General features: G+C 45.4%; 53 protein-coding genes, 4 tRNA genes and 1 other annotated feature. Of the genes, 35 read left to right on the top strand and 22 right to left on the bottom strand.

Going from position 1 to position 57,671, the window contains the following annotated elements; genetic code table 11:
- Window positions 1-100: 100 nt before the first annotated feature.
- From AA84_RS0116620 to cspD, 4 genes are all read right to left on the bottom strand, one after another.
- Complete coding sequence (locus AA84_RS0116620) at window positions 101-1,249, bottom strand: glycerate kinase (RefSeq protein WP_028978151.1); 1,149 nt, start codon at window positions 1,247-1,249, stop codon at window positions 101-103.
- Between the two features lie 13 nt (window positions 1,250-1,262).
- Window positions 1,263-2,549, bottom strand: coding sequence for a GntP family permease (locus AA84_RS0116615; protein WP_028978150.1), 1,287 nt, complete (start codon window positions 2,547-2,549; stop codon window positions 1,263-1,265).
- A 428-nt stretch (window positions 2,550-2,977) separates the two neighbouring features.
- Window positions 2,978-3,050 (bottom strand) — tRNA-Arg (locus tag AA84_RS0116610).
- A 140-nt stretch (window positions 3,051-3,190) separates the two neighbouring features.
- Window positions 3,191-3,391 (bottom strand): cold-shock protein CspD, encoded by a 201-nt coding sequence (gene cspD / locus AA84_RS0116605; RefSeq protein WP_010024001.1) that lies wholly within the window; start codon window positions 3,389-3,391, stop codon window positions 3,191-3,193.
- A 446-nt stretch (window positions 3,392-3,837) separates the two neighbouring features.
- Here cspD and AA84_RS0116600 point away from each other — a divergent pair, with 446 nt between their 5' ends.
- A complete protein-coding gene (locus AA84_RS0116600; RefSeq protein ID WP_028978149.1) occupies window positions 3,838-4,494 on the top strand; it encodes a deoxynucleoside kinase in 657 nt (218 codons plus the stop codon).
- Window positions 4,495-4,743: 249 nt separating this feature from the next.
- Here AA84_RS0116600 and AA84_RS19150 read toward each other — a convergent pair whose 3' ends face one another.
- From AA84_RS19150 to dnaA, 13 genes are all read right to left on the bottom strand, one after another.
- Window positions 4,744-4,893 (bottom strand): hypothetical protein, encoded by a 150-nt coding sequence (locus AA84_RS19150; RefSeq protein WP_156031414.1) that lies wholly within the window; start codon window positions 4,891-4,893, stop codon window positions 4,744-4,746.
- Between the two features lie 28 nt (window positions 4,894-4,921).
- Window positions 4,922-6,208: a serine--tRNA ligase gene (serS, locus tag AA84_RS0116590; RefSeq protein ID WP_028978148.1), complete on the bottom strand. Its 1,287-nt coding sequence runs from the start codon at window positions 6,206-6,208 to the stop codon at window positions 4,922-4,924.
- A gap of 45 nt (window positions 6,209-6,253) precedes the next feature.
- Window positions 6,254-6,479 (bottom strand) — a binding site (T-box leader).
- Window positions 6,480-6,529: 50 nt separating this feature from the next.
- Window positions 6,530-7,105, bottom strand: coding sequence for a pyridoxal 5'-phosphate synthase glutaminase subunit PdxT (gene pdxT, locus AA84_RS0116585; RefSeq protein ID WP_028978147.1), 576 nt, complete (start codon window positions 7,103-7,105; stop codon window positions 6,530-6,532).
- Window positions 7,106-7,115: 10 nt separating this feature from the next.
- Window positions 7,116-8,000: a pyridoxal 5'-phosphate synthase lyase subunit PdxS gene (gene pdxS, locus AA84_RS0116580; RefSeq protein ID WP_028978146.1), complete on the bottom strand. Its 885-nt coding sequence runs from the start codon at window positions 7,998-8,000 to the stop codon at window positions 7,116-7,118.
- Between the two features lie 345 nt (window positions 8,001-8,345).
- Entirely contained in the window at window positions 8,346-9,695 is a 1,350-nt protein-coding gene (locus AA84_RS0116575; protein ID WP_028978145.1) for a serine hydrolase, read from the bottom strand.
- A gap of 145 nt (window positions 9,696-9,840) precedes the next feature.
- The gene (gene guaB / locus AA84_RS0116570) at window positions 9,841-11,307 is read right to left on the bottom strand and encodes an IMP dehydrogenase (RefSeq protein WP_028978144.1); all 1,467 of its coding nucleotides are present in this window, start codon (window positions 11,305-11,307) and stop codon (window positions 9,841-9,843) included.
- 265 nt (window positions 11,308-11,572) lie between these two features.
- Window positions 11,573-12,655: an HD-GYP domain-containing protein gene (locus AA84_RS18175; RefSeq protein WP_051578105.1), complete on the bottom strand. Its 1,083-nt coding sequence runs from the start codon at window positions 12,653-12,655 to the stop codon at window positions 11,573-11,575.
- A gap of 32 nt (window positions 12,656-12,687) precedes the next feature.
- On the bottom strand, window positions 12,688-15,186 hold the full coding sequence (gyrA, locus tag AA84_RS0116560; RefSeq protein ID WP_028978143.1) for a DNA gyrase subunit A: 2,499 nt from the start codon (window positions 15,184-15,186) through the stop codon (window positions 12,688-12,690).
- A 42-nt stretch (window positions 15,187-15,228) separates the two neighbouring features.
- Window positions 15,229-17,148 (bottom strand): DNA topoisomerase (ATP-hydrolyzing) subunit B, encoded by a 1,920-nt coding sequence (gene gyrB, locus AA84_RS0116555; protein WP_028978142.1) that lies wholly within the window; start codon window positions 17,146-17,148, stop codon window positions 15,229-15,231.
- A 163-nt stretch (window positions 17,149-17,311) separates the two neighbouring features.
- The gene (gene recF / locus AA84_RS0116550) at window positions 17,312-18,433 is read right to left on the bottom strand and encodes a DNA replication/repair protein RecF (RefSeq protein WP_028978141.1); all 1,122 of its coding nucleotides are present in this window, start codon (window positions 18,431-18,433) and stop codon (window positions 17,312-17,314) included.
- Between the two features lie 17 nt (window positions 18,434-18,450).
- Window positions 18,451-18,672, bottom strand: a complete 222-nt coding sequence (yaaA, locus tag AA84_RS0116545) for a S4 domain-containing protein YaaA (RefSeq protein WP_028978140.1) — start codon at window positions 18,670-18,672, stop codon at window positions 18,451-18,453.
- Between the two features lie 86 nt (window positions 18,673-18,758).
- Window positions 18,759-19,940, bottom strand: coding sequence for a DNA polymerase III subunit beta (gene dnaN, locus AA84_RS0116540; RefSeq protein ID WP_081791823.1), 1,182 nt, complete (start codon window positions 19,938-19,940; stop codon window positions 18,759-18,761).
- A gap of 190 nt (window positions 19,941-20,130) precedes the next feature.
- A complete protein-coding gene (gene dnaA / locus AA84_RS0116535) occupies window positions 20,131-21,552 on the bottom strand; it encodes a chromosomal replication initiator protein DnaA (protein WP_028978138.1) in 1,422 nt (473 codons plus the stop codon).
- Between the two features lie 883 nt (window positions 21,553-22,435).
- On the opposite strand from dnaA, the gene rpmH reads away from it, so the two are divergent.
- The 11 genes from rpmH to AA84_RS0116480 all read left to right on the top strand — a co-directional run bounded on the left by rpmH (window position 22,436) and on the right by AA84_RS0116480 (window position 32,439).
- Window positions 22,436-22,570 (top strand): 50S ribosomal protein L34, encoded by a 135-nt coding sequence (gene rpmH, locus AA84_RS0116530; RefSeq protein WP_010025605.1) that lies wholly within the window; start codon window positions 22,436-22,438, stop codon window positions 22,568-22,570.
- Between the two features lie 582 nt (window positions 22,571-23,152).
- Complete coding sequence (gene rnpA, locus AA84_RS0116525; RefSeq protein ID WP_028978137.1) at window positions 23,153-23,515, top strand: ribonuclease P protein component; 363 nt, start codon at window positions 23,153-23,155, stop codon at window positions 23,513-23,515.
- Window positions 23,512-23,769, top strand: a complete 258-nt coding sequence (gene yidD, locus AA84_RS18765) for a membrane protein insertion efficiency factor YidD (protein WP_081788032.1) — start codon at window positions 23,512-23,514, stop codon at window positions 23,767-23,769. The genes rnpA and yidD overlap by 4 nt, the downstream gene beginning before the upstream one ends.
- Window positions 23,770-23,785: 16 nt before the next feature.
- Window positions 23,786-24,565: a membrane protein insertase YidC gene (gene yidC, locus AA84_RS0116520; protein WP_028978136.1), complete on the top strand. Its 780-nt coding sequence runs from the start codon at window positions 23,786-23,788 to the stop codon at window positions 24,563-24,565.
- Window positions 24,562-25,185, top strand: a complete 624-nt coding sequence (jag, locus tag AA84_RS0116515; RefSeq protein ID WP_028978135.1) for an RNA-binding cell elongation regulator Jag/EloR — start codon at window positions 24,562-24,564, stop codon at window positions 25,183-25,185. Before yidC ends, jag begins: the two co-directional genes overlap by 4 nt.
- A 325-nt stretch (window positions 25,186-25,510) precedes the next feature.
- Complete coding sequence (gene mnmE / locus AA84_RS0116510) at window positions 25,511-26,890, top strand: tRNA uridine-5-carboxymethylaminomethyl(34) synthesis GTPase MnmE (RefSeq protein ID WP_028978134.1); 1,380 nt, start codon at window positions 25,511-25,513, stop codon at window positions 26,888-26,890.
- 50 nt (window positions 26,891-26,940) lie between these two features.
- Entirely contained in the window at window positions 26,941-28,830 is a 1,890-nt protein-coding gene (gene mnmG, locus AA84_RS0116505) for a tRNA uridine-5-carboxymethylaminomethyl(34) synthesis enzyme MnmG (protein ID WP_028978133.1), read from the top strand.
- Between the two features lie 20 nt (window positions 28,831-28,850).
- Window positions 28,851-29,558, top strand: a complete 708-nt coding sequence (gene rsmG / locus AA84_RS0116500) for a 16S rRNA (guanine(527)-N(7))-methyltransferase RsmG (protein ID WP_028978132.1) — start codon at window positions 28,851-28,853, stop codon at window positions 29,556-29,558.
- A gap of 80 nt (window positions 29,559-29,638) precedes the next feature.
- Window positions 29,639-30,523, top strand: a complete 885-nt coding sequence (gene noc, locus AA84_RS0116490; protein WP_028978131.1) for a nucleoid occlusion protein — start codon at window positions 29,639-29,641, stop codon at window positions 30,521-30,523.
- Between the two features lie 283 nt (window positions 30,524-30,806).
- Window positions 30,807-31,568 carry a ParA family protein gene (locus tag AA84_RS0116485; protein WP_028978130.1) on the top strand — a complete coding sequence of 254 codons (762 nt, stop codon included), beginning with the start codon at window positions 30,807-30,809 and terminating at the stop codon, window positions 31,566-31,568.
- Entirely contained in the window at window positions 31,561-32,439 is an 879-nt protein-coding gene (locus AA84_RS0116480; RefSeq protein ID WP_028978129.1) for a ParB/RepB/Spo0J family partition protein, read from the top strand. Before AA84_RS0116485 ends, AA84_RS0116480 begins: the two co-directional genes overlap by 8 nt.
- Window positions 32,440-32,607: 168 nt before the next feature.
- Here the strand turns inward: AA84_RS0116480 and yyaC are convergent, their stop codons facing one another.
- Window positions 32,608-33,210 carry a spore protease YyaC gene (gene yyaC, locus AA84_RS0116475; RefSeq protein WP_028978128.1) on the bottom strand — a complete coding sequence of 201 codons (603 nt, stop codon included), beginning with the start codon at window positions 33,208-33,210 and terminating at the stop codon, window positions 32,608-32,610.
- A gap of 447 nt (window positions 33,211-33,657) precedes the next feature.
- Here yyaC and AA84_RS0116470 point away from each other — a divergent pair, with 447 nt between their 5' ends.
- The 6 genes from AA84_RS0116470 to rpsR all read left to right on the top strand — a co-directional run bounded on the left by AA84_RS0116470 (window position 33,658) and on the right by rpsR (window position 37,696).
- A complete protein-coding gene (locus AA84_RS0116470; protein WP_028978127.1) occupies window positions 33,658-35,040 on the top strand; it encodes a glycine--tRNA ligase in 1,383 nt (460 codons plus the stop codon).
- 41 nt (window positions 35,041-35,081) lie between these two features.
- Window positions 35,082-35,309, top strand: coding sequence for a DUF951 domain-containing protein (locus AA84_RS0116465; protein WP_028978126.1), 228 nt, complete (start codon window positions 35,082-35,084; stop codon window positions 35,307-35,309).
- Between the two features lie 57 nt (window positions 35,310-35,366).
- Entirely contained in the window at window positions 35,367-36,467 is a 1,101-nt protein-coding gene (gene ychF, locus AA84_RS0116460; protein ID WP_028978125.1) for a redox-regulated ATPase YchF, read from the top strand.
- A 108-nt stretch (window positions 36,468-36,575) separates the two neighbouring features.
- A complete protein-coding gene (rpsF, locus tag AA84_RS0116455; RefSeq protein WP_028978124.1) occupies window positions 36,576-36,881 on the top strand; it encodes a 30S ribosomal protein S6 in 306 nt (101 codons plus the stop codon).
- Between the two features lie 30 nt (window positions 36,882-36,911).
- Window positions 36,912-37,430, top strand: a complete 519-nt coding sequence (ssb, locus tag AA84_RS0116450; RefSeq protein ID WP_028978123.1) for a single-stranded DNA-binding protein — start codon at window positions 36,912-36,914, stop codon at window positions 37,428-37,430.
- Between the two features lie 35 nt (window positions 37,431-37,465).
- The gene (gene rpsR, locus AA84_RS0116445) at window positions 37,466-37,696 is read left to right on the top strand and encodes a 30S ribosomal protein S18 (RefSeq protein WP_028978122.1); all 231 of its coding nucleotides are present in this window, start codon (window positions 37,466-37,468) and stop codon (window positions 37,694-37,696) included.
- 604 nt (window positions 37,697-38,300) lie between these two features.
- Here the strand turns inward: rpsR and AA84_RS0116440 are convergent.
- The 4 genes from AA84_RS0116440 to AA84_RS0116425 all read right to left on the bottom strand — a co-directional run bounded on the left by AA84_RS0116440 (window position 38,301) and on the right by AA84_RS0116425 (window position 41,244).
- The gene (locus AA84_RS0116440) at window positions 38,301-38,870 is read right to left on the bottom strand and encodes a DUF420 domain-containing protein (protein ID WP_037564048.1); all 570 of its coding nucleotides are present in this window, start codon (window positions 38,868-38,870) and stop codon (window positions 38,301-38,303) included.
- A 171-nt stretch (window positions 38,871-39,041) separates the two neighbouring features.
- Window positions 39,042-39,689 carry an HD domain-containing protein gene (locus AA84_RS0116435; RefSeq protein WP_028978120.1) on the bottom strand — a complete coding sequence of 216 codons (648 nt, stop codon included), beginning with the start codon at window positions 39,687-39,689 and terminating at the stop codon, window positions 39,042-39,044.
- Window positions 39,690-39,734: 45 nt separating this feature from the next.
- A complete protein-coding gene (locus tag AA84_RS0116430; RefSeq protein WP_028978119.1) occupies window positions 39,735-40,211 on the bottom strand; it encodes a chemotaxis protein CheW in 477 nt (158 codons plus the stop codon).
- Window positions 40,212-40,308: 97 nt separating this feature from the next.
- Entirely contained in the window at window positions 40,309-41,244 is a 936-nt protein-coding gene (locus tag AA84_RS0116425) for a cation diffusion facilitator family transporter (protein ID WP_028978118.1), read from the bottom strand.
- A gap of 481 nt (window positions 41,245-41,725) precedes the next feature.
- Between AA84_RS0116425 and AA84_RS0116420 the strand changes: the two genes are divergently transcribed.
- The 17 genes from AA84_RS0116420 (at window position 41,726) to AA84_RS0116335 (ending at window position 57,660) form a co-directional block, all read left to right on the top strand.
- On the top strand, window positions 41,726-42,673 hold the full coding sequence (locus AA84_RS0116420; RefSeq protein WP_010027209.1) for a YybS family protein: 948 nt from the start codon (window positions 41,726-41,728) through the stop codon (window positions 42,671-42,673).
- 157 nt (window positions 42,674-42,830) lie between these two features.
- Window positions 42,831-44,810, top strand: coding sequence for a DHH family phosphoesterase (locus tag AA84_RS0116415; RefSeq protein WP_028978117.1), 1,980 nt, complete (start codon window positions 42,831-42,833; stop codon window positions 44,808-44,810).
- On the top strand, window positions 44,811-45,254 hold the full coding sequence (rplI, locus tag AA84_RS0116410) for a 50S ribosomal protein L9 (protein WP_028978116.1): 444 nt from the start codon (window positions 44,811-44,813) through the stop codon (window positions 45,252-45,254).
- 105 nt (window positions 45,255-45,359) lie between these two features.
- Entirely contained in the window at window positions 45,360-46,730 is a 1,371-nt protein-coding gene (gene dnaB / locus AA84_RS0116405) for a replicative DNA helicase (RefSeq protein ID WP_010027372.1), read from the top strand.
- Window positions 46,731-46,878: 148 nt separating this feature from the next.
- Entirely contained in the window at window positions 46,879-48,165 is a 1,287-nt protein-coding gene (locus AA84_RS0116400; RefSeq protein WP_010027373.1) for an adenylosuccinate synthase, read from the top strand.
- A gap of 242 nt (window positions 48,166-48,407) precedes the next feature.
- Window positions 48,408-48,481: transfer RNA gene (locus AA84_RS0116395), tRNA-Met, on the top strand.
- Between the two features lie 4 nt (window positions 48,482-48,485).
- Window positions 48,486-48,561: transfer RNA gene (locus tag AA84_RS0116390), tRNA-Asp, on the top strand.
- Between the two features lie 7 nt (window positions 48,562-48,568).
- Window positions 48,569-48,641: transfer RNA gene (locus tag AA84_RS0116385), tRNA-Phe, on the top strand.
- A 263-nt stretch (window positions 48,642-48,904) separates the two neighbouring features.
- Entirely contained in the window at window positions 48,905-49,624 is a 720-nt protein-coding gene (gene yycF, locus AA84_RS0116380) for a response regulator YycF (RefSeq protein ID WP_028978115.1), read from the top strand.
- Window positions 49,617-51,431, top strand: a complete 1,815-nt coding sequence (gene walK / locus AA84_RS0116375; protein ID WP_028978114.1) for a cell wall metabolism sensor histidine kinase WalK — start codon at window positions 49,617-49,619, stop codon at window positions 51,429-51,431. The genes yycF and walK overlap by 8 nt, the downstream gene beginning before the upstream one ends.
- Window positions 51,428-52,744, top strand: coding sequence for a YycH family regulatory protein (locus AA84_RS0116370; protein ID WP_081791822.1), 1,317 nt, complete (start codon window positions 51,428-51,430; stop codon window positions 52,742-52,744). The genes walK and AA84_RS0116370 overlap by 4 nt, the downstream gene beginning before the upstream one ends.
- Window positions 52,741-53,547, top strand: a complete 807-nt coding sequence (locus AA84_RS0116365; RefSeq protein ID WP_028978112.1) for a two-component system regulatory protein YycI — start codon at window positions 52,741-52,743, stop codon at window positions 53,545-53,547. The genes AA84_RS0116370 and AA84_RS0116365 overlap by 4 nt, the downstream gene beginning before the upstream one ends.
- A 45-nt stretch (window positions 53,548-53,592) precedes the next feature.
- Window positions 53,593-54,387 (top strand): MBL fold metallo-hydrolase, encoded by a 795-nt coding sequence (locus AA84_RS0116360; protein WP_028978111.1) that lies wholly within the window; start codon window positions 53,593-53,595, stop codon window positions 54,385-54,387.
- Between the two features lie 216 nt (window positions 54,388-54,603).
- The gene (locus AA84_RS0116355; RefSeq protein ID WP_028978110.1) at window positions 54,604-55,839 is read left to right on the top strand and encodes a S1C family serine protease; all 1,236 of its coding nucleotides are present in this window, start codon (window positions 54,604-54,606) and stop codon (window positions 55,837-55,839) included.
- Between the two features lie 516 nt (window positions 55,840-56,355).
- A complete protein-coding gene (rlmH, locus tag AA84_RS0116350) occupies window positions 56,356-56,835 on the top strand; it encodes a 23S rRNA (pseudouridine(1915)-N(3))-methyltransferase RlmH (protein ID WP_028978109.1) in 480 nt (159 codons plus the stop codon).
- Between the two features lie 182 nt (window positions 56,836-57,017).
- A complete protein-coding gene (locus tag AA84_RS19690; RefSeq protein ID WP_081791821.1) occupies window positions 57,018-57,335 on the top strand; it encodes a response regulator in 318 nt (105 codons plus the stop codon).
- Window positions 57,316-57,660: a hypothetical protein gene (locus AA84_RS0116335; protein ID WP_028978107.1), complete on the top strand. Its 345-nt coding sequence runs from the start codon at window positions 57,316-57,318 to the stop codon at window positions 57,658-57,660. Before AA84_RS19690 ends, AA84_RS0116335 begins: the two co-directional genes overlap by 20 nt.
- The last annotated feature ends 11 nt before the right edge of the window (window positions 57,661-57,671 follow it).

The raw sequence follows: 57,671 nt of genomic DNA, 5'->3' as shown, positions 1-57,671 counted from the left end.
GGTGAAATATAAAAAAGAAGGCGCCTCAGAAGTCCATTTTTTGACTTCGAGACGCCTTCTTTTTGAGCTAAAAACAGAACCTAGCGCAGGTTCCTGCCGATCAGAGTGTCCGCATCTTTTTAATCAGTCGGCCGATGTTTTCACTTGTACGCGCGACCGCTGATGGACCACATTGAAGCGCTTCGGCAAGCCCCATACTGCCTGACACGATACCGAAAATTGCAGTAAATCCCTGATCATACAATTCCTCAATCCTTTTGCCGACATGACCTGCTAGGGCGATGACTGGCTTATCGTGCTTTGCCGCAACGCTTGCGACCCCATAAGGCGTTTTTCCAAATTGCGTTTGATAATCGATGCTTCCTTCTCCGGTAAATACATAATCTGCTTCTGCCACGTATTTTTCCAAACGCGTATAGTTGATGACCAGGTCAATGCCCGCAGCAATCGACGCGTGCGTGAAGGCAAGCAAGCCCGCACCGAGTCCACCTGCTGCTCCGCTACCCGGAATAGCGACAACATTGCGATGCGCATCCCGCTTGATGAGTGCCGCATAATGCGCAAGATTTGCATCGAGCTTTTTCAAAACCTCCGGCGTACCACCTTTCTGTTTGCCGAAGACATGAGAGGCGCCTTGTCGACCGCAGAGCGGATTTTTTACATCGGACGCAATTTCGATCGTCAACTGCTCCAATCTCGAATCCATTCCCGACGTATCAATACGCGCTAATTGGTCTAGTGCACCCCCTCCGCGCGGAAGTTCGTTGCCCTCATGATCCAGTAATTTAACGCCAAGTGCCTGCGCCATTCCGGCACCGCCATCATTGGTGGCGCTCCCGCCCAAGCCAATAATAATATGCTTGGCGCCATGGTCCAGACAGGCAAGGATCAGTTCCCCTGTTCCATATGTTGTGGTCACTTGAGGATCTCTGTCCTCCGGTGCCACCAGCTGAATTCCACTTGCACTTGACATCTCAATTACTGCCGTATCCGGTTGGTCTCCTAAAATGCCGAATGACGCTTGTACCTGGTTTCCTAAGGGACCGGTAAAGCTCTTGCGGATGATCTGACCACCAGTCGCATCAACTAGAGACTGCATGGTTCCTTCTCCGCCATCGGCCATCGGAACATGAACATAACGCGCATTCGGATAAACATGTCTCAACCCTTTTTCCATCGCCGTACAGACTTCTTTTGCCGTCATACTTTCTTTAAAAGAATCCGGTGCTAATACAAATGTTGGTTTCATCGCGTTCACCCCTTTACAAGATAATACCGTAAATAATCGTTGAGACAACAACCATCGTCAACCCAACAAGCGCTTCGTATGGAACAAGCGTCAGCCGTTCCTTAATACGCATCCCCATTGAAGCACGTGTCACATGGAAATAATTGCCCTGAGGCAGCTGATCAATGGTCACCGCTCCTGCCTGCATCATCACAGCGGCACCAACAGGCGAAACACCAAAACTGAGAATTGAATGCGCAAATGATTGAGTAGCAATTATTACGCCTGTCGACGTTGAGGCAACAGCCGCCCCCATCAAGATTCCGGAAAGCGGAGAGAGCAGCATGCCGGGAATTCCGAAAAATTTCACAGCACTTACGATTTCTGTACTGAGATTCGATGCAGCAACCAAACCTGCCAGTGCACCTGCACCAATCAGAATCATAACCACGCCCGTCATTTTTTCAACACCTGAGGAAATATACGTCATCATGTGCTTCGTTTTGCCCATTGCAATCAACCCGATAATACTGGCAACCGGCAAAATATACATTGCGTCAAACTGAAAACTCTTTAAAAAAGCGACATGAAAAATATCGCCAATCGGATTCAGCATCAAGACAACAATTGCCACGAGCGGCGCAACAACGGCTTGTCCAAAACTTGGCAACCGATTATCCGAATCTGCCGACTTTTTTGAAGGAAGGGCTACCGCTTTTGCACCACGGTGCTTAATCAGCGAAGCGATAACTACTGACGCAATCAAACCAAAAATTGCAGGAATAAAGCCATGAATCATGACTTGGGATAATTCAACATGAAATCCCTTAGCAGCCATAATGGTATTGGCATTGGGCGAGATAATATTGCCCGCCTTGCCCCCACCACTCAATGCGAGAAGCAGGCTCAACTTAGTGAATCCCAATTTTTCTCCGACCGCCAGAGCAATCGGTGCAACAATAATAACAGCAACCGGGATAAATACACCAACTGCCGTAATAATCATCGTTGCAAGTGCCAATGAAAATAAAGCCATACGATCACTGAAACGAGCGACAATCGTCCGCGCAATCTGCTCTGCAGCACCCGTTTCCATCATTACACCGGCGAGCACCCCGGCGGCAAGGACTCTTACAATCGTTCCCGTGACACTCGCCGTTCCTTCAACGACGAGATTAACCGTTTGCGTCAGATCTGCCCCGCCAATGAGCGCACCGATAACCGCTCCTGCCATTAAGGCATAAACCGGATTAAGATGCTTCAGTATTAATACAATAGCCAAAATTAATCCAATCACAGCCCCTAACCAGCTAACAACCATGAATAACCCAACTTTCCAATGAATGATTTAAATAAACATCACTACTATAACACAGTGAAAATCTGTATTATAACAGTTATTCATTTAAATGTTACTATTCTGGAACACTTTAATCAGCAGCGTACCAACGCACTAAACCGAATCATCAATATGATTGCTTGAAATTATTTGAACATCCCTATGCTTTTCGTATAATCTGTTATTGTTCGCTTTCGTACGCCCTCAGCCGCTTGAGCATTAATGAATTTTTGATAGGCTTCATCTAATGTGTAACGTTCTTTATCCCATGCGTTCCCTTATCTGAACCAAAAAAATCCCTTCTTTCTTGATTAATGAATCAAGAAAGAAGGGATTAATAGGATATTCGTTCTGATTGTTGGTATTTTATTCTTAGCAAAGTTGCTAAAAACCTTGTTATATCAACATGATGGCCCTGGCAGGAATCGAACCTGCGACGCACGGTTTAGGAAACCGACGCTCTATCCACTGAGCTACAGAGCCAAATCTCGCACCACGTTTGGCGACACTGTGTATTATACAAAAAAAGAAGAGCTTTGAACAGTGCTAGACGTTAGAAGACAAATAAAAAGCAGCCCTTGTTTAGAGAGGACTGCTTCCACATTATCGGTCATGGCCGAAGATCAAAGTTTTACAACGTTTGCAGCTTGAGGTCCACGGTTACCTTCAACAATGTCGAAGCTAACTTCTTGACCTTCTTCAAGCGTTTTGAAACCTTCGCCTTCGATTGCAGAATAGTGTACGAATACGTCATTTCCGCCTTCAACTTCAATGAATCCGTAGCCTTTTTCTGCATTGAACCATTTTACTTTACCGTTTTGCATGTGTAACTGCCTCCCTAAAACGTTGCGCTGCCCGCGCGTGAACTAAAACCATTTACCAATTAACAAAAACGTAAAATATAAAAACAGACCTTTCCAGAAGTAAAAACTACTACACTTCAAGGAAGGGTCTTCATTCTTACATCTGATCTTATATTAAGTAGTAAAATGGTTTATTACAATATAGCACAATCACCATTTAGTGTCAATAAAATATCCTTTTTGTAAACGGATACTTCCTTGGTCTAACAACATTCTTGTGTCAAGTCTTCCGATCATGGTTCCGGCTTCCATGCGATGATTATTTTCGACAATATTCAACTTTTTTATACAATCATTGCATGCATGATTCGTACTTTTTCACTTTTTTTTGCGCTTTTTAGGTGATACACTTAATGAATTGTATCCATGTTCTTATCTTAAATTGCTTTTATGAAAGGACGTCTTACATGGTCGAATCTGCTCCAACAAATAAACTGATTTCTGTCGCTGGTATGGTTGGCATCGGCAAAACAACCTTTGCCGATGCGATGGCACACCGGCTTGGCTACCGCACCTCATTTGAAAAAGTGGATGGAAATCCATATCTTGATTTATTTTATAAAGATTTTAATCGTTGGGCCTTCCATCTTCAGATCTTTTTCCTTGGTGAACGTTTCAAGGAAACAAAGCGCATTTCGGCCAGTCCAGATAATTTCATTCAAGACCGTTCGATTTATGAAGATACCGGGATTTTCGCAAAGATGCATTATGAAAAAGGAACGATGTCCGAGGCCGATTACCGTACTTATACAAGCCTTTTTGAGGCGATGGTTATGACGCCGTATTTTCGCCGCCCAGACCTGCTTATTTACCTCCACGGTTCACTAGATGCGACCGTAAATCGTATTTGCAGGCGCGGTCGCGGCCTTGAAAAAGAAACCCCGCACAGCTACTGGCAAGAAATGTATCAACGCTATGAACAATGGATCAGCGATTTCTCCATCTGCCCGGTGCTGAAATTGGATATCGATGATTACGATTTAGTGAATGATCCGGATACAGGTGATGCGCTCGCTGCCTTGATTCAGGACCGATTAAAAGAAAATGTACGCTGCGGCAGCTAAAGAGAGACGAGGCTGTCCCAAAAGGGTGTTAAATTTATATTGCGCTCCGATTGCTCGCATCAACTGAGCGCGACCGCGGGCGATCCAGGAGCCTCCTCGGCTGATCCTGTAAATCCTGCAGGATCTCCTCCGGCTTGCGATCAACGGGAACGCTCCACAGGAGTCTCGCATCTTCGCGCTTAATCCCAAAGTAGACATTTTTAAGGGTGTCTCAAAAGTCAATTGACTTTTGAGACACCCTCGTCATTTTTATTGGTCCTTTTGTTTTTTATCCGCTTGATCATCCTGTTTTTTTTCTTTTTCAGGTGCTTTCGGATCCTTTGGGTCCAGCGAAATCCCCAAGTCGTCGATCATTTTGGTTAATCGGGCATCATTATTTACTTTTTGATGAAAGGGCACCACGGGCACCTCCTAAACTTTGATCGGATTATTCCTTTGGCGCGATCTTCTCAACATTTTTCATATATGGACGCAGTGCTTCCGGGATAACTACCGTACCGTCTTCCTGTTGGTAATTTTCCAAAATAGCAGCAACCGTTCGCCCGACAGCAAGCCCCGAACCATTCAGCGTATGCACGAATTCCGGCTTTGCTTTCGGCGTGCGCCTAAAGCGAATATTCGCCCTGCGTGCTTGGAAATCTTCAAAATTACTACAAGAAGAAATTTCACGATACGTGTTTTGGCTTGGAATCCAAACTTCAAGGTCGTATTTCTTTGCAGCTGTAAAGCCAAGGTCTCCGGTGCATATGGACACCACACGGTAAGGAAGGTTGAGTAGACGCAGCACTTCTTCCGCATGACCGGTCAACTTTTCCAGTTCGTTATAAGAATCCTCAGGCTTCACGAAACGAACCAGCTCTACCTTATTAAATTGGTGTTGGCGGATGATGCCGCGTGTGTCGCGTCCGGCAGAACCTGCTTCAGAACGGAAACAAGCACTGTATGCAGCAAATGCTCTCGGAAGATCCTCACCATTCAACATCTCATCACGATAATAGTTTGTCACCGGTACCTCTGCCGTAGGAATCAGGAAATAGTCGCGATCATCGGCAATTTTAAACGCATCTTCTTCAAACTTAGGAAGCTGTCCGGTTCCGGTCATGCTCGTCCGGTTAACCATATACGGCGGCATAATCAATTCATAGCCATGATGATCTTCGTGCAGATCGAGCATGAAGCTGATCAGTGCACGTTCCAAACGAACGCCTAAGCCCTTATAGAAAACAAAGCGGCTTCCGGTAACCTTTGCAGCCCGTTCAAAATCGAGTATACCCAAATTGGTCGCAAGATCCCAATGTGGTTTCGGTTCATAATCGAACGGTCTCGGTTCACCCCAAAAGCGGGTCGGTTTGTTATCGTCTTCACTCGCACCAACCGGCACTGTTTCATGTGGAACATTTGGAATTGACAGCATGACTTGTTTCAGTTCATCTTCAATTTTACCCAGCTTGCTGTCCATTTCTTTAATGCTGGCACTTACCTCGCGCATTGACACAATCAGATCCGACGCATCTTCCTTTGCACGCTTCTTCGCTGCGACCTGTGCGGATACTTCATTACGTTTTGCTTTCAACACTTCCGTACGACTGATCAGATCACGTCGCTTGTTATCTAATTCCGGAAAACGTTCAAAGTCACTCAGGTCTTCACCACGCTTATTTAACTTTACTTTGATTTCATCATAATGGTCTCGCAATCGTTTCATGTCGAGCATCGTTCTCTGCCTCCTAAAAATAGAAAATCTCGTCCCCTTCCAATCATAAGGGACGAGATTATAAACCCGCGTTGCCACCCAAATTGCCAGCAGCTTACCTTGCGCTGCTGCTGACCGCTTTAGTCATTGATAACGAAATGATCCGTGTGATCAGCTTAATGCCGATCCAGCTCTCAGGGATGGATTTGCCGTCGTTTCTTCACCGCTTCCCACCAAGCACGGCTCTCTTCACAAGAAGACAAAGGCTACTTTTTCCCATCATTAAGCACAGTAGATTGACTTATTTAAAATCTACACTACTGATTCTAAAAAAGCAAGCGGTTAACGGGATTCATTCACCATTTGGACAAAATAACGATGCATCGCCGGATCACTGGTTAATTCCGGGTGGAACGCACAGCAAAGGAAACGCTCTTGTCTGCACGCAACAATGTGGCCCTCATAAGTTGCCAGCACATCCACATTAGCTGCAGCACTCTTAATATAGGGCGCCCGGATAAAAACGCCGGTATAATGGTCACTGATTCCTTTAATAGCCAAGTCTGCTTCAAAGCTCTCTACCTGGCGGCCAAAGGCATTCCGTTTCACATCAATATCCAGTAAGCTGAGATGCGGGCCTTTTCTTCCTTCAATTTGTTTCGCCATTAAGATCAGTCCTGCACAGGTGCCGAACACTGGTTTTTCAGCTGCAAATTGCTTGACCGCTTCAAAAAGGCCATAACGATCCATCATTCGTCGCATCATTGTACTTTCGCCGCCCGGAAGCACCAGCCCGTCCAATCCCTCAAGATCGCCAATATTCTTCACTAAAGAAACCTGCGATCCGGAATTTTCCAGCGCATGGACATGTTCACTGACCGCACCTTGGAGGGCCAGTACGCCTATTCTCGTTGCCATTTCGCTCACCTCAAATGCCGCGATCCTGCATGCGTTCGGCAGGTTCGAGATTGCTCATATCGATCCCTTTCATCGGTGTGCCTAATCCCTTTGAAAGTTCAACAATCCGCTCATAATCTTGGTAGTATGTGGTTGCTTCAACAATTGAGCGGGCAAATTTTGCCGGATTCTCTGATTTGAAAATTCCGGAACCAACGAAGACGCCGTCTGCACCCAGTTCCATCATCAACGCTGCATCAGCAGGCGTTGCAACGCCCCCGGCAGCAAAGTTGACGACCGGAAGACGACCGGATTCTTTAATTTGTAAAAGAATTTCATAAGGCGCGCCGAGTTCTTTGGCAAAGACCATGACTTCATCCTTTTCCATCGACACCACTTTACGCACCTGGCTATTTACGAGACGCATGTGGCGGACCGCTTCGACAATATTTCCCGTTCCTGGTTCGCCTTTTGTCCGCAGCATTGCAGCACCTTCGCCGATTCGACGCGCGGCTTCTCCCAGATCACGGCATCCACACACAAAAGGCACGGTAAATGCCTTTTTATCAATGTGGAAAACATCATCGGCAGGCGTCAACACTTCACTTTCATCAATGTAGTCTACCTTCATCGCCTCGAGTACACGCGCTTCAACAATATGTCCGATTCTCGCTTTCGCCATAACCGGAATGGACACTGCATTCTGAACTTCCTCAACAATCGTTGGGTCGGCCATACGTGCAACGCCGCCTGCCTTGCGTATATCGGATGGGACGCGTTCCAAAGCCATGACAGCCGTTGCGCCTGCTTCCTCCGCAATTTTCGCTTGTTCTGCGTTGACGACATCCATAATCACGCCGCCTTTTTGCATTTCTGCCATTCCGCGTTTGACACGATCTGTACCTTTCTGTACCATCATAACCCCTCCAATGAGCTTCTCTAGAATCTACCAAACTACCTATAGTGTACAATAAAACCCAGTAAATAAATACGCATAATATATGTTTGGATGATTTTTCTTTTTTTCTTTCTCATTTAGCTTTACTTATGAGAAACTAGGCTACGCCTAGTCCCTTGCCAGCGATCCGATCCGGGCACTACAGCTGTTCGCTGGCGTCTCGCAACCTCCACTTTGATTCTCGGTCAAGACACGGATCTATTGGCTTGAAGTCGGGGCAAAATTACATACCTTCTTTTTCTGTAAAAAAAAGTCGAGCTCTGCGCCCGACTTTTCATCAGAAAACGATCTGTTGAATTCGCATTAGAAGAGGCCTGCAATCCATGAGAAGATGGAAGCAAAGAACGCTCCGATTCCTTTAATCATACGGACAAACCAGTTATTTCGCTCGATTTGTTCAGCGGCGATGACCGGAACCTTATTATTGGACTGATAAATGTATCCGTAGTGACTGCCGCTCTTCGGGGTGACCTCAGCATAGCCGACGGTTTCGCCCTTTTTCACCGGTGCTTCCAAGTTTCCATCCTTGTTCAGCTTCGAACGATCAAGCACGACCTTGTAGGTTACCGCTGAGGAGTCACCGTTTAGAACGGCTGCTTTATACGTTTTACCAAAAGCAAGCGGGGCGCGATCTTGTTTTCCGTCATGTACAGCAACCGACTTCTGTGCTCCCTTAATCCGCTGATTTTTCTTGGCAAGTGTTTTCTCAGTGAACTGGTTATACCCATAATCAAAAAGGGCGCGTGTCTGTTCAAAGCGCTGTGGATCGGAAGGCGTCCCCATGACAACGCTAATCAATCGATGACCATTTCGATTGACTGTACCGGTAAAGCAGTAGCCGGCAAGATCGGTATGTCCGGTTTTTAATCCATCGACACCTGCATAAGTAAACTTGGCCATGTTGGCGCCGAAACCTGGCAGCATGTAGTTCCAGTTTACCATTTGAATTGGCGAGTCAACACCGGCAGTAAATTGTTTCAACGGGATCTTGGAGATTTCCAATGCATCCGGATAATCTTTTATAATATGGTAGGCCAATTTCGCAAGATCTTTGGCAGAAAGTTGATTGCTCGCATCTTTGCCGCCATAGGGAGCATCTGAACCGAGATCGACGTTTTCGAGACCTGAACTGTTAATATATTCAGCACTTTGCATTCCGAATTTTTTTGCTGTTTTATTCATTAAATCAACAAAATGTTTCTCTGTTCCGCCGACTTTTTCCGCCAATGCAATCGTTGCACCGTTTGCTGAATAAATCGCCATCGCTTCGTACAGTTCGCGAACCGTATATTGATGGTCCTTTTTCAGTGGGACATTGGAAAACGCTCGATTTTGAGAGATCTTATACGTGTAGTCACTGATCGACACCGGCGTATCCCAAGTCAGTTTTTTCGAGTGGAGTGCCTGCATCACAAGGTATTCGGTCATCATTTTGGTCATGCTGGCCGGAGGATACACGTGATCTGCATCTTTCTCATACAAAATTTGTCCGCTGTTAAAATCAACTAAGATTGCCGATTTCGCTTTCACACCTAGCGGATCTGATGCTGCTTCTGCCTTAGAAGCAAATGGTATCTGAAAGGCAAGCGTTAATCCGAGAATTAACGCCAGGCTTACCGCCGCAAAACGGCTGAGCTTGTTACTGAACTTCAACCCCTACACCCCCGAAAAATTCGTGCGTGATTCACTTTGCGCGCACATAGAAAAGCGAGGCGATCCTTGACTTTGCCGCCCGCGACTTTTCCAAAGACATTATTTATTTATTCATTCATCAAACCGTATGCAGCGGGTTGATCATTTATTTAATCGAATAATTCGGTGCTTCTTTTGTAATCTGTATGTCGTGCGGATGACTTTCAATCAAACCGGCATTCGTAATTCTTGTGAATCGTGCTTGTTCACGCAGCGCTTGTACAGTCGGTGCACCACAATACCCCATACCGGAACGCAATCCGCCAATGAGCTGATAAATCGTATCGGCCAATTTTCCCTTGTACGGTACACGTCCTTCAATACCTTCTGGAACAAGTTTCTTTGCGTTTTCCTGGAAATAGCGGTCCTTGCTTCCATGTTCCATCGCGCTGACCGAGCCCATGCCGCGATACACTTTGAACTGACGTCCTTGATAAATTTCTTTTTCACCTGGGGTTTCGTCAACACCGGCAAGCAGTGAACCAAGCATTACGGCACTTCCGCCTGCAGCCAGAGCTTTCACAACATCACCGGAATACTTAATTCCGCCATCGGCAATGATTGCAACACCATGTTTATCCGCTTCATTTGCACATTCATAAACCGCAGTCACTTGCGGTACGCCGACGCCGGCAACCACACGCGTTGTACAAATTGATCCTGGTCCAATGCCCACCTTAACGACATCAACACCGGCGTCAATCAGTGCTTTTGTTCCTTCAGCTGTAGCCACGTTTCCTGCAATTAAGCTGACCTTCGGGAACTTTTTGCGAATAGCGTTAACTTTTTGCAAGACGCCTTTCGAATGACCGTGTGCGGTATCAATAACAATCGCATCTGCACCAGAATCCACGAGTTTTTCGACACGGAGCATGGCATCGGCAGTTACGCCAACGGCTGCTGCAACCAGCAAACGACCTTTTTCGTCTTTCGCCGAATTAGGGAATTCAACGACTTTTTCAATATCTTTTGTCGTGATCAACCCTTTAAGCACACCTTGCTCATCAACAAGCGGCAGCTTTTCAATACGGTTTTCATTCAAAATGACTTCTGCTTGTTTTAAGCTTGTCCCGACCGGTGCCGTAACCAAATTTTCTTTGGTCATCATATCGCCGATTCGAAGCGAATAGTCTTTAACAAAGCGCATATCGCGGTTGGTCAGGATGCCGACTAAATGGCGTTCGTCTGTGTTGTCCACAATCGGAACACCGGAAATACGATATTTATTCATCAAGTGCTCTGCGTCAAAAATCTGATTGTCCGGGGTTAAGAAGAATGGATTGGTGATGACGCCGCTTTCCGAACGTTTCACTTTATCCACCTGATCCGCCTGTTCTTCAATGGACATATTCTTATGAATAACGCCCATACCGCCTTGTCTCGCCATTGCAATAGCCATTTGCGACTCAGTGACCGTATCCATTCCTGCGCTGATAATCGGAATCTTCAAGTTCAGGGTGCGTGTCAGTGACGTTTGAACGGAAACATCACGCGGCAGCACGTCCGAAGCAGCTGGAATCAGCAAAACATCATCAAAAGTAAGTCCCTCTCTTGTAAACTTATCTTCTCTCATCACTGTTTGATTACCCCCATGGATTGGTTGACTTCTTTCCGAAAATTTTATTGATAGCTTATCAAGTGCATTTACGACTGTCAAGAATACGGAATGATGTTGTATTTTTCTAATAATGATGCGCCTTCACTAAAAATGGAGTGGCATCGCTAGCCATGAAGTGGGCGCATCGGTTTATTCATTATAAACCCTCTTTGTCAAAGGAACGTCTGCTTCTTTTTTCCAATGCTCTTACTTTAGAAAAAAGACGGCCTAGCGCCTCCCATTATTCCAAACGTTTGATGGTGACAGGGCCGTCCGGTTCAAAGACAAGAACATGCTGATCGCTGCATCGAATGAGCGGGCGTGTCGGATCCTTCACGGGAATAAACGTAATCTCACCCGATCGACCATCGGAAAGCTGAAGCTTCATTCCGACAAGCAGATCCATCAATGCATAGCATAATTGATCCAAATAGTGCCGGGAGAACCAGCCGTAGGAAGACCTTTGAAAATGGTCTAATGCCGTGATGAACCGTTCGGGGGAGACGGTCTCGAACTGTGACTGAAAATGCGCGCATAAAGCGAGTATTTTCCCGTTTGGCGAAAGCTGCGTACTCTTCAAGTGAAGCGGATAACCGCTCCCGTCTTCCCGCTCGTGATGCTGAATGACCGCGACCAAAGTTTCCTGCTTTAGAGTCGCCATTCCCTTCAGCATTTTGTAACTGTCTATAACATGTCGCTTGTACAGCACCAAGTCATGCTCAGATAATCGTTCCTGCTTTAAAAGTGACGGAGACAGTTTGGCCAGACCGCAGTCGCAAAGCATACCGGCAAGACCGAGCTGGACGCAGTCGCCCTCTGCAAAACGAAGCTTTTGCGCGAAAAAGGCCGTGATCAGTCCAAGTTGGACACTTCGCTCCGCAATACTGGTTTTGCGCACCCGCTGAAGCAAAAGATTCCTCAAGGACGCCGGTCTCGCTAATAGATGATTCATCAACGGAAGCATCGCTGTACGAAAATCACCAATCGACACACGCCCACCTGACTGCCACTGTTGAAAAAACTGCTGATCGTCTTTTACGGACTGTCTGTATTTGAGCACAAAGGGACTTATTTTTTTTCGTGGCGTTCCCTGTGCAGCGACAGGGCCCTGTTCCCTATGGCTCTTTTCACTCTTTCCGGTCGATGCTGTGCGCGCCTTATTCACGCGATTCACATCAACCGTTTCAATCAGAAATGCCTTAAGAAACGCCAGATGCATCGCATCAAGCATCGTACCCGCCTTCATCAGCGGCTTGGTTGATTTTGCGTATACATCTTTGCCCAATACACAGCCCGGCTTCAGTTCCGCAGTCTTTACGATCACGCCGTCTCACCCCATCGCCAAGTTTTACACCGTCACACTTCGCTATTGTCGTCATCACCGCTTGGACTCTCGCTGCCGCTTGCTTCGTTGTCCTCAATTTCATCCTCACTGTTCTGGATACGCGCAACGGTAGCCACACTGTCGCCTTCATCAACACGAATCAAGGTAACGCCCATAGTGTTTCGGCCAAGTTGAGAGATTCCGGATACCGGCATACGGATAATCACGCCATTTGCAGTGATGATCATGAGATCTTCACGTTTGGAAACCGTACGCAGCGCGATCAGTTCGCCATTTTTATCCGTAATATTGCATGTTTTTAATCCTTTACCGCCACGCGTTTGCGGTCGGTATTCGTCGCAAGGGGTACGCTTGCCGAATCCGTTCTCCGTCACGATCAGCACATCGAGGTCATCGTCGGTAATGCCCATGCCGACAACTGAATCGCCCTCATCAAGGGTAATTGCTTTGACCCCGGCGGCTGTTCGGCCCATCGCGCGGACATCAGATTCGTGATAACGGATCGCCATCCCTTTTTTCGTTCCGACGATGATATCGCAGCTGCCGTCCGTTAAGCGAACACTGATCAACTCATCTTCCTCACGTACCGTAATCGCAAACAAGCCGCTCTTGCGTATGTTTGAGAAATCGGAAAGCGGTGAACGCTTAGTAATTCCATTTTTCGTCAGGAAGACAAGGAAATGCTGATCATCAAAACCTTCAACAGGGAAGAGGGCCGTGATGTATTCATCCTTCTCAATTTGAATCAGATTTATGATTGGAATTCCCTTGGCCGTGCGTCCTAGTTCCGGTATCTGATAACCTTTCAATTGATAAACGCGTCCTTTATTCGTGAAAAACAGGATGTGGTGATGGGTGTTGGTCTGGAACAAATGTTCAACAAAATCATCCTCGTTCGTTCCCATCCCCTGCATGCCGCGCCCGCCGCGGTTTTGGCTGCGGTACGCATTGACCGGCATCCGTTTCACATAGCCGTTATGCGACACTGTGATCACGATGTCTTCGCGTTCGATTAAATCTTCATCTTCAATCAGGTCGTCGCCAACGGTGATTTCCGTACGGCGTGTATCGTTGTATTTTTCTTTAATCTCACGCAGTTCTTTACGAATAATGTGCAGTACTTTTTGCTCATCCGCAAGAATGGATTTGAGTTCCGCAATTCTTTTAACAAGATCCGCATACTCTTGTTCAATCTTCTCGCGTTCAAGTCCGGTCAGGCGTTGCAGACGCATGTCGAGAATCGCTTGAGCTTGAATCTCGGTAAGATCAAAATTGTCCATCAATCCTTGGCGCGCGATATCCGCCGTCTTAGAATGACGAATTAACGCAATCACTTCATCCAAATGATCAAGGGCGATGCGCAACCCTTCCAATATGTGTGCACGTGCTTCTGCCTTTTTCAGTTCAAACGCTGTTCGGCGGCGAATAACCGTTTCTTGATGTTTCAAATAATAGTGCAGGCATTCCTTTAAGGTCAGAATGCGCGGGCGTCCGTCCACCAGCGCCAGCATGTTAATGCCAAAGCTTGTCTGGAGCCCTGTATGTTTATACAGATTGTTCAGCAGAACATTGGCATTGGTGTCACGCCTCACTTCGATGACCATACGCATCCCTTGGCGATCCGACTCATCACGCAAATCCGTGACGCCTTCAATTTTCTTATCACGAACAAGCTCTGCAATCCGTTCAATCAGCTTTGCCTTATTGACTTGGTAGGGCAGTTCGGTCACGATAATGCTCTGTTTGCCGTTTGAGCTTTCCTCAATTTCTACTTTTGCACGGACAATAATTGAGCCGCGTCCGGTCCGGTACGCGCGCCGGACACCTTCGCGTCCCAAGATTAATCCTCCGGTTGGAAAATCAGGACCCGGGATATACTGCATCAGTTCTTCAATGGACATCTCAGGGTCTTTGCTGAGCGCAAGGACCGCATCAATGACTTCGCCTAGTTGATGAGGGGGGATGTTGGTCGCCATACCGACAGCAATCCCAGATGCCCCATTGACAAGTAGATTTGGAAAACGCGCAGGCAGTACTTTCGGTTCTTCCTCATTGTCATCATAATTCGGTTGAAAATCGATCGTGTCTTTGCGAATATCGCGGACCATTTCCATCGATATTTTAGACATACGCGCTTCAGTATAGCGCATTGCTGCCGCAGGGTCGCCGTCAACGGAACCGAAGTTGCCATGCCCGTCCACCAATTCGTAGCGATAGCTGAAGTCTTGCGCCATACGCACCATCGTATCATAAACAGCTGAATCACCATGTGGATGGTATTTACCAATGACCTCGCCAACGATACGCGCTGATTTCTTATACGCCTTATCTGAAGTAATGCCCAATTCATTCATGGCGTATAGAATACGCCGGTGCACCGGCTTTAGACCGTCGCGCACATCAGGCAATGCTCGGCTGACAATAACGCTCATCGCGTAGCTCAAGAATGAATCACGCATTTGCTTGCCTATATTGACCGGTTTGACCCGGTGTTCATCTTGCTCTGCCATTTTATTTCCTCCTTGCTTTAATCAAACGGTTCCACAAACCGATCATACGTCCAGATTCTGTGCGTAAACCGCATTTTTTTGAATGAAGTCCCGCCGCGGTTCGACGCGGTCACCCATCAGCATTTCAAAGGTCTGATCTGCTTCAATGGCATCTTCAAGATTCACCTGCAGAACAAGACGATTTTCCGGATCCATCGTTGTCTCCCAAAGCTGTTCCGGATTCATTTCCCCCAGACCTTTATAGCGCTGGAGCGCAGGCTTTACTTTTTCCGGAAGATTGCTCTGAATCCGTTTTAAATCGTTATCGTCATAGGCATACAGAAGTGTTTTGCCATATTGAACACGGAAAAGGGGCGGCTGAGCAATATAGACATAACCATTCTCAAGCAGCGGACGCATGAACCGATAAAAGAAGGTCAGCAGCAAGGTACGAATATGTGCACCGTCAACGTCCGCATCGGTCATGATTATAATTTTATGGTAGCGTGCTTTTTCTAAATTAAATTCCTCGCCAATACCTGTTCCAAGCGCTGTGATCATCGCCCGGATTTCAGCATTCGATAAAATTCGATCCAGACGTGCCTTCTCAACATTTAGAATTTTACCACGTAACGGGAGAATCGCCTGAAACATGCGATCGCGTCCTTGCTTCGCAGAACCGCCGGCTGAATCTCCCTCGACGATGTACAGCTCAGAGATGCTTGCATCCTTTGATGAACAATCTGCGAGTTTTCCTGGAAGAGAAGAGACTTCCAAACTGCTTTTGCGCCGCGTCAATTCACGCGCTTTTTTCGCTGCCGTACGTGCGCGCGAAGCAATCAACCCTTTGTCAACAATCAAACGCGCGACATCCGGATTTTCGAGCAAGTAACGCGAAAAAGCGTCTGAGAAAAGCGTATCGGTAATCGTTCGAACTTCAGAGTTGCCTAGTTTGGTTTTCGTTTGTCCTTCGAATTGCGGATCCGGGTGTTTGATCGAAACAATGGCTGTCAAGCCTTCGCGAACATCATCTCCGGTTAGGTTCGGATCACTGGCTTTGATTAATTGATTCTTTCGTGCATAATCATTAATTACACGAGTCAATGCCACTTTAAAGCCGTATTCGTGAGTCCCGCCTTCATGGGTGTGAATATTATTGGCAAATGAGTACAGCTGGCCAGTGAACCCGCTGTTGTATTGCATTGCAATTTCGACCTTGATGCCATCCTTTTCTCCCTCAAGATCAATCGGTTCATGGATGACTTCCTTGGATCGATTAAGAAATTCTACATAGGAGCGGATGCCGCCTTCATAGTGGAACGTATCCCGTTTTCCTTCTTCACGCCGGTCTTCAATCGAAATGCGAATGTTTTTATTAAGAAATGCCAGTTCGCGTACACGAACACGCAATGTATCGTAGTCAAAAGTTGTTGTGTCTTTAAAGATTTCCGGATCGGGTTCGAAATGGGTGGTCGTTCCTGTTTGCTCCGAATCCCCAATCATTTTCAAATCGGCAAGTGGTTTTCCGCGACGGTATTCCTGATAATAAACATGGCCATTGCGATAGACCTTCACCCACATTTTTGTCGACAGCGCATTAACGACCGACGCGCCGACACCGTGAAGTCCTCCGGATACCTTATAGCCGCCACCGCCGAATTTTCCTCCTGCATGGAGCACGGTCATGATCACTTCAACCGCCGGTCTGCCGACTTTCTTTTGAATATCGACCGGGATGCCGCGTCCATCATCCATGACCGTAATGCCGCCTTCTTTTTCAATAATCACTTGAATATGGCTACAATATCCGGCGAGTGCTTCATCAATAGAATTGTCCACAATTTCCCAGACTAAATGATGGAGGCCCTTTTCACCGGTCGTGCCAATGTACATCCCAGGTCTTTTCCGAACCGCTTCAAGTCCTTCAAGAACCTGAATCTGGCTGGCATTATACGATTGTTTTTGTTCTTGATTTTCGCTCATCTTAACCCACCTAACTTGGTGTTATCTGAGAATCTTTCATTCTCAAATGCAGAATCATAAATTTATGAATACCGGTACATCTTCCGGACTACACTAAAACCTGAGTCACTAGTCCCTCCATAGTACGAGCAAAAGCGCACTGTCAACCGCTTGCGGTCGATGATTACCCGTCACATTTGATCTGTCCTTGGTGTATGTAAAAAAGCTGCGACCGATCAAGCAGTGCGTGATCCAATCCGTCCACCGATGTTGTCGTAACAAAGGTCTGCACCTTTTCCTGAAACACACCGAGCAAATGCGTTTTTCTAATATCGTCCAGTTCGCTCAATACATCATCAAGCAGGAGGATCGGATATTCGCCCACCTCATGGTTAATCAATTCAATCTCCGCAAGTTTCACAGAAAGCGCAGTTGTTCGCTGCTGCCCTTGAGAACCAAAAGCCTGCACATCCTTATCATTGACAAAAAAACGCAGTTCATCGCGATGAGGACCGAACAAGGTGGTCCCGCGGTCCAGTTCTCTTTTTTTAAGCCGTTCGTAACTGTGCCTAAAAGCTTCTTCTATTTTTGACGAATCCGCTTTATCTAATACCTCTGGTACTGAAGATTCATAGACAATCGACAAGTGTTCCATGCCGTGACTGATTTCTTTCTGAATCGGCGCCGCCCATTCATTAAGCTGTGCGACAAAAATAAGCCGCCGTTTCACAATTTCAGAAGCAAGTGAAATCAATCGATCAGTCAATATATCGAGAAAGGTTGTGTCGGCGGGTGCTTTGCCTACTGATTTTCTCAGCAGTGCATTCCGCTGTTGAAGCACTTTTTGATAGTCGCCGAGATGATGCATGTAAACCGGTGCAATCTGACCCAGCTCCATATCAATAAAGCGCCGCCGTACTGAAGGACTTCCCTTCACGAGATTCAGATCCTCCGGTGCAAACATAACGACATTGCACAACCCGATATAATCGCTAAGCCGTCTTTTCTCAATATGATTGGCTTTGGCCTTTTTTCCCTTGCCGGAGATCGTTAATTCAAGAGGAATGGATTGACCATGCCTGGTTATTCTACCTTTTATTTTACCATAATCCTGCTCCCATTGGATTAAATCTTTATCATGGGTCGTTCTCGGCGATTTTGCGATTGCGAGGACGTAGATGGCTTCAAGCAGATTTGTTTTTCCTTGTGCATTCTCGCCCAAAAAAACATTCACAGAGCTAGAAAAAGACAGCTGTAAGCTGTCATAATTTCTGTAATGTGCAAGTTCGATCGACTCTAGTTTCATTGTGGGGCAACTCCCCTCTAGCCGCGGCAGATCATGTATTCATACGCATCGGAAATTTTGATGCGATCGCCCTCATGGAGCTTCTTTCCGCGTCTGTTTTCCTGTTCTCCATTAACGAAAATTTCCGTTTCTGCCAAAAAATGCTTGGCTTCGCCGCCGGTCTGGATCAACCCTTCGTACTTAAGGAATTGTCCCAAGGTGATGAATGCAGTTCCGGCTTTTAACTGAACCTTTTTCAATGTCTTGCCTCTTTTCTTTCCTTACTTGGCATAAAGTTATTGTAACAAAAATAGAATAAGGACATGAAATCGGTCTTGTACCTGAATTAAAACGTGCGAATGGGAAGGATCAGCATCAAAATATTTTCATCGCCAATTGGACGAATAATAATAGGTCGCATCGGGCCGACAAAATGAATCCGGACACTTTGCGCATCCAGTTTTCCCAAAGCATCCATCATAAATTTAGCACTAAAAGAAATACGCAGCGGATCCCCTTCAAAATGTTCCGGGACGAGTGTTTCAAAAACGCGGCCTAATTCCAGTGATTGTGAGGAAATTTCAACCTGATTGCCTTCTGCCCGTAGTTTAACCACATTGTTTCGTTCCTCTTTTGCAAGCAGCGAGGCACGTTCAATGGCACGGTACAAATCTTTCGTGCCGAGATCAATGGTCGTTTTGCTTTCAGTCGGGATCAGGCGGCTCGTATCCGGATAATTACCATCGAGCAGACGCGAGTAAAACTGTACATTGTTGCTCTTAAATAAAATTTGGTTGGTCGTCATGATGATATCCACTAATTGTTCATCATCATCATCAAGAATTTTCGACAGCTCGTTTAAGCTTGATCCTGGAATGACCAAGGTATGTGTTCCGGAATCTTCACCATTTTCCACGCTTACCGAACGTTGAGCAAGTCGGTGGCTGTCCGTAGCGACACAGCTGAGTTTTCCATCGTTGATCATCCATTTGACACCGGTCAGTACCGGACGCGTTTCCGTTACAGATACAGCATAGACCGTCTGTTTGATCATATCCTTTAACAAGTCTTTTCGGATCCGAAAAGCATCGCTTCCGTTAATAATCGGCAAATTCGGATATTCCTCCGGATCAAGACCATTAAGACTGAATTCCGTTGCCCCTGAAGTGATTTTTGCGATAAACCGGCTGTCTACTTCAATATGGACATCTTCATCCTGCAGTTTCCGTACCAGTTCTGAAAACAATCGGGAAGGCAGCACGATTTGACCTGGGGTGTGTACAACTGCATTTTCATTACCGTCTTCTTCAAGAGGAATGAAGGTCTGAATCGAGATATCGGAATTGCTTCCGGTTAACGTGATTCCATCTCTTCCTGAGGTGATTTTTACACCAGTCAAGATCGGAATGGTTGTTTTCGAAGAAATAGCTTTCATCACACGATTTACTGCGTCGGCAAGCTTATCTTTTTGTACGGTACATTTCATAGCGAGTGCTGCATTTGGATTCGAGTCTTGCAATTCTTGCATCCTTGTTGCCTCCAAATCTTATATTTAAAGAATTAAAAATAGTAATCATAATAGTAGGGCCTGTGAATATGTTAGTAAGTGATGCAGACTGTGATTTTGCACCTTATCCACATGTTGATAAGGTGTGGATAAAATTGGGGGTGTGCCGGCAAATTATACACACCCCTGTTCAAAAAAACATTAATTTATATCATTGTGCTTTAATTGGCGCTTTCAGCTGGTCGATCAATGCATTCACTTTTTTCTGCAATTCACGGTCAACGGAAAGCTGTTTGGTGATCTTCTCATGGGCATGAATGACCGTGGTATGATCTCTTCCGCCGAACTCTTCGCCAATCTTAGGCAGCGAATAATCCGTCAGTTCTCGTGACAGATACATCGCAATTTGTCTTGGAAATGCAATCGACTTCGTCCGTTTTTTCGCAGCAAAATCTTCCAGCTTCAAATGATACTCCTCACCGACAGCCACCTGAATATCTTGAATCGTTATCGTCTTAGGACGTGCGGTCGGAATGATATCCTTAAGTGCCTCCGCAGCCATATCGACATTGATATCCTGATTATTTAGCGATGAAAAAGCAATCACGCGAATCAGTGCGCCTTCCAACTCACGAATGTTTGTATCAATCTGATTGGCAATATAGATCATCACTTCATTCGGGATATCGAGTCCCTCGGCTTTCGCTTTTTTCCGAAGGATGGCAATACGCGTTTCCAGATCAGGCGGTGTAATATCTGTGATCAGTCCCCATTCGAAACGAGAGCGCAGTCGATCCTCAAGGGTCGGAATTTCTTTTGGCGGCCGGTCGCTGGAGATGACAATCTGTTTGTATTCCTCATGAAGCGCATTAAACGTATGGAAAAATTCCTCTTGGGTTTGTTCTTTACCGGCCAGAAATTGAATATCGTCGATCAGCAGGACATCGACACTTCGATACTTATTGCGAAATTCAACCGTTTTGTTGTCACGAATGGAGTTGATGAACTCATTGGTGAATTTTTCTGATGACAGATAAACAACGCGTGCAGAAGGATTATGGTCGATGACATAATGACCGATCGCATGCATCAAATGAGTTTTACCAAGACCGACACCGCCATAAATAAACAACGGGTTATAAGCCTTAGCCGGAGCTTCTGCCACGGCAAGCGAGGCAGCGTGTGCAAAGCGGTTGCCTGATCCGATGACAAAGGTTTCAAACGTGTTTTTTGAATTCAGCATGCTGTTTCCGAATTCTTCTGATCGATGCGGGTTCCTTTGCTGCATCCCTCCATAGGGATTGTCGCGATTATTCGCGTTGAAGCTCATTCCATCACTCTTTCCTTTATTCTTTATAGCGGACGCGCTTCCGTTCTCCCGATGCTTGCTCGGAATAATGAAGCGGATCGTGTAGCGGGATCCTGTGAGTTCATAGAGAATATCGGAAATTAGTTTCGCATAATGCTCCTCCAGCCAATCGCGTGAAAAATCATTGGGCACGCTCACAATCATCATTTGACCATTAATCGACTGAGCACGTGTTTCTTTCAACCACGTTTCAAAGCTTGGTTTGCTCAGCTTCTTCTTAATGATGTCCAGGGTTTGCATCCATAGTTCTTGAAGGTTGTTCAAAGGTCAGCGGCCCTCCTTTATAAATTGTACCGGTCGATTAAAATTCGTACTGCCGGAGATCTGCAGACGAATGATTCAAGGTATTAAAGCAATAAAAATGAAATAAAAAAAGATGCCGAGCAGCAGTGAAGGCATAGAAACGGCTTTTTACTATACTGCGGCCAAGCAACCGATCATTGCTGCTGCCATTTTATTTTGCTCTGTGAACACGGATCGTTACACATGCTTATCCACAAATCCTTATGCGCGTCATTAGGCTATAATAAGCTGATTAAACAAGTTATCAACACGGTGCATAGTTTTGTGGATAACCTGCATACACAGGTGTTAGCAACTGTCCACAAAATTATCCACAAGTAGTGGAAAACTTTTTTTGGGGACCCTCGTTATACCAAACAAATGCACTACGATCATATCAAAAAACTGCTTTTAAAGCAATGATCGACAAATGTTATCCACAGTGGATATCTTTATACACAGAAAGGTTATACACAAGGGGCGAAGATGTGAAAAAAATGTCGATAAATGGTGTGGAAAAACGAATTGTGGAAAAAAATAATCCACAGCGTAAGGGTATAAAGGGGGAACAAACCTCGCGTTGACTTTTTGTACAGATCTATTTATAATTAGTCAGACTGGTTTTTGAAAAAGCCGATAAATGAATTTGGCTGTAATGGGAACGTAAAGGTTTTTGACGAGTCCAGTCGATGAAAAAACGATACATGAGGGAACGAATGCCTGATGGATCGCTTTGCGCTTTATGGCGATATAGAAAGACAACCGGCTGAATAGCTGAATTGAGCGAGTGCAGTATTTTCGGCATTTGCAATAGAATCATGTGATTTGTCGGCAACTTTAAAAGAACAACTGGGAGGTGTATCCATTGAAACGTACATTCCAACCGAATAACCGCAAAAGGAAAAAAGTTCATGGCTTCCGCGCACGGATGGCAACCGCTAATGGTCGTAAGGTATTGGCAGCACGCCGCCGCAAGGGAAGAAAAGTTCTGTCAGCATAAAGCCACTGTGTGACCAGCAGTGGTTTTTTTACAGGAAAAGAAAGTATAAGATTTTGCCCTATCTTCAAACCAATAGACCCGTGTCTTGGCCAAGAGTCAAAGCGGAGGGGCTCTGGCGCCTGCGGGAACAGCGTGCCAGCGAGCAACCGAAGCGATGATTCAGCACCGAAAAGACACGAGTCCATCACACATGGTTGGAGATTGAGGACCGGGCGCTTTTTGCCCGGTTTTTCTTGCTCGATAAGAGTCCTGCTGGCCGATTGATATCGGGAACATGGCGGATCAATGAACAAGAGATATAGGCCATTGCAGGATGCAAGGTTTATTGATTTGATGATTAAATGGCGGCAGAATTGAGAATCATAGGTCGGGTGGGGGAGAAAATGAATGATGTGCGCATCAGCACGTTTGCTGCGCGAGCATTTTTTCATTGGACAGCCTTGTCATTCCGATCTTTTTCTTTATACTGAAAGAGTATCATTGACTAAATTCAAGCTTGGATGATGCGTCAGATTTACGAGCGCGTCTGGGGTTTGATCATTACAATTAATTTTAAGCAGGAACGTCCCATTGGAGGGACAAATGAAGATGTTAAAACGATTAAAGAAAAATCATGAGTTTCAAATCGTCTTTCAAGAAGGAAAGTCGTTTGCCAATCGGCAATTTGTCGTTTATGTACGCAAGCAGAATGGCAAGCCTTATTCAAGGCTGGGTCTGTCTGTAAGCAAAAAGATGGGCAATGCCGTGATGCGAAATCATATTAAACGGTATATAAAAGAAATTTTTCGCGAGTTTGCGGACAGGCTTGAAGTGGGGAATGACTACATCATTATTTCTCGTAAGCCGGTAAGCACGATGACCCATCAGGAGATGCGGAAAAGCCTGGTTCATGTGCTGAAGAAAGCACGTGTTCTGCATGACTCCCGCAAAATTCCGCAACTATGAAACATGTATTCATTTTTATCATACGCTTGTACCAAAAGTTCATTTCTCCTTTTACTCCACCGACCTGCCGGTTTTATCCGACTTGCTCGCACTATGCCGTTGAAGCATTAACGCGCTTTGGCATGATAAAAGGAGGGTGGCTGACGATCAAGCGTTTAGTAAAATGTCAGCCTTTTCATCCGGGCGGGTATGATCCCGTACCTGAAAAGTGCACCCATAAAAAGACGGGCATGTCGAGGCATCGTTCGGATTGATCGAGGAGGTAGAGTTTTGAAGAAAAAGTTATTCGCTGTAAGTTCCCTGGTGCTGATGGCTGCACTGCTTGCAGGTTGTACCGATTTAAACAAGCCGATCAATGACAGCAGTACCGGTTTTTGGAGTCAGTGGTTCGTTTTGCCGCTGTCTAAGTTCATCATCTCTGTAGCGCATCTGTTTTGGAACAGCTACGGTCTGGCGATCATCATTACAACGATAATTGTACGACTTGTTTTGTTGCCGCTGATGGCCAAACAGGTAAAAAGCTCTCAGGCAATGCAGCAATTGCAGCCGAAAATTAAAGCATTACAAGAAAAATACAGTTCAAAAGATCAGAACACGCAGAAGAAGCTTCAAGAAGAACAGATGAAGCTTTTTCAGGAGCATAACGTCAATCCTTTGGCGGGGTGTTTTCCGATCTTAATTCAGATGCCGATCCTGTTTGCCTTTTATCAGGCGATCATGAGAACAGAACAAATTAGCGAGCAGTCCTTCCTATGGTTCCAGCTTGGAACGGCGGATCATCTATATATTCTGCCGATCGTAGCCGCAGCAACAACATTCCTGCAGCAGAAGATCATGATGGGACGAATGGGCAACACCAATCCGCAAATGGCGATGATGATGTATGTCTTCCCAATTATGATTGCGATTCCGGCGTTTTATTTCCCATCCGCGCTTGCTCTGTACTGGGTGGTCGGAAACATTTTCATGATTTTCCAAACCTATATTATCTATGAAAAGCAGGATGACAATAAAGACAGTAAAGTTGCAGGAGGCGCCAAGCAGAAGTGAGGGAAGTTACCAAGTATGGTAAAACGGTTGCCGAAGCGGTGTCCTTCGCCCTCAAAGAATTAAATGCAACATCAGATCAAGTCACTTGCGACGTCGTTGAGCAACCGAGAAAAGGATTTCTTGGTATCGGCGCCCGCAAAGCGCTGGTGAAGGTTACCCTAACAAAGACGCCCTTTGATTATGGGATTGATTATCTAACGGAAGTGATCAATAAAAGCGGCCTAACCGTCAAAATTCAAGTCATTGAACGCGGCACACAGGTGTGTCGATGTGCACTGGTCGGTAAGGATGCTGCGCAATTGATTGGCAAGCATGGAGCAACGTTAAATGCGCTTCAAACGTTGGCGGATCATGTTGCGGCAAAAGAAGCGAAGCAGCATGTCACGTTCATTTTGGATGCGGAGCATTATCGAGAGACGCGCAAGCAGGCGCTGGTTACGCTCGCAAAGCGCATGGCTGAGAAGACGTTGCGCACCAATCACCCGCATCGCTTGGAAGCGATGCCCGCATTTGAACGTAAAATTGTTCACCAAGCCTTGGCAAACAATCCTAAGATCCAAACGTTTTCTAATGGGGAAGAACCTAAACGTTATCTAACGATAGCCCCGCGTCGTTCATGAATAGATGAAATGAAAAAGCACGCAGCTCGCGCGCTTTTTTTCGTGGAGGCGCCTGCGTTTTTGTAAAAAGCGATGCATCAGCTTGTTAAGGTTTTTCATTTGACGGAAAAATAATGTATGATAGTGTTTGAAAAAGTTTGTACAAAATTAAGAGAATCGTTGTGCTTCTTCATGCATGGTGAAGGAGTGCCGTTTCATATAGACGGACTGTGTTTGGAGACTGCTTTGTTCGATACAGATCGCGCAGAGCGCAGCAGGGCTACACTAACTGTAGTACAATAAACGGTCAATCAATAAAGGACGGAAACGGAAAGGAGTGATAAAATTGGATTACGATACAATTGCAGCCATTTCCACACCAATCGGTGAAGGGGCAATCAGCATTGTGCGCCTGAGCGGGCCGGAAGCCGTGCATGTCGCGGATCGCCTGTTTCACGGAAGAAGGCGTCTTGTTGAGGTGGACAGTCACACGATTCACTATGGAAAAATTGTCGATCCCGAAACTGGCCGGACGGTTGAAGAAGTTATGGTGTCTGTGATGCGGAAACCGAAGACATTCACGCGAGAAGATGTGGTTGAAATCAATTGCCATGGCGGGCTGACCAGTGTGAACCGGGTGCTTGAACTAATTTTGGATCAGGATGTGCGACTGGCTGAGCCGGGTGAATTCACGAAACGCGCCTTCCTGAATGGACGGATCGACTTGTCTCAAGCCGAGGCGGTTATGGATCTGATTCGCGCGAAAACCGATCAGGCGATGAATGTCGCAATCGGGCAAATGGAGGGGAAGCTGTCTCAGCTCGTACGCCAACTCAGACAGCAGCTACTCGACATCCTTGCAGCAGTTGAGGTGAATATCGACTATCCGGAGTATGACGATGCGGAAGTGATGACCAATCAACTCCTGATTGAAAAGGGTACAGCGGTGCGTAAGGAGCTGGAGCGTGTCCTTGCCACCGCACGGCAAGGGAAGATCCTGCGCGAAGGACTTTCAACAGTCATTGTCGGCAGACCGAATGTCGGTAAATCGTCACTGCTCAACCAGCTTGTTCACGAATCTAAAGCGATTGTAACCAATGTTCCGGGGACAACGCGAGATGTCATTGAAGAGTATGTTAATGTGCGCGGCGTACCATTGAAACTTGTTGATACGGCCGGAATTCGCGATACGGAAGACGTTGTAGAAAAAATCGGTGTATCGCGATCAAAAGAATTACTGAAATCGGCAGAGCTTGTGCTGCTGCTGATCAACGGTAATGAACCGTTGACTGAAGAGGATCGTCAATTGTTTCAACTCATTGTCAGCATCCCGGCAATTATTCTGATGAATAAAGCAGATCTGCCACAGCAAGCCTCTGTTGATGAGGTTAAGGCACTAGCAGGCGATCATCCGATACTTCAAACCTCTATGGTTAGTGAAAAGGGTTTGGAAGAACTTGAGCAAGCGATCGCCAACTTGTTTTTCAGCAATAGCGTTGCCTCAGGCGGTGAGGCTTATGTGTCCAATACGCGGCACATTGCGCTGTTAAAACAAGCGCATCAGGCAATCAATGATGCAATCGCGGCTGCCGAACAGGGGATACCGGTTGATATGACGCAGATTGATATAAAACGTTCTTGGGATCTGCTGGGTGAGATTGTCGGTGATACGGTATCCGATCGTTTAATTAATGAATTGTTCTCGAAGTTTTGCTTAGGAAAATAATTGAGACCGTTTAAAAATAAATGAATGTGACAAAGAATGGAGGATTGAAGATGAAAACCTATGAAGCCGGAACCTATGATGTTATTGTTGTTGGCGCAGGGCATGCCGGAGTAGAAGCCGGGCTTGCCGCAGCACGGATGGGTGCAAAAACATTGATGCTGACAATCAGTCTTGAAGGCGTTGCGTTTATGCCGTGTAATCCTTCTGTCGGCGGTCCGGCAAAAGGTGTCGTTGTTCGTGAGATTGATGCACTTGGCGGTGAGATGGGGCATAATATTGATAAAACGTATATTCAAATGCGCATGCTGAATACGCGGAAGGGACCGGCTGTTCGCGCGCTGCGGGCGCAAGCGGACAAGCAATTGTACCAGCGCGAAATGAAGAAAACGATTGAAGAAACGGAAAATCTGACTTTAAGGCAGGGCATGGTTGATCACTTGGTTGTTGAAGACGGCATTTGCCAAGGCGTCGTTGTAGCTACCGGCGCAACGTACCGTGCAAAATCGGTGGTCTTAACAACAGGGGTCTATCTAAAGGGAAAAATCATTATTGGCGAGCTGCAATACGAGAGCGGTCCGAACAATATGCAGGCTTCGATTAAATTATCCGACCACCTTAAAGAACTCGGGTTTGATATTGTTCGTTTTAAAACAGGGACGCCGCCGCGTGTCAATGGGCGAACAGTCGATTATTCGAAGACTGAAATTCAGCCGGGGGATGAGGCGCCTCTTGCCTTTTCTTATGACACCACAGAATTTATCAAAGATCAGATTCCGTGTTGGCTGACCTATACGAATTTGAACACCCATAAAATCATTCAAGAAAGTCTGGATCGATCGCCAATCTACTCCGGAGCAATTGTCGGTACCGGCCCAAGATACTGTCCGTCTATCGAAACCAAGATCGTTCGTTTTAATGATAAAAACCGGCATCAGCTGTTCCTCGAACCGGAGGGGAAAGCCACCAAAGAGGTGTATGTGGATGGGCTGTCTACAAGTATGCCCGAAGAGATTCAGCGAAAAATGCTGGCAACGATTCCCGGACTTGAAAAGGCCGAGATGATGCGTCCGGGCTATGCGATTGAGTACGATGCGATTGTGCCGACCCAGCTGTGGCCATCATTAGAAACAAAGAAAGTCAGCGGTTTGTTTACAGCTGGTCAGATTAATGGAACCTCCGGCTACGAAGAAGCAGCCGGGCAAGGGCTGATCGGCGGAATTAATGCAGCGCGAAAAGCGATGGGCAAAGAACCGCTGATTCTCGATCGCTCCGAGGCATATATTGGGGTATTGATTGATGACTTGGTTACAAAGGGGACGAAAGAGCCTTATCGTCTGCTGACCTCGCGTGCTGAGTATCGTTTACTTTTGCGCCATGACAATGCCGATCTCCGCTTGACAGAGATCGGGCATGACATTGGTTTGATCTCGGAAGAACGCTACGCACGGTTCACACAAAAGCGGCAGATGATCCAACAAGAGCGTCAGTATTTTGCTGTGACGTCGGTTAAACCCTCGGAAGCATGTCAGGCGCTCTTAAATGCTCGCGGCGCAGCACCGCTTCGCGAACCTGTAAAGGCTGAACAACTGCTGAAGCGTCCGGAATTAACTTATCAGGATGTGGCAAGTCTGCTTCCGGAGCATGGAAAAATGTCGACTGAAGTCGGCGAACAGGTTGAGATTCAGGTTAAGTATCAAGGGTACATCAACAAACAGATGCAACAAGTTGAGAAGATGAAACGGATGGAGAGTAAGAAAATTCCTCAGGACTTGGATTTCAGTAAAATTGACGGACTAGCAACAGAAGCGAAGCAAAAATTAACGAACGTTCGTCCGATTTCCGTTGGCCAGGCATCACGCGTGTCTGGAGTTAATCCAAGCGACATCGCGATATTGCTCGTTTATCTTGAAGAAGGAAAACTTGCAAGACGGACAGGCTGATCTTTATTTGGGAGGATGTTATGGCAGGACTAGAACAATTGCTGAGTCAAAACGAGATTCATTTAACGCAGCAGCAAAGCCATCAATTCCAGCGATACTATGAACTGCTCGTTGAGTGGAATGATAAAATGAACTTGACAGCAATTACCGATCAAAAAGAAGTTATGATTAAACATTTTTTTGACTCGCTCACCCCTTGTTTTTATTTTTCGATGCACAAGGTACAGACGCTCTGCGATGTCGGCTCAGGCGCAGGATTTCCAGGAATACCAATGAAAATTCTGTTTCCCGGCCTTCGCCTAACCATTGTTGATTCACTAAAGAAGCGGCTGACCTTTTTGCAAACCGTTGTTGAAGAGCTTGAATTAAAAAATGTTTCACTTCATCACGATCGTGCCGAAACGTTTGCACGAAAAGCGGAGATGAGGGAACATTTTGATGTTGTTACGGCACGGGCAGTTGCAAAATTATCGGTACTCTCCGAATACTGTCTGCCGCTTGTTCATCTGGACGGGACCTTCATTGCCTTAAAAGGGAGCAACGCGGACGCTGAAGCAGAGCATGCAGAGCATGCAATTAAAATTCTTGGCGGGGAAATGAGTCGGATGGTTTCCTTAGAACTTCCCGAAGCGAGCGGAAAACGTTCGTTAGTCTTTATTGGTAAAAAAGAAGCTTCACCAAGAAAGTATCCAAGAAAACCAGGTGTACCGATAAAGGATCCGCTCTAAATGTTCCACGTGGAACGTAAAAAGGAATCAGCGGCTGCGAGAAAACTAGTACAAGTTAGAGCAAAGGTGGTGGTGCGAGTATGAAAAATCGTTTGTCCAAACTTTTTACTCATAATGATCAGGATGAAACGGCTGTTACACAAGAGGCAGAACAGCTTCAAGAACAGGTTCAAGAACAGGAACGTGTTCAAGAAATTGCGGTTTCGTCCATCACACCCAATCAGTATCAGCCTCGTTCCATTTTTGATGAGGAGAAGCTGCATGAGCTTGCAGCAACAATTGAGGAACATGGAGTTATCCAACCAATCATCGTGCGCCCATTGGATGATCGGTATGAAATTATTGCTGGAGAACGGCGCTGGCGGGCGGTATCCTACCTTGGCTGGGAAACGATTCCTGCCATACTCAAACCGTTAAGTGACGATCAATCAGCCTCGATTGCACTCATTGAAAACTTGCAACGTGAGGAATTGACCGCAATCGAAGAAGCTGCGGCTTACGCACGTTTAATTGAGATCAACGGATTAACTCAGGAAGGTTTGGCGGAAAAGTTAGGCAGAGGTCAGTCTACGATCGCCAATAAATTACGCTTATTAAAATTGCCTGCATCCGTACAGAATGCAATACTTGAAAAAAAGATTAGTGAGCGTCATGCTCGTGCTTTAATCGCTTTGAAAGATCCTGAACTGCAAGAGAAGATGCTTCAGGAACTGATCACAAAACAATTAAATGTAAAGCAAACAGAAAAAAGGGTCAAACAGTATTTGCAGAAAAAAGCAGATAAAAAGGACGCTGAAGGAAAGAAAGCCAGACGGCGCGCATTAAGCAGAGACTCGCGTATTGCTGTAAATACGATTCGACAATCCGTTCACATGGTTACAGACTCCGGACTTGATATTGATACGCACGAAGAAGATATGGGTGATTTCTATCAATTTACCATCCGTATTCCAAAGAAAAAATAATTAAAATTTCTTATGGAGCCATTCTTGAAGGCTCTTTTTTTTGCAAAAATAGGTGTCGGTTTTATCGCACGATAAAGGTCATGAACCCAAGGGGCAGATGCAGAACTCCCACGGGGCCTTGTCCTATTCATGCGAGTGGTCAGAGCGTAACAACGCTTAAAGTGGTGAATCAATCCGTTGCAATTAAACAAGTTTTCTCTTGGATTAATCGGTCGAATACTGCCCGATTGAATTAATTCATGATAGAATAAAGAGTGATTGAAGAGTGAGAGTAGGTGGAAGTGTGAGTAAGACATTGGCAGTCGCCAACCAAAAGGGCGGTGTCGGGAAAACAACAACCGCGGTGAACTTGAGCGCATGTATGGCTTCGCTTGGCTGCAAAGTCTTAATGATCGACTGTGATCCTCAAGGAAATGCCACAAGCGGATCGGGAGTGGACAAAGGCGAAGTTGATGAATGTGTCTATGATGTCTTAGTCGATGAGGTTGATATAGCAAAGGTAATTCATCGTTCAGCCGTTGATAATTTAGATGTTGTACCTTCGGCAATCCAGCTTGCAGGTGCCGAAATTGAACTCGTATCCACGATTTCACGTGAAGTGCGACTAAAGCGTGCACTAGAGAAGATTAAAGATAATTATGATTACATTGTCATTGATTGTCCGCCTTCTCTTGGTCTCTTAACGATCAATGCGTTAACTGCGGCGGATGCTGTGATCATTCCGGTACAATGCGAATATTACGCCCTTGAAGGACTCAGCCAGTTATTAAATACAGTTCGTCTCGTTCAAAAGCATTTGAACCATCACTTGGCCATTGAAGGGGTACTCTTGACCATGCTTGATGCGCGAACCAATCTTGGACTTCAAGTGATTCAAGAAGTAAAAAAATACTTTCAAGATCGGGTATTTAATACAATAATCCCACGAAATGTGCGATTAGGGGAAGCACCAAGCCATGGCCAACCAATTATTATGTATGATTCACGGTCAAAAGGTGCAGAAGGGTACCTTGACTTTGCGAAAGAAGTGATGACCAATGCCTAAAACGCCAAAGACGTCGAAGGCATTAGGAAAAGGACTGGATGCATTCTTTCCCTCGGCATTTCGCGAAGATCTCGATAACGCAGTTGAACATATAAAATTGGATGAAATGCGCCCCAATCCTTATCAGCCACGAAAAACTTTTGATTCCCAGGCTCTAGAAGAACTGACTCAGTCGATCAAAGCACATGGGATCATTCAACCACTCGTCGTGCGTAAAAGCATTAAGGGATATGACATTGTTGTTGGCGAACGCAGATTTCGTGCAGCCAAACAAGCTCAGATGAAGACCGTACCTGTAGTTGTCAAAGAACTATCTGATGAAGCGATGATGCAAATTGCTTTAATTGAAAATCTGCAGCGTGAAAACCTGAATCCGATGGAAGAAGCTACTGCGTACAAAAAATTAATGAACGGATTAAAGATGACGCAAGATGAGTTGGCTAAGAAGCTGGGGAAAAGCAGACCGCATATAGCAAACTATTTGCGCTTGTTGCAACTGCCTACAGATGCGGCTGACCTTATTAAACAAGGCAAATTATCGATGGGACACGGGCGTGCACTGGTTGGACTTAAAGATAAAAAACAAATCAAACCCGTTGTTCAAAAAGTATTAAAAGAACAGCTCAATGTCCGTCAGTTAGAAACGCTCGTACAGCAGTTAAATCATCATGTTCCACGTGAAACAACGAAAAAGAAAAAATGGGTTATGCCGCCAGAGTTAAGGGATCATGTTTCTTCACTAAGAGAAAAATATGGGACCTCCGTGAAAATAAAACCCGGATTAAAAAAGGGAAAAGGCAAAATTGAACTGGATTATTATTCTTCAGAAGACTTATACCGACTCATTGAAATTATGGAAGGACGACTGTAAAAGTCGTTTTTTTTATGATTTTTTCCGTCTCAAACTGAAGTGTCTTGGTCTAGAATCAAAGCAGAGATACTTAGTTGATCACAAGGATGATTAGAACTCTTTTCAGAGCGACAAAAAAGGACGTTGCTTGCTGACTTTTCTTTCGCATTCGTGATGCTTTCTTCCGGTTCAATCCATCAACAGCAGTTTGGACAGAAGGGTCCTGCGTCGTGACGTCAATGCAACAGAGAGGCAACGCCCAATCGTTTGGGCGAGATTCATGACAATGTTGAGACGGGTGTTTTGTAACACGGAGTACTCCATGAATCCGCTAACGTTGACAATCCCGGTGATATTCATATCACCAACAGGAAGCAACTCCTTATTTACACCTGCTCCAGGAAGCACCGGACCCTCCGCAATGGTGATGTTGCCTATGTTATGATGTTTTCCAAGACAAGCATCAATCCCAATGATAAATGGATCCTCGTAGGAGGCGTGAATCTTTTGCAACGTATCATGCAGATTGACCGCATGAACGGGTTTCTGTAATGTCCCATAAACTTTGCTATCAGGCAGACGGTGACGTTCGAGATAAGAGCCAACCAGTGGTCCGAGCGCATCCCCTGTAGAACGATCGGTTCCAATACAGACGACAATAATCGGTGATGAACCTGTGGGAGGCAATAGTTGCCGAATTGCCCGTACTAGAACGTGATGGTCTGCTTTATTTTCATAATGGACGTGAACAGCGCGGCGCACATTAGCATTTTGATTGGACTTTAGATTCATAGATTCGCCTCCTAAGTATCAACAGTATATGAACATCTTCAAGTTTTATACGCAGGTGTCGTATTTTTTGCGAAACATGAAAAGAGGAAATCGGGTCAAGTGATGCTTAGTAGGAGGATGCCAGTTAACCACATCATAAAATTGAATCGTAAAAATCTGTCTTTTTAATGGAAAATAGGATATACTATGTATCAGAAAATTATTGATCAATACCTTTAGGCGATGAAAGAGAAGAGTACCTAGCGATGCCGTATGAAGCGATTCAGGGAGGATGGGAGCCTGATTGCGACAGCTGGGGAAGGCACTCTTGAGCTGCGATCGAACAAAAGTGGGTGCAACGATGCACCAATTAGGGTGGAACCGCGTGAGCAAACAAAAGCTTTCGTCCCTAGGCAAGAGCCTAGTGGATGAAAGCTTATTTTATTTTTACTAAGGGAGCTTTGAGACATGAGTAAATCAATGGAACAAATTGTGAATCTCGCAAAACAGCGCGGGATTATTTTCCCGGGTTCAGAAATTTATGGAGGTTTGGCGAATACTTGGGACTATGGTCCAATCGGCGTTGAACTCAAAAACAATGTAAAAAAAGCATGGTGGAAGAAATTTGTTCAGGAATCGCCCTATAATGTCGGCCTTGATGCGGCGATCCTGATGAACCCGAAGACTTGGGAAGCATCGGGACACATCACCAACTTTAACGACCCAATGATCGACTGTAAAAAATGTAAATCGCGATTCCGTGCAGATAAGTTGATTGAGAGCACGATTCCCCAGGAGGAATTACCGGGACCGGTTGACGGCTTAACCTTTGAAACGATGAAAAAGCTGATCGAAGCGCATCAAATTCCTTGCCCGGATTGCGGTGCACATGAGTTTACTGAAATTCGTCAGTTCAACCTAATGTTTAAAACCTATCAAGGCGTTACCGAAACGGCAAAAGATGAAATTTTCCTTCGTCCGGAAACAGCGCAAGGTATTTTTGTCAACTTCAAAAATGTTCAGCGTACGATGCGTAAAAAGATTCCGTTTGGGATTGGCCAAGTCGGAAAATCGTTCCGCAATGAAATTACACCAGGTAACTTCACATTCCGTACCCGCGAATTTGAACAGCTTGAATTGGAGTTTTTCTGCAAACCTGGCGAAGATAGAAAGTGGTTCCAATATTGGCGGACATTCGGCTATGAATGGTTGAAGTCTTTAAATGTAAAAGAGGAAAATATTCGTCTGCGCGATCATGAGAAAGAAGAACTTCCGCATTACAGTAATGCGACGACCGATATTGAATACTTATTCCCATTCGGTTGGGGCGAATTGTCCAGTCTGTCCTCGCGTACCGACTATGATCTGCGTCGTCACATGGAAGTGTCCGGTCAAGATCTCCAGTACATTGATCAAAACAATAATGAGCGGTATATTCCTTATGTCATTGAACCGTCGCTCGGGGCCGACCGTGTCACGCTTGCGTTTCTTGCCGAAGCGTATGATGAAGAAAAAATCAGCGATAAAGATACACGAACGGTGCTGCATTTCCATCCGGCATTGGCGCCATATAAAGCTGCCGTACTGCCGCTGTCGAAGAAGCTTGGTGAAGAAGCCATGGCTATTTATCAAGATCTTGCAAAAGCATTCATGGTGGATTACGACGAAACTGGATCGATTGGCAAACGCTACCGGCGTCAAGATGAGATCGGCACACCGTACTGCATTACTTATGATTTTGACTCAAAAACAGATGGCAAAGTAACGGTACGGAACCGCGACACGATGGATCAAGTACGGCTTCCGATCAGTGATCTTTCAGCATTTCTTAAAGAAAAAATCGCATTCTAATTAGGATACTCTTGTGACCATGCCTTGAAAGGGGAAGGACTATGCCGAATCAACGAATCAATTTTGACTTGAATGACGTTGTTGAAATGAAAAAGCCTCATCCATGCGGCGAAAATAAATGGAAGATCATTCGCATGGGTGCGGATATACGCATTAAATGTCTCGGTTGTGGGCACAGTGTCATGCTTCCAAGAAGCGAATTTCAGCGCAAAATCAAAAAAATTCTTGAACACGGCGTTAAAGCAGAAGAAAATGACGAACGCAAGTGAAAGAAGTAAACTAGAACGGGTAAGCACTCGGAAGATAACCCAGGGGGTTGAACGCAAATGAGTTTGACAACAGGTATTGTTGGTTTGCCGAACGTCGGAAAATCGACTTTGTTTAATGCAATTACGCAAGCTGGAGCAGAAATGGCCAATTACCCATTCTGTACCATTGAACCTAATGTCGGTATTGTCAGTGTGCCCGATGCACGACTGGATCGTTTGACGGAAATGTACCATCCTAAGAAAACGATCCCAACGACCTTTGAATTCACCGATATTGCAGGATTAGTTAAAGGCGCCAGCAAAGGTGAAGGACTGGGCAACCAATTTTTGGCGAACATACGTCAGGTTGACGCGATATCACATGTTGTCCGCTGTTTTGAAGATAAAAACATCACGCATGTTTCGGGGAAAATCGATCCCATCGACGATATTGAGACGATTAATCTCGAACTCGTGCTGGCGGATATGGAACAAGTAACTAAGCGAATTGACCGTGTAGAAAAATTAGCGAAACAAAAAGATAAAGCATCGATTATTGAATTCTCTGCCCTTGAAAAGTTGAAAGAGGCATTTGAGGCAGGAAAACCTGCACGTCATGTTAAACTGACCGATGATGAAGAAGCTGCAGTGAAACCATTTAATTTTCTGACCAAAAAACCGGTGCTTTATGTCGCAAATGTCTCGGAAGACGATGTGGCGGAACCGGATCAGAATCCACATGTGCAAGCGGTTAAGGAATATGCAAGAAAAGATGGTGCAGAAGTGGTCGTAATCTCAGCACGCATTGAATCTGAAATCGCTGAGCTTGATGGTGAAGAAAAGAAGGTGTTCCTTGAAGAGCTGGGTCTTGACGCATCCGGATTGGATCGGCTGATCGCTAAATCCTATGATCTTCTTGGGCTTGCTACGTACTTTACGGCAGGAGAAAAAGAAGTGCGCGCTTGGACGTTCCGAAAAGGGACGAAAGCACCGCAAGCAGCTGGCATCATCCATTCGGATTTTGAACGCGGATTTATCCGTGCTGAAATTGTTTCCTATGATGATCTAATCACAGCGGGATCGGAAAACGCAGCAAAAGAAATGGGAAGACTTCGTCTGGAAGGAAAAGAGTATATCATGCAGGACGGAGACATTGTCAACTTCCGATTTAATGTCTGATAAACTTGATTGAAAGAGAAATCTATGGTATTATTTTTACCTATGAGTGAGAAAACTTGCTCTCTGCTCCATAGTGGAGCCGCTTAGTCCAAGGGGAGGTGAATGATAGTGCGCGCATACGAAATTATGTACATCCTTCGTCCGGATCTGGAAGAAGAACAGGAAAAATCCGTTAAGGAAAAGTTAGCTTCCATTCTGACGAACAACGGCGCCGAAATCAAGGAAGTCAAGGAAATGGGCAAACGACGTTTGGCCTATGAAATCAATGACTTGAATACGGGCGTCTACACTGTTCTGTATGTCAATGCAGGCAGCGAAGCCATCAATGAATTTGATCGTCTTGTTAAGATCAACGATGACGTGCTCCGTTTCATGACGATTAAAGACGAACGCAAACCTGAAGAAGCGAAATAATCGACTTGAAAAGAAAGGGGAATGTTCCTGATGATCAATCGCGTTGTTTTGGTTGGGCGGCTGACGAAGAATCCTGAATTGCGTTATACGCCGAACGGTGTCGCTGTAACGAGTTTTACCATTGCGGTAAACCGCCCTTTTTCGAACCAACAAGGGGAACGAGATGCCGATTTTATTCCTGTCGTTGTTTGGAGAAGACAAGCCGAAAATGCTGCTAATTTCCTGCAAAAAGGAAGTCTTGCCGGCGTTGACGGCCGCATTCAGACACGCAATTATGAGAATAATGAAGGCCGGCGGGTTTATGTGACTGAGGTAGTTGCCGACAGCGTTCAATTTCTTGAACCAAAAGGATCAAGAAATAACAATGGTGGTAATTACGCCCCAAGTGCTCCTTCAGCACCGGCCAACCAGCAGCGCGGCGGCTTTGCACCATCGAGCAATAATGCAATGAATGGTGCCGGCCAAGACCAGGGCGCTCCTTCTTTTGATGATCCTTTCGCCGGCGACAGTAAACCGATTGATATATCGGATGACGATCTGCCGTTCTAATGATGCATGCAAAAGAAAATAGGGAGGTGCCGAATATGGCTGTACGTCGTTCTCGTGGCAAACGCCGTAAAGTATGTTTCTTTACGGTTAACCACATTACTTACATTGATTATAAAGACGTTGATCTGCTCCGTCGTTTTATTTCTGAACGAGGAAAGATTTTGCCTCGTCGTGTAACTGGAACAAGTGCGAAATACCAGCGTCAGCTGACCCGCGCGATTAAACGCGCTCGTCAAATGGCTCTGCTTCCGTACACAACGGAATGATCACGAATAAGAAAGAGGTTGGACAGGAATTCGATTCTTGTTCAACCTCTTTTTTGCGGGCAAAGAAAGTTTGTGATTTGGCTTTGCTGGTACGACGATTAGCGGTTATGACATCAATAAGTCAGTTTGTGAGACACGTAAGCGCTCTGGCGCCTGCGGGAGAGCAGGCCAAAGGAGATCCTGCAGATTCCTGCCTGTCTGAGGCGACTCCTGGACGTCCCGCGGCAAGCGAGTAACTGAAGCGATGTTTAAGCATATCATTGATGAATGAAAGCCGCATTCAGAGTAAAAGGAACTTTCCTGATTGTAAAGGAACTTTCCTAAGGGAACTTTCGCTAAGTGCGCATACGTCCTGTATGCAACGCGAAAGCCATCACATCCTGTGAAAGTACGTCCTGTATGCAACGCGAAAGCCATCACATCCTGTGAAAGTACGTCCTGTATGCAACGCGAAAGCCATCACATCCTGTGAAAGTACGTTCTGTATGCAACGCGAAAGCCACCGCATCCTGCGGAAGTAAGGACCGGGCACTTTTTGCTCGATTTTTCTTGCACCATGAAGCGCAAAAATCCTCGCAAATTCTGCGAGGATTTTCTCTTTCGCTTAATAATAAGGTGCCATCATGAGGTACACAATAACGCCGGTCAGACTGACATAGAGCCAGATTGGCATCGTCCAGCGCACAATCCGTTTGTGTTTGTTCACTTGCATCGTCCAGCCCCATACAAGAGAAAGCAGAGCGAGCGGAACGACCAAAGCGGCCAGTGCGCTGTGCGTAATCAAGATAAAGAAATAGATCGGGCGGATGATGCCGACGCCTCCGTAATGCGGCGGCGGGGCAAGGTAGTGAAAGGCCAGATACGAGACCAAGAAAAGCAATGTTGATGTAAATGCGGCAAGAATAAATCCGCGATGAACATTAATTTTCTTCTTCATAATCGCGAGCAGTGCGGCGACAAGAAAAATAAAAGTAAAACTATTAAATACTGCATTAAATCGAGGAAGCAGGTAAACATCAAATCCAATATGCCCTTTATATCCGATGAACGGTGCGAAGAAAAGCAACAGGATCAGCGCGTCTGCAACCATAGAAAAAGAAAGAATGGACACGATGTAACGCTTATTATGGCGCGCGTTGTCTTTGACATCCTGAATGTCCACTTGTTTTTGCATATCAGGCAACCCCTTTTGTCATAAAACAGACACATTTACTTTATCATAGGGAAGATTTGATGGGGAATCAAGCAAAATGTGCTGCCCCATCAAAGATTCAAACCTTCGATGGGGCTGTTGTTTAATCGATGGGCGAGCTAAGAACATTCGGACTGGTATTGCCAAGATGAATTAGTGCCGATGTAGATCATCTTTCAATAAATGCAGGGTTATGGATTTAATGCGTGTATGCGAGGTGATTTCCTCCTCGATCATTTCTTTGAGAATCACATCAATGAAATAGCGTACGGAGACCATATCATTGAACTGTATAATTGAGGAAAGGGCTTCTTTATAGATCTGAAAGAAAAGTGGTTCTGGATTGCCCTTTTGGATCTCACCATAGGATTCATAGAGCAGATCAATTTTATCGGCAACAGCCAGAATCCGTCCCTCAAGCGAGCGATCTTTTCCTTCTTTAAAGCGTGCTTCATACTCCGAGCGAAACGGTTCCGGAAATTCTTTATCCAAATATTCCTGCGTCATTGATCCTTCAACTTGAGAGAACAACTCGCGAAGTTTCGGAAGAGCGTACTTCACGGGCGTCTTAATATCACCGGTAAACAGTTCGGAATAGTCGTGGTTGATTGCTTTTTCATAAACGGTTTTCCAGTCTATATTTTGTCCGTTTTCAGCTTCGACTGTTGCGAGAAATTGAACAATGGTCGCCACTTTAAATGAGTGACTGGCTACGGAATGTTCTTGATATTTAAAAACACCTGGACAGCGGTAAATGCCTTCCAGGTCCGATAAGCTTTGAAAATATTTATGAATCCCCATAAACAACTCCTCCTGTTAAAGGTTGTTCCTTCATTAAAAAATCAATCAGTGCACCGCAAGATAGCCTAGTTGCTCACGCTGTTTTGCATTCAGTTCTGACGTGTAAGCAATGACGCGCGCAATAGAAAGCAGCGGCAATTCCCGATCTGCTAAGCGAATTTGCCCGCTTACCAATTGCTGGAGTACCGTCTTGTCGTTTGCAGGGGCGCTGACTTGATCGGAAGTGAAGGAAAAAGTGTCGCCGACGGAGTCAATGTAGATGGCAATACTTTTTTGACCCGAACGGCAGATGATGTATTTTTTATCTTTATTCGTAAAAAGACTCGGCGATTCATGTAAAACAGAGTGCAAATCCACAAGCGGAATAATCGCTCCTCTTAATGAAATGAGTCCCGTAAAAAAGCAGTGTGTCACAGGTACACTCAGAACAGGAACAGGCTCAATAACTTCCTGAACGTCATCAATCGATACGGATAGTTCTTCTGTGCCAACAAATACAGTAATGCCAATTTGTTCATCCATTGTATGTTCACCTCGGGGTGGAAATCTTTAGCCGCGACTAAGCGTTAAAGATCTCTCTAATTCGTTACTAATACTATAAACGAAAAAGTGAATTTCGTCATTTCTGATCCAAGTGAGGGACAGAGTCCGGTTCCACTAATTCCTGGTCTTCGTACCAAGGATTAATATGAATCAATACTTCTTCAACATCTGGATAGGCTTGCAACATCTTTGAGCGTATGGCTTCGGTTAAGTCATCCCCTTCCTGAATGGTGTAGGAACCTGGGATGCGAATTTGCGCATCAATCAATACGGCATTCCCGTGTTCACGGGCACGGAGAATGTCTATTTTTTTGACTTCAGGAAAGGAGAGGATCACGGCGCTGTACTTTTCTTGGGTCGTTGCGTCAACACTGCTCTCCATTAATACATTCGATGCTTTGATAATCATGATTACCGCAATTCGAAAAATCAAAAGTGAGACCACAATACCGGCAAGTGGATCACCGTAGTGGGTGTAAGGAATATGCAGGATGCTTCCAATCCAGCTAATGCCCAAACCAATGGCTGCAGCAATCGATGCATAAATATCGGCAAGGTGATCCGATGCTGTCGCACGCAGACTCTTGCTGTGATAACGTACGGCGGCTTTGTTTGTGTATCGATACAATAGCCACTTCCATAAGGCGGATACAAGCGCTGCCCCGAATGCCCAGACACTGATTGGTGAAGCAGGGGCAAAGAGCGCTTTAATCGCTTCAAAGGTGAGAAACAAGGCCGCAGCAATCAGAATAATCGAGATAAAGGCTGTGGACAGATCCTCTGCCTTGCCGTGCCCGTAGGGGTGTTCGCGATCTGCCGGGTGGTTAGAAAGTTTCATGGAACCGATTGTTGCAATTGAGGCGATCACATCGCCCCCGTTATGGACGCCATCGGCGACAAGTGCGGTGCTATGGAAAACCAATCCAAAGATCAGTTTAAGCAATGTCAGAAGTAGGTTGCTTACCAGACTGACCCATGCGGTAAGCAATGCTTTTGGGCCTTCATAGGTCATAATGATTCACGCTCCTTAAATTGTTTGCTTGAGGCAATTTAGGAAACAGAAAAGGCAATCCGCACGCGGATCGCCTTTTTAAAAATTTATTTGTAATGGTTTGTACGCCCATGGGAATACCAGCTCTCGCTCATCCATCAAAAAGGCCGCCGGGAATAGAAACAGGCGAAGATAAGATGAGGATTATAATAGTGAAACGCTTACTTACGCAGTAAATAACAGTTTTATTATATGAATCTGATCAATAAAATGCAAGAAACAACTTGGTCTTTAAATCAAAAGTGTTTTTGTATTATAATGAAAGGCATGGGATTTCCCGCTTATTTTGTCGATGTTGGGAAGCGCTTGCGCTGATGCAAAATCGTCATTCCCCATTCTCTTCTCTGCCTGTATTTGGGGCATTTGGGCATAATGAAGCCCATACGAACGTGTTTAAAGGCGGTTGTTCAAACCGTCCAGCCTAAGCCTGAGGGGTGTCATTATGACTGATCGAAACGTTCTGCTTCGCGGGGCGCTTGCTGTGATTTTATTATATTTGTTGCTTGTTTTTACCTTTTTCGTACCGTATTTGTCTTTACTTTCGATATGGTTGATTCCACTTCCGTTAATGTATCTTGGCGCAAAAGACGGTTGGAAAGCATCACTATGTACATTCGCGTTGGGTGTTCTGTTCTTGGTTTTTGCAGATCATTCGCTCTATTCGCTATTGCCAATTTTCTTCATGATATTAGGTGGGGCGCTGGGTTACATGTTGCAGGCAAAAAAATCCGCATTTGCCTTGCTACTTGCCGGCAGCCTGACCAACATTGTCGTGCTGATCGTTTATTTGGCAATTTCCGTTCTGGCTTTTCACTTTAACCCGGTAACTGTTTTCCAGTCGAATCTCAATGATTCGCTCAATCAAACCATTCAGCAGATGCAGCCGATGATGGAGCAAAATGCAGATGAACTAATGGCGCAAATTCGGACGCAAATGAATCATTTGCTTCTTCTGACGCCGGTGATCCTGATCATGGCCGGAGTTTTCTATGCCTTCATTGTGATTTTAATTGCCTTGCCGATTTTACGCAAATTAAAGATTGATGCGCCGCGCTGGGTGCCGTTCCGTCTCTGGCAAGTGCCGAGAAGCATTATCTGGCTGTATCTGGCGGTTCTTTTTATCGGCTGGTTCGGTATCGATCAGGAAACGCCACTGTTTACAGCTGTGCTCAATATTGATGTGATTTTACAAATTCTGCTTGCAGTTCAGGGACTCAGTTTGATTTATTACTATGCGCATATGAAAAAATTCCCGTTAATTGTGCCGATTACACTAACCATCCTCATCGGTATGTTTGGATTCTTGCTACTGCAATTGGTACGTATATTGGGTATAATTGACTTGGGTTTCGATCTTCGCAAGAGGATTGGTCGAAAAAGTCATAATTGATCTGGCCGTTTCAGTTTTGCGAGCAAACGGTAACGGCTGTTTGTGCACGCAAAATGAAGCATGATGACGTGTACTGCCTTATGATCATTCGTTTTTAAAGGAATGTTTTGAGGCGTGACCGTAGCATTTTCATGCGGCCTGTGGGAGCTGACACATTTTGGCGAATCAATTTAAACATCGGTGGCGCGGCGATTTTTTGATCGTAATCGGTCTCCTTTGTCTACTGTTTCTTGTCTTTATTGCTTTCTTAAATTGGCTGCTGTCGCTCGCCGGACTTGTGCTTCTGATTCTGTCGGTCTCGTGGTTCTTGGTCAATGAGCGACAATTTGACAGGGAATTGGTTCAATACGTGGCCGGTTTGTCTTACCGGATAAAAAAAGTCGGCGATGAAGTATTACTGAATATGCCGATCGGGATTCTGCTCTATGATGAATCAAACCGGGTCGAGTGGTGCAATACTTCCCTGAATGCGATTGCTGATGAAGAAGCACGAACCGTGATCGGCCGCCCGTTGAGCGAGATTTCCGAACAGTTGGTGAAGCTGATTGCTTCGGATAACGAATCGACGATTATTTCGATTAATGATCGCCAGTACCGGGTGCGTTTAAGACGTTCGGACCGGCTGATTTATTTTAACGATATCACGGATACGTTGGAAATTAAGAAGCACTACTACAATGAAAAAACGGTTCTGGCTCTCATTTTCCTTGATAATTATGATGAAGTGACGCAAGGTCTGGAAGATCAGGTGCGCAGTACAATTAATAACGAGACGACTTCTATTATTAAAAATTGGGCGACTGAACACGGCATTTACTTGCGCAGAACTGCTTCAGACCGCTTTCTAGCTGTTTTGAACGAACGGTTGCTTCAGGCAATTGAGGATGAACATTTCTCGATTCTGGACAAGGTTCGAGAAATCACCGTTCCGCTCAGTCATATCCCGTTGACTTTGAGTATTGGCGTCGGTGCGGGAAGCACTTCTTTGGAAGATTTGGGGAGCTACGCGCAATCTGCTTTGGACTTGGGTCTTGGACGCGGCGGCGATCAAGCGGTAATCAAACGTCCGGATGGTGATGTTCGTTTCTACGGCGGAAAATCAAACCCGGTTGAAAAACGCACCCGTGTACGTGCTCGCGTGATTTCACATGCGCTGTCTGAATTGATGCTGGAAAGCGATCAGGTTATGATTATGGGCCATCAGGCACCTGACCTCGATTCAATTGGCTCGTGCATCGGTATCTTGAAAATAGCCCATGCCAATGGGCGGAGCGCCAAGATTATTATGGATGATGCGCACAATGTCTCCGGGATTTCCAAACTCATTGAAGAATTGAAAAAGCAGAAAAATTTATGGTCCAATTTTATTACCGCAGAACGTGCGGCGGATCAGATGACCAAACGTACCTTGATGGTTGTGGTGGATACGCATCGACCGTCCATGGTTGCCGCGCCATCGCTGCTCGCTGATGTACATCGCGTCGTTGTCATCGACCACCATCGGCGCGCAGAAGAATTTATTAAAGATTCCGTTTTGGTCTATATGGAGCCTTATGCATCCTCAACAGCTGAATTGGTTACAGAGCTACTTAAGTATCAACCGAATGAACGGCCGCTTGACGTCATTGAAGCAACGGCAATGCTCGGTGGTATCGCGGTGGATACGAAAAATTTCACGCTGCGCACCGGTTTTCGAACATTTGATGCCGCTTCGTATTTGCGCGCACATGGCGCCGATACAATACTGGTGCAGAAATTTCTCAGTGATGATTTGGATCAATTCAATCAGCGGGCAAAATTGATTCGAAAGACCGAATTATATAAATCGAATGCTGCAATTGCAGTGGGTGAAGCAGATCAAACCTACGATCAGGTACTGCTTGCGCAGACAGCCGATACGTTACTGATGCTGGAAGGGATCCGGACTTCGTTTGTCATCGGCAAACGCAAAGATGGATTGATTGGTGTCAGTGCCCGGTCGCTTGGCGATATGAATGTTCAGATCATTATGGAAAGCTTGGGCGGCGGCGGTCACTTAAATAATGCGGCGACTCAGATGGCGGACATCACGCTGGAAGGGGCCGTGGATCGCGTGAAAAAAGCGGTCGATTTGTATCTTGAAGGAGGTTTGTCCTAAATGAAAGTGATATTCTTGAAAGATGTCAAAGGAAAGGGAAAAGCCGGTGAAATTAAAGAGGTTTCCGAAGGCTATGCACGCAACTATCTCCTCCCCAAAAATGTGGCAGTAGAAGCAAACAAGGGGAGCTTAAGCATGTTAAATGCGCAAAAAAAGAAGCAAAAAGAACGCGCAGAAAATGAACGCAATGGGGCAGAAGCACTCAAAGCAAAAATTGAAAAAATGACGATTGAGCTGAAAGCAAAATCCGGTGAAGGCGGTCGGTTGTTCGGTTCAATTACCAGCAAACAAATCGCGCAAGCCTTGAAAAAGGCGGATATCAGCATTGATAAACGCAAAATTGATTTGCCGGAACCGATTCGGACACTGGGCTTTACCGACGTACCGTTGAAGCTTCATCCGAAAGTTCTTGCTAAGGTAAAGGTTCATGTCACTGAAGAATAAGCCTTGAATCCGCCCGGCGCGTCTGTGCGTTTGGCGGATTTTTACGGTTATTACTGTGCATTGAGAGATGCGTGTGAAACCGGAATTTTCTAAAGGAGGAGCGACATGAGTGACTTATTTGCGGATCGGATTCCGCCCCATAATATGGAAGCCGAACAGGCTGTTCTCGGCGCCGTTTTCCTAGAACCTTCATCGGTGATCACTGCGTCGGAAGTGTTGATTCCTGAAGACTTTTACCGCACAAGCCACCAGCTCATTTTCTCCGTCATGCTTGAGCTTTCGGAAAAGAATGAACCGGTTGATGTTGTCACGGTCACCAATGCCCTTCAGTCCTCGAAGCGGCTGGAAGAGGTCGGCGGCGTTTCCTATCTCGCCGAACTGGCCGATTCCGCACCAACCGCTGCAAATATCGAGTACTATTGTTCGATTGTGGCGGAGAAAGCAACCCTTCGCCGTCTGATTCGAACAGCGACGCAAATTGTTTCCGAGGGCTACACAAGCGAGGACGGCATCGAAACCGTGCTTGATGATGCGGAGCGCAGGATACTGGAGGTTGCCGAAAGAAAGCGCAGCGGTGAATTTCAGGCCATTAAAGATGTTTTGATGGAAACATACGATAACATTGAAATGCTTCAGAGCAGGCAGGATGATGTTACCGGGACACCGACCGGTTTTCTGGAACTCGATCGGATGACAGCAGGCTTTCAAAAAAGCGATCTGATCATCGTCGCTGCCCGTCCATCGGTCGGAAAAACGGCTTTTGCGTTAAATATTGCTCAGAATGTTGCCATTAAGAATGAGGCCAATGTGGCGATATTCAGTCTTGAAATGGGAGCCAAACAATTGGCGATGCGTATGTTGTGTGCAGAAGGGAATATTAATGCGCAAAAACTGCGAACCGGAAAGCTGGAAGATGAGGACTGGCAAAAGCTGACGATGGCGATGGGCAGTCTGTCACGTGCCGGCATTTATATCGATGATTCCCCTGGTGTGCGGGTCAACGATATCCGTTCAAAATGCCGCCGCCTGAAGCAGGAAAAAGGTCTGGATATGGTTGTCATTGACTATCTTCAGCTAATCATGGGCTCGGGGAGTTCCGGCCGTCAGGAAAACCGGCAGCAAGAGGTCTCGGAAATTTCGCGAATGTTGAAACAGATGGCCAGAGAACTAGACGTCCCGGTTATCGCGCTGTCCCAGCTGTCCCGTGGTGTCGAAGCACGTCAGGACAAGCGGCCGATGATGAGCGATATCCGTGAATCCGGAAGTATTGAGCAGGATGCCGACGTTGTTGCCTTCTTATATCGCGATGATTACTACAACAAGGAAAGCGAAAAACAGAACATCATTGAAATTATCATTGCCAAGCAGCGAAACGGTCCGGTTGGTACGGTGGAATTGGCCTTTGTTAAAGAGTACAGCAAATTCGTGAATATTGATCGGAAACACAGTGATGAGGATGTTCCGCGTGGTGCATGAGTAGAATTATATCGTGAATCCGAATAAAAATAATTATAACCCTGTTAATGTTCGTGTCCACATTGACTTTTCAAGCAATTACCTGTTAGACTAGACAGTGGCTTTAGTGAACTAAAATATTATTTTTTAAAAGTTGGGGGCTAAATGAATGTCTTCTGTTGTTGTTGTTGGCGCACAGTGGGGCGATGAAGGAAAAGGCAAGATTACCGACTACCTTTCGGAAAACTCGGAAGTAGTATCGCGCTACCAAGGCGGAGATAATGCCGGGCATACCATTGTTTGGAACGGCAAAACCTATAAATTACGGTTGATGCCGTCAGGGATCCTATACAGCGAAAAGATCTGCGTTTTGGGCAATGGTATGGTGATCAATCCAAAATCGTTGTGCAAGGAACTGGATTATATGATGGAAAGCGGTGTGCGCACGACGAATCTGCGGATCAGCAATCGCGCGCATCTGATCCTCCCGTACCACTTGAAACTGGATATGCTCGAAGAAGAAAGCAAGGGCACATCCAAAATCGGCACAACACAGAAGGGAATCGGCCCTGCATATATGGACAAGGCGGCACGTGTCGGTATTCGGATGGCGGACCTTCTTGAGCCGGAAACATTCCGTGCGAAACTGGAAAAGAACTTGAAAGAAAAGAACCGTCTTCTCGAGAAATTTTATGACAGCGAAGGCTTTGATATTAAGGACATCTATGATGAATATATTGGCTATGGTGAACGCCTGAAACCGCTCGTGTGCGATACGTCCGTTGTTCTGAATGACGCACTTGACGCTGGAAAACGCGTGCTGTTTGAAGGCGCTCAAGGATGCATGCTTGATATTGATCAAGGCACGTACCCATTTGTAACGTCATCCAACCCAGTTGCCGGTGGTGTGACGATTGGTGCCGGTGTCGGTCCGTCAAAAATCAATCATGTTGTCGGCTGCGCGAAAGCTTATACAACACGTGTTGGCGATGGTCCGTTCCCAACCGAATTAGAGGATGAGATTGGCGATCAAATTCGTGAAGTGGGCCATGAATACGGAACGGTAACCGGGCGGGCGCGCCGCGTCGGCTGGTTTGACAGTGTGGTTGTCCGCCATTCACGCCGTGTCAGCGGTTTGACGGATCTGTCCCTTAACTGTGTCGATGTTCTTACCGGACTTGAAACGGTAAAAATCTGCAAAGCTTATAAATATAAAGGCAAGCTGATTGAAGAGTTCCCGGCAAGTCTGAATGTCCTTGCCGAATGCGAACCGGTCTACGAAGAAATGCCTGGATGGAAAGAAGACATCACCGGAGCAAAATCATTGTCTGAACTTCCGGCGAATGCGCGTCACTATATTGAACGCATTGCACAACTGACTCAAGTCGGTTTGTCACTGTTCTCTGTCGGTCCGGACCGCACACAAACCATTGAGGTGCGCAATCCATTTCGCTAATCAGAAAATAAAAGAATAAAAAATCACGTCATGGCTATCCTTTAAAGGCCATGGCGTTTTTACTTTCCGGCATAACGCAAAGGCTGTGAAACCAATGCGCGAGGCGTAGGTAAAGGTTCAAGATTTGCTCGTTTTTCCGAATAAAGAGTAGACCTTCTCAGAAAAAGGGTTGCAAATGCATAAAGACCGTGTTAAAATATTTCTTGTGCCGCAAAAAGACAAGCATTTGCAGCTTATATCATCGCGGGGTGGAGCAGTCTGGTAGCTCGTCGGGCTCATAACCCGAAGGTCGTAGGTTCAAATCCTGCCCCCGCAATTATGGATCCGTGGTGTAGGGGTTAACATGCCTGCCTGTCACGCAGGAGATCGTCGGTTCAAATCCGATCGGATCCGCCATTATTATGGCTCGATAGCTCAGTCGGTAGAGCAGAGGACTGAAAATCCTCGTGTCGGTGGTTCGATTCCGCCTCGAGCCATGTTCTCCAAACATAAGCGTTTACCGCACTTTATAAAACGTACTTAAACAGGACAAAATCCTTGAGGTAATCAGGGGTTTTGTCCTGTTTCCTATTTCTGGTTTTATGACATTGTCTCAAGGAGTGTGTTAAAATATAAAAGAATTTATCTAAGAAAAGCGGCAGATGAATGAAGAACATGCCGCCAATAAAACGAACAACGATTGCGAAAGAATAATTGCACGGGAAATAAATCACAAGAACGTACAAGGAGTCTGCTCATAATGGAAAATAAAATTCTTGTTGTTGATGATGAACAGCCAATTGCTGATATATTGCAGTTTAACCTGGAGAAGGAAGGATACGAAGTTGTTTGCGCGTACGATGGAGAAGAAGCGCTGAAAAAGGTTGAAGAAGAAAATCCGGATATGATCTTGCTCGATGTGATGCTGCCGGTCAAAGACGGTATGGAAGTGTGCCGTGAAGTAAGAAAAACACATAATATGCCGATTATCATGCTGACGGCAAAAGATTCGGAGATTGATAAGGTACTCGGGTTGGAAATGGGCGCTGATGATTATGTAACCAAACCGTTCAGTAATCGAGAGTTGATTGCACGCGTCAAGGCGAACTTGAGGCGGCACAAACAAGAGGATACCGAAGAGGAAAAGAAACAAGTCAACAATATTGAGATCGGCGATTTAACCATTCACCTCGATGCCTATGTCGTCACCAAGCGGGGGAAAGTGATTGAATTGACGCACCGGGAATTTGAACTGCTTCATTATTTAGCGGAACACATCGGCCAAGTCATGACCCGTGAAAAGCTGCTGCAAACGGTATGGGGCTATGATTATTTTGGGGATGTACGGACGGTCGACGTCACGGTAAGACGATTGCGTGAAAAAATTGAGGATAATCCGAGCCGACCGATGTGGATCGTTACTCGGCGCGGGGTCGGCTATTATCTAAAGGAACCCAATCAGGAGATCAGTGATGAATAAGGTTGGCTTTTTTAAATCAATACAGTTCAAGGTGGTCTTGATTTACACGCTGCTTATTTTGCTTGCCATGCAGTTGATCGGTGTCTACTTTGCCGATCGCGTCAAGACAATTACTCTGGATAGTTTTGAAAACTCACTTGAGAGCCAAAGCCAGCTGATTGCATGGAATGTTGGCGAAGCGATTCGTCAAGCGCAAGAGTCAAATGTGGAAGATCCGAATCATGTGGCAGATCAGATTCAGAACCAGCTCTTGGAGATTGATGCCAACATCCGCGAGATTGAAGTGATTGACGATAATATGGTGATTGTTGCAGCCGATGAAAAGCATCGCGATGCCGTTGGCAAACGGACCACAAATCAATTGGTCGTTCAAAACCTTTCATCCACTTCAACGAATAAATTTCGGCGTGCCGACCGGTCGAGCGGTGAACGTATCGACATTGTGACGACACCGATTATGGTCGACAACCATCGATATGGGATGCTTTACGTAGAAAAGAGTTTTGAAAATGTCTATGAGCAGTTGCAGCAAATCAACCAGATCTTAGCCACTGCGACCATTTTTGCACTCTTGGTTACGGCTATCTTAGGCTTTTTCTTGGCGAGGACAATTACACGGCCACTCGTTCAAATGCAGCGGCAGGTCATGGCGGTTTCTCAAGGAAACTTTACCCGAAAAGTACAAATGACCGAACCGGATGAGATTGGGAAACTGGCCACGTCGTTTAATAACATGACATTGAAACTGCGTGAAGCCAATGCAACAACCGAATCGGAGCGGCGCAAATTAAAATCCGTCTTGACGTTCATGACCGATGGCGTCATTGCAACGGATCGAAAAGGCAATGTCGTGCTGATGAATAATCGCTCTGAGCAGCTGCTTAATGTGTACCGTCATGATGTGACCGGAAACTCGATTCTGGATTTGTTAAAGATTCGCAAAGACTATAAAATTATGGATCTCTATAATATGGAGAACTCGATCGTGCTCGACTTCAGTACGGATGATGAGACGATCCTGCTGCGCGCCAACTTCTCTGTTGTAAAAAAAGACAGCGGACTGGCTAATGGATTAATTGCCGTCATTCATGACGTTACGGAGCAGGAGCAAGTGGACATGGAACGTCGCGAGTTTGTTGCCAATGTGTCGCATGAATTGCGCACACCGCTGACCACAATGAAAAGCTACCTCGAAGCGCTTCAGGATGGCGCAGTGGAAGATCCCGCCCTGGCAAGTAAGTTTCTCGGTGTGACGCAGCGAGAAACCGAACGGATGATTCGGCTTGTGAATGATTTGCTGCAATTGTCTCGTCTTGATTCTAAAGACTATAAAATTCATTTGGAACGTACGGATTATATCACTTTTTGCCAAAGTATCATGGATCGATTTGAAATGTCGAAAAAACAGAATATTGAATTCGTTCGCCAATTTCCAAAGGGGTCTTTTTATGTTCTTATTGATCGGGACAAACTGACCCAGGTCATCGATAACATTATTTCGAACGCGATTAAATATTCGCCGGAAGGCGGCATCATTACATTTGCAATTCGGCGTAGAGGCAATAAGATCCGCTCAATGATCAGTGACCAAGGTGTCGGCATACCAAAGGAAAATCTGCCAAAGATTTTTAATCGCTTCTACAGAGTTGATCGTGCCCGTTCGCGCAAATTAGGTGGGACAGGTCTTGGACTTGCGATTGCCAAAGAAATGGTAGAGGCTCAAGGCGGAGAAATCTGGGCGGAGAGTGATTGGAACCGCGGGACAACCATTCATTTTATACTCCCACTCGATAGAAGGGATTCATGATGCAACGAGAAATCTTTAAATCGATATTGCTTGGTGTACTGGTCTTGGCCAGTGTTGTGATGACATCCAACATACTGTTCTATAAATCGGATTTTGAAAAGTACAAACCGAATTCAACAAGTCAGGTTGCAATTGCCGAGTCCCGTAAATTTCCACAAGTCATTCGCCCCAATTTGATGCTGGAACGAAATCAAAACGGGCGGTTTGGCCAAAACAGCAATACGGACATTCAAAAGGTCTATTCCTTGCTGCGGCAATCTGTATTCAGCGAAATAACCGGCAGCGCGTCGAGTCTTGAGGATGCCGATACGCCGCATTATACACTTGTGTTTCCTGCACCACTGACCTTTGATGCGCTGGGAAGGGTTTTTCAATTTGATTCGAGCAAGTCTGTCAGTGCAAACCATATTCCGGTTGATCGCATTGATATTTTTGGCTCAACAGACAAGCAAAATGTGATTGCTGTTTTTTCTTCACCGGATGAAAAAAATAAATTTTATACAACCGTTGATCATTTGAATTTTGAAACGTTGCAAGGTCTGTATGCCAAGGCGGAACTTCGCCCGTATGACCGCTTGTCTTTGAGAGATAAGGTTGCTTATCTGCCCCAGGGGAAAACGACAATGCACGCAGAAGTGACCTACTTTGAGCGGGTTTCTTTAGAGGAATTCATTCCAATACTTTTTCCTGATCCGGACAATGTGTTTGCTGTGCGCGGGAAAACCGAGTACACAGACAGCGGACGGCAGCTGGAGCGGACAAATAATATTGTTCAGTATGTCAATCCAGGGATTGTGAGTTCGACAGAGCAGAATAAGGATCCGATTCTGGTCAGCTTTGATTGGATGAATCAAATCAAATTATGGACGAATGACTTTATCTATCAGGGTGCATCATTGAAGAATTATCGCGGCGACGGAACCGTTTCTTTTCGAATGACGCTAGGCGACTACATGGTTTTTAACACGGATTACCCGAATTGGTATTTGAGCATGATTGAACTCAGCTGGAAAAGCGGGGAGCTCAATAGTTATAAAGGGACGCTCCTTGAATTGAATCCCGTTGATACTCAAGGATCGATTATGCTTAGTTCCGCGCGCGATGTACTCGATCAATTAAAGCAGGCGAATGTACCGGTCAACCGGATTGAAGATCTATGCATTGGGTATGAACTGAAGAGCCCGTCCTCAGGCTCAGGACAATCGATCGTGGCAGCGCCAGACTGGTTCTATAAAATCGGGGATCGCTGGAGTTCAGTAACGAAAGAACTGATCCCTTCTCAAATGAACAATGGGAAGGAGGATCCATCATGAATTGGAGCCGAACAAAGTCGATTTTCATTATTTGCTTTCTGCTTCTTGATGTGTTTCTTGTTTTTGAGATGTACATGCGACAGCAAGATGAGAACTTTGTCAATTATCATGATGAGTCGCAGCGCTATAATTATAAACTTGAAACGGTTATTCCAACAATGCCCCAAGACATTACTTTTCTGCGTGGTACACGTATGGATTGGAGCCGAAACAAAGACCAACTGGTTCAGGTAGCAGCAAAAGGCAAGGTACGGGAAAAGCAGGGGTTTGCGCTTGATCAAAATAATCTGCAGCTGGTCAGTACGTTCAAACGGCCGATTTCGATTGGGCATATTGACAGTGAAGATGTTCAGCAAGATTTATTAGGCAATGTCTATCAGGGTCAGGAATATAAGTATTGGCCGTTTACATCGAGCAGCACGGAGATTAAATTTGCGCAAACGTACCGTGGCCGTCCGGTTTATATTAGTACACGAAATAAATTGCAAATGCTTGATTTTACCATTGAGGATAACAAGGTTACGGGATTTAAACAGAGCTATTTTTCACTCACGGAAAAAAATAAAGTTGACCCGATCAATGCGGAACAGGCAATTAATAGCTTGGCAGAGCGAACCGATCTGGTCGGCTATAACCGGCTGCATATCAAAGCCATTGAACTGTGTTATTTGAATACCGTTGGCGATGAAAGTTCGGAACCGTTGATCTTCGTTCCGGCATGGCATTTCGTGGTTCATACGGTAAATGGAACGAGCGATTACTTTGTTAATGCAGTATCAAGGAATGTACTTACCATTAAATAAGCAATCGATTGTGTGACGGATTAATCACCCTTGGGAGGGGTAACGGTGCCATTTAAATTCAGTGTTTTAGCAAGCGGAAGTACGGGGAATTCTCTTTATATTGAAACGGAGCAGCGGCGTTTGCTTATTGATTGCGGACTAAGCGGCAAGAAAATGGTTGAACTACTTGGACAGATCGACCGTCGCCCGGAAGATATTGACGCGATTTTAGTCACTCATGAACACAGTGACCACATTAAGGGACTGGGCGTGTTTGCGCGTCGTTTTCATACACCGGTCTATGCCAATCAGAAAACGTGGCGGGCGATGTCCTCAGGCATTGGAGAGATTCCGACGGAGCAAAAGTTCGATTTCGAAGCCAATACAACGCAGGATTTCAACGATTTGTCCGTTGAATCGTTCTCCGTTTCACATGATGCAGCGGATCCAATGTTCTTTGTTGTTCATCAGGGTGAGAAACAGCTGACCCTTGCAACCGATCTCGGCTATGTTTCAACGCACATCAAAGGATTAATTCATAATTCAGATGCCTATGTGATGGAGGCGAACCATGACACGGAAATGCTGATGATGGGGCGATATCCATGGAGCGTCAAACGACGGATTTTGGGCGACACTGGCCATATTTCAAACGAAGAATCGGGAGTCGCACTGACCGAAGTCTTTGGTGATCACACCAAACGGATATATCTTGCTCACCTAAGCAAGGACAACAACATGAAAGAGCTGGCGCGTATGAGCGTTGGCCAGCATTTAGAGCGGTTGGGACTTAAATTAGGTCGTGAGATTGGTCTGTATGATACCGACCCGGATCATTCGACGAAACTGACTGCGGTTTAAGGTTTAATTGCAGCTACAATTGGCTATTCTTTACATAGAACAATGGGATTTTTGCGCTCCTTTTAAAAATAGTCACATAATTTTCAAGCAGTTCCTAATCAGTGGTAAATTATTGGTAAAGAAAGTTGTATGAATCATCAGCACGGTTGGCTGCTCAGGAGGCAGTGTGCTCAAACTTTTGATGCATTTTCTTTATGATACAGAGGAGGAATAGGTATGGGGTATTATGATGAAAACCATGAAAATGATCAAGACTCAAAAGAAAATGGCCATCAATCGAGAGAAACCCATGTACGCGGCGGATGGTTTCTCTCGGGGTTTATCGGCGCGATCGTCGGCATGGTCTGTCTTTTGATCTTTGCTCCAATCCTATCAGATCTGGGTGTTTTCCCTTATCAAGTCTCAACAGGCGCTCAGAATACCAATAATGTCGGGAATACCACCTTTAATCGGCAGATGAACGTTAATGTGACCTCATCGGTTACTGAGGCAGTTGATAAAGTTTCGCCTGCAGTTGTCGCGGTCATTAACCTGCAAAAGGCTAACTTCTTTGACAACAAGTACACGGAATCAGGAATAGGATCGGGAATTATTTATAAAAAAGATAATCAATATGCCTACGTTGTGACGAATAATCATGTGGTTTCCGGCGCGGAAAAAGTAGAAGTGCGGCTAAATGATAATGTCAAAACAAATGCGACCGTGTTGGGAAAGGATTCTCTGTACGATTTGGCGGTACTGCGTATCTCGTCAAAAAACGTGAAATCAGTTGCTGAGTTTGGAAACTCCTCTAAATTAAAACGTGGCGAGCCGGCGATTGCGATTGGCAACCCGCTGGGATTCTCCGGCTCTGTGACACAAGGAATCATCAGCTCGACTAATCGTACGATTCCGGTTGAGAGCAATAATGCTTCAATTGAAACCCAGGTGTTGCAAACCGATGCAGCCATCAACCCAGGCAATAGTGGCGGTGCATTGGTTAACATTGCCGGTCAGGTTATCGGCATTAATTCGTCGAAGATTGCATCAACCGGTACCGGAAGCAATGATGACGTTGAGGGCATTGGCTTTGCTATCCCGATCGACTTTGCCAAAACCGTGATCGAGAAACTGGAAACAGGTGGAAAGGTTCAGCGTCCGATGCTTGGCGTCAGCATTGTTGATCTGACGATGGTGCCGAATGAGGAAGTCAAGCAGCTGCAGCTGCCGTCCAGTGTTAAAACCGGACTTGTGGTCACCGATGTTCAAAGTTCGAGCCCGGCAGCAAAGAGCGGTCTTGAAGCCGGTGATGTGATTACGGAAATTAACGGGCATAAAATCAAGAGTTACATTGAGTTCTCCACGTACATGTACACCGAGCTGAACGCCGGTCAAAAAGTCACGATCAAGTATTATCGAATGGGAAAATCACATACGACGCAATTAACGCTCGGCAGCAAAACATTCTCATAATTAGCAAGATGAATAGAGCGGGTCCAAGACGAAAGATCTGTCTTTGGACCCGTTTTCTTTTTGGTGTTTATAAACAGGAGGATAACCAATCAGCGAAATGGATGTGTACAAAACAATGGAGATTTGTGGACAACTTGTGTGCATTGTTGAATAGATATCCACAAGTTATGCACATTTGGGGTTAAATTGTTTATAACTCTGAAAATTCATCACATTGATTATGTTAAAATAGGGATGTTTGAGTGCCACAGCTAATACGAAAAGCTTAATCGATAGGCTAAGGAAGCATCGTCAGTCTTTTTTCAGATGTATGGTGAAGGAATCGAATAAAAAAATGAAAATTCGACAAAGTTTGAGTCATTTTGATAGAAAAAGTTATCCACATACGTCGAAAAACAACTTTTTTTGCCGTTCTATATCTTGTGGCAAACGAATGCTTCCATACAGAATATAGAAAATTTCTGTGGATATGTGCATAAGTTTTGTGTATAACTTAGAGTAAGGTTGGGATAAGTTGTGAATATTAGTCTTTTAACCGTCGGAAAACTAAAGGAAAAGTATTTTAAGTTAGGGATCGAGGAATATGCAAAAAGACTCGGCACCTATGCAAAAGTCAGGATTATTGAAGTCCCTGATGAAAAAGCACCGGAAAATTTATCGGAAGCAGAGGTCACACAGGTAAAACAGGCAGAAGGTGAGCGGTTGTTGAAAAAACTGCCGGACAACGCTTATGCAATTGCCTTAGCGATCAAGGGCAAACAAATGCCGTCTGAAGACTTTGCCTCAAAGATTCAAGATCTAGCAACGTATGGGCACAGCGATATCGCCTTCATCATTGGCGGTTCAAACGGACTCAGTGATGACGTACTTAAACGTGCCGACTTTCAGCTCTCCTTCTCTCAGTTTACCTTCCCGCACCAGCTGATGCGACTGATCCTGATTGAACAAATTTATCGCGCATTTAAAATTATGCGCGGAGAACCGTATCATAAGTAAGTGAGGTTTTTGTAGAATATAAAATAAAGTTTAAAAATTGAATAGTCAAATCTTTTCTGGTTTTATCGTTTCTTTAGATATTTTAGATCGAGCCCTCGTTTTTTACCTGCGGCTTCCCAATAACTGATAAGCATCTTCTTTAGCAACTCTTCGATCGGCAGAATTGGAACTGTCCGTCCGATATTGAAACTTTTAGAGAGGGTCAGTCTTTTTTTGAGAGTAAACACCTTGAAAAACCGGGGAAACACATTGTTCTTCTGGAGAACATACTTCCCCGAATAACTGGCCCTGAAATTGTTAAGCAAATTAGGGAAAATTACTCCGATGTTACAGTTTCGATCATGATGTTTTCGGGAAGAAAAAGAGAAGAAGATGTGCTGAGCGCATTTAAATTTGGGGTCAATGATTTTATGGAAAAGCCAATCAGGATCCATGAATTGACTGTAAGAATGATGAACATGAAAAAAAGGATGAGCGAACTTGTTCCTTCCTTCAATTAAATTAGTTGCCTATGCGGTGATTGCTTTGTTCTTTATGCTGTCGGCTCTTTTTATAATTCTGGTCATTCATAAAATTTATGCGAACCGTAGTCAGGCTAGTATTGAACAACTAAAAAGAAAGATACAGCCTCCAATTTTTCAGAATTTATTTGGGGAGGCTGAAGATTCGCTGAAATATTTTAAGAAAAAAAGACTGTTTGATGATGCGATCCTTGAATTGTTAAAAGAAATGAACAATCAATTCGATTTAAACCTGAATTATTCACCGCTTGCCGTTTTTTCGGGATTTTGCTCACCAGGATGCAGCCAACCTGATTTCACTTGATTTTTTGAATG

This window comes from Sporolactobacillus terrae DSM 11697, assembly GCF_000648615.1.
In the GTDB taxonomy this organism is placed as follows: Bacteria; Bacillota; Bacilli; order Bacillales; family Sporolactobacillaceae; genus Sporolactobacillus; species Sporolactobacillus terrae.
Note: the sequence above shows the minus strand (reverse complement) of the source record. Positions and strands in the feature narration are given on the sequence as shown.

What these genes read in the sequence shown, in the direction of transcription:
- AA84_RS0116620 (WP_028978151.1), bottom strand. Translation starts at nt 1,249, where the DNA reads ATGAAACCAACATTTGTATTAGCACCGGATTCTTTTAAAGAAAGTATG.
- AA84_RS0116615 (WP_028978150.1), bottom strand. Translation starts at nt 2,549, where the DNA reads ATGGTTGTTAGCTGGTTAGGGGCTGTGATTGGATTAATTTTGGCTATT.
- cspD (WP_010024001.1), bottom strand. Translation starts at nt 3,391, where the DNA reads ATGCAAAACGGTAAAGTAAAATGGTTCAATGCAGAAAAAGGCTACGGA.
- AA84_RS0116600 (WP_028978149.1), top strand. Translation starts at nt 3,838, where the DNA reads ATGGTCGAATCTGCTCCAACAAATAAACTGATTTCTGTCGCTGGTATG.
- serS (WP_028978148.1), bottom strand. Translation starts at nt 6,208, where the DNA reads ATGCTCGACATGAAACGATTGCGAGACCATTATGATGAAATCAAAGTA.
- pdxT (WP_028978147.1), bottom strand. Translation starts at nt 7,105, where the DNA reads ATGGCAACGAGAATAGGCGTACTGGCCCTCCAAGGTGCGGTCAGTGAA.
- pdxS (WP_028978146.1), bottom strand. Translation starts at nt 8,000, where the DNA reads ATGGTACAGAAAGGTACAGATCGTGTCAAACGCGGAATGGCAGAAATG.
- guaB (WP_028978144.1), bottom strand. Translation starts at nt 11,307, where the DNA reads ATGAGAGAAGATAAGTTTACAAGAGAGGGACTTACTTTTGATGATGTT.
- gyrA (WP_028978143.1), bottom strand. Translation starts at nt 15,186, where the DNA reads ATGGCAGAGCAAGATGAACACCGGGTCAAACCGGTCAATATAGGCAAG.
- gyrB (WP_028978142.1), bottom strand. Translation starts at nt 17,148, where the DNA reads ATGAGCGAAAATCAAGAACAAAAACAATCGTATAATGCCAGCCAGATT.
- recF (WP_028978141.1), bottom strand. Translation starts at nt 18,433, where the DNA reads ATGAAACTAGAGTCGATCGAACTTGCACATTACAGAAATTATGACAGC.
- dnaN (WP_081791823.1), bottom strand. Translation starts at nt 19,940, where the DNA reads ATGCAAGAATTGCAAGACTCGAATCCAAATGCAGCACTCGCTATGAAA.
- rnpA (WP_028978137.1), top strand. Translation starts at nt 23,153, where the DNA reads ATGAAGATGTTAAAACGATTAAAGAAAAATCATGAGTTTCAAATCGTC.
- yidD (WP_081788032.1), top strand. Translation starts at nt 23,512, where the DNA reads ATGAAACATGTATTCATTTTTATCATACGCTTGTACCAAAAGTTCATT.
- mnmG (WP_028978133.1), top strand. Translation starts at nt 26,941, where the DNA reads ATGAAAACCTATGAAGCCGGAACCTATGATGTTATTGTTGTTGGCGCA.
- rsmG (WP_028978132.1), top strand. Translation starts at nt 28,851, where the DNA reads ATGGCAGGACTAGAACAATTGCTGAGTCAAAACGAGATTCATTTAACG.
- noc (WP_028978131.1), top strand. Translation starts at nt 29,639, where the DNA reads ATGAAAAATCGTTTGTCCAAACTTTTTACTCATAATGATCAGGATGAA.
- AA84_RS0116480 (WP_028978129.1), top strand. Translation starts at nt 31,561, where the DNA reads ATGCCTAAAACGCCAAAGACGTCGAAGGCATTAGGAAAAGGACTGGAT.
- yyaC (WP_028978128.1), bottom strand. Translation starts at nt 33,210, where the DNA reads ATGAATCTAAAGTCCAATCAAAATGCTAATGTGCGCCGCGCTGTTCAC.
- AA84_RS0116470 (WP_028978127.1), top strand. Translation starts at nt 33,658, where the DNA reads ATGAGTAAATCAATGGAACAAATTGTGAATCTCGCAAAACAGCGCGGG.
- AA84_RS0116465 (WP_028978126.1), top strand. Translation starts at nt 35,082, where the DNA reads ATGCCGAATCAACGAATCAATTTTGACTTGAATGACGTTGTTGAAATG.
- ychF (WP_028978125.1), top strand. Translation starts at nt 35,367, where the DNA reads ATGAGTTTGACAACAGGTATTGTTGGTTTGCCGAACGTCGGAAAATCG.
- ssb (WP_028978123.1), top strand. Translation starts at nt 36,912, where the DNA reads ATGATCAATCGCGTTGTTTTGGTTGGGCGGCTGACGAAGAATCCTGAA.
- rpsR (WP_028978122.1), top strand. Translation starts at nt 37,466, where the DNA reads ATGGCTGTACGTCGTTCTCGTGGCAAACGCCGTAAAGTATGTTTCTTT.
- AA84_RS0116440 (WP_037564048.1), bottom strand. Translation starts at nt 38,870, where the DNA reads ATGCAAAAACAAGTGGACATTCAGGATGTCAAAGACAACGCGCGCCAT.
- AA84_RS0116435 (WP_028978120.1), bottom strand. Translation starts at nt 39,689, where the DNA reads ATGGGGATTCATAAATATTTTCAAAGCTTATCGGACCTGGAAGGCATT.
- AA84_RS0116430 (WP_028978119.1), bottom strand. Translation starts at nt 40,211, where the DNA reads ATGGATGAACAAATTGGCATTACTGTATTTGTTGGCACAGAAGAACTA.
- AA84_RS0116425 (WP_028978118.1), bottom strand. Translation starts at nt 41,244, where the DNA reads ATGACCTATGAAGGCCCAAAAGCATTGCTTACCGCATGGGTCAGTCTG.
- AA84_RS0116420 (WP_010027209.1), top strand. Translation starts at nt 41,726, where the DNA reads ATGACTGATCGAAACGTTCTGCTTCGCGGGGCGCTTGCTGTGATTTTA.
- rplI (WP_028978116.1), top strand. Translation starts at nt 44,811, where the DNA reads ATGAAAGTGATATTCTTGAAAGATGTCAAAGGAAAGGGAAAAGCCGGT.
- dnaB (WP_010027372.1), top strand. Translation starts at nt 45,360, where the DNA reads ATGAGTGACTTATTTGCGGATCGGATTCCGCCCCATAATATGGAAGCC.
- AA84_RS0116400 (WP_010027373.1), top strand. Translation starts at nt 46,879, where the DNA reads ATGTCTTCTGTTGTTGTTGTTGGCGCACAGTGGGGCGATGAAGGAAAA.
- yycF (WP_028978115.1), top strand. Translation starts at nt 48,905, where the DNA reads ATGGAAAATAAAATTCTTGTTGTTGATGATGAACAGCCAATTGCTGAT.
- walK (WP_028978114.1), top strand. Translation starts at nt 49,617, where the DNA reads ATGAATAAGGTTGGCTTTTTTAAATCAATACAGTTCAAGGTGGTCTTG.
- AA84_RS0116370 (WP_081791822.1), top strand. Translation starts at nt 51,428, where the DNA reads ATGATGCAACGAGAAATCTTTAAATCGATATTGCTTGGTGTACTGGTC.
- AA84_RS0116365 (WP_028978112.1), top strand. Translation starts at nt 52,741, where the DNA reads ATGAATTGGAGCCGAACAAAGTCGATTTTCATTATTTGCTTTCTGCTT.
- AA84_RS0116355 (WP_028978110.1), top strand. Translation starts at nt 54,604, where the DNA reads ATGGGGTATTATGATGAAAACCATGAAAATGATCAAGACTCAAAAGAA.